At 73.4% G+C, this 57,194-nt stretch carries 46 protein-coding genes, 3 tRNA genes and 1 pseudogene (2 of these 50 running past the window's edge); 22 read left to right on the forward strand and 28 right to left on the reverse strand.

The annotated features are described in order from the left end of the window. The 3 genes from ACIQD7_RS14395 to ACIQD7_RS14405 all read right to left on the reverse strand — a co-directional run. Nucleotides 1-3,354 carry the 5' portion of a S8 family serine peptidase gene (locus tag ACIQD7_RS14395; protein ID WP_402441803.1) on the reverse strand. Its footprint begins 354 nt before the window's first position, so 3,354 of the gene's 3,708 nt are visible here — the first part of the coding sequence; its start codon is at nt 3,352-3,354; its stop codon lies beyond the left edge, outside the window. Nucleotides 3,355-3,546: 192 nt separating this feature from the next. Further along, nucleotides 3,547-4,809, reverse strand: a complete 1,263-nt coding sequence (locus ACIQD7_RS14400; RefSeq protein ID WP_402441804.1) for an MFS transporter — start codon at nt 4,807-4,809, stop codon at nt 3,547-3,549. Further along, a complete protein-coding gene (locus ACIQD7_RS14405; protein WP_402441805.1) occupies nt 4,806-5,258 on the reverse strand; it encodes a GNAT family N-acetyltransferase in 453 nt (150 codons plus the stop codon). The genes ACIQD7_RS14400 and ACIQD7_RS14405 overlap by 4 nt, the downstream gene beginning before the upstream one ends. 399 nt (nt 5,259-5,657) lie before the next feature. Here ACIQD7_RS14405 and ACIQD7_RS14410 point away from each other — a divergent pair, with 399 nt between their 5' ends. Together ACIQD7_RS14410 and ACIQD7_RS14415 are read left to right on the forward strand one after the other, a co-directional pair. Further along, entirely contained in the window at nt 5,658-6,203 is a 546-nt protein-coding gene (locus ACIQD7_RS14410; RefSeq protein WP_402441806.1) for an NUDIX domain-containing protein, read from the forward strand. A 127-nt stretch (nt 6,204-6,330) separates the two neighbouring features. Continuing rightward, nucleotides 6,331-7,944 (forward strand): prenyltransferase/squalene oxidase repeat-containing protein, encoded by a 1,614-nt coding sequence (locus tag ACIQD7_RS14415; RefSeq protein WP_402441807.1) that lies wholly within the window; start codon nt 6,331-6,333, stop codon nt 7,942-7,944. Between the two features lie 114 nt (nt 7,945-8,058). On the opposite strand, the gene ACIQD7_RS14420 is transcribed toward ACIQD7_RS14415, so the two are convergent. After that, complete coding sequence (locus ACIQD7_RS14420) at nt 8,059-8,562, reverse strand: MarR family winged helix-turn-helix transcriptional regulator (protein ID WP_121831572.1); 504 nt, start codon at nt 8,560-8,562, stop codon at nt 8,059-8,061. A gap of 135 nt (nt 8,563-8,697) precedes the next feature. On the opposite strand from ACIQD7_RS14420, the gene ACIQD7_RS14425 reads away from it, so the two are divergent. Continuing rightward, on the forward strand, nt 8,698-9,114 hold the full coding sequence (locus ACIQD7_RS14425) for an organic hydroperoxide resistance protein (RefSeq protein ID WP_121831571.1): 417 nt from the start codon (nt 8,698-8,700) through the stop codon (nt 9,112-9,114). 248 nt (nt 9,115-9,362) lie between these two features. After that, nucleotides 9,363-11,417: a phosphocholine-specific phospholipase C gene (locus ACIQD7_RS14430; RefSeq protein ID WP_402441808.1), complete on the forward strand. Its 2,055-nt coding sequence runs from the start codon at nt 9,363-9,365 to the stop codon at nt 11,415-11,417. A 115-nt stretch (nt 11,418-11,532) separates the two neighbouring features. On the opposite strand, the gene ACIQD7_RS14435 is transcribed toward ACIQD7_RS14430, so the two are convergent. The 4 genes from ACIQD7_RS14435 to ACIQD7_RS14450 form a co-directional block, all read right to left on the reverse strand. Beyond that, nucleotides 11,533-11,946 (reverse strand): hypothetical protein, encoded by a 414-nt coding sequence (locus ACIQD7_RS14435; RefSeq protein WP_402441809.1) that lies wholly within the window; start codon nt 11,944-11,946, stop codon nt 11,533-11,535. A 50-nt stretch (nt 11,947-11,996) separates the two neighbouring features. Beyond that, nucleotides 11,997-12,851 (reverse strand): DUF4231 domain-containing protein, encoded by an 855-nt coding sequence (locus ACIQD7_RS14440; RefSeq protein WP_402441810.1) that lies wholly within the window; start codon nt 12,849-12,851, stop codon nt 11,997-11,999. A 369-nt stretch (nt 12,852-13,220) separates the two neighbouring features. After that, the gene (locus ACIQD7_RS14445) at nt 13,221-14,057 is read right to left on the reverse strand and encodes a hypothetical protein (RefSeq protein WP_402441811.1); all 837 of its coding nucleotides are present in this window, start codon (nt 14,055-14,057) and stop codon (nt 13,221-13,223) included. A 73-nt stretch (nt 14,058-14,130) separates the two neighbouring features. Further along, on the reverse strand, nt 14,131-14,628 hold the full coding sequence (locus ACIQD7_RS14450) for a hypothetical protein (RefSeq protein WP_402441812.1): 498 nt from the start codon (nt 14,626-14,628) through the stop codon (nt 14,131-14,133). A 68-nt stretch (nt 14,629-14,696) separates the two neighbouring features. On the opposite strand from ACIQD7_RS14450, the gene ACIQD7_RS14455 reads away from it, so the two are divergent. Next, entirely contained in the window at nt 14,697-15,941 is a 1,245-nt protein-coding gene (locus ACIQD7_RS14455) for a hypothetical protein (RefSeq protein WP_402441813.1), read from the forward strand. 131 nt (nt 15,942-16,072) lie between these two features. Continuing rightward, nucleotides 16,073-17,575, forward strand: a complete 1,503-nt coding sequence (locus ACIQD7_RS14460) for a hypothetical protein (protein WP_402441814.1) — start codon at nt 16,073-16,075, stop codon at nt 17,573-17,575. A gap of 663 nt (nt 17,576-18,238) precedes the next feature. Here ACIQD7_RS14460 and ACIQD7_RS14465 read toward each other — a convergent pair. The 3 genes from ACIQD7_RS14465 to ACIQD7_RS14475 form a co-directional block, all read right to left on the reverse strand. Beyond that, nucleotides 18,239-18,315, reverse strand: a tRNA-Ile gene (locus ACIQD7_RS14465). 166 nt (nt 18,316-18,481) lie between these two features. Continuing rightward, nucleotides 18,482-18,554 (reverse strand) — tRNA-Asn (locus ACIQD7_RS14470). 5 nt (nt 18,555-18,559) lie between these two features. Continuing rightward, nucleotides 18,560-18,632 (reverse strand) — tRNA-Asn (locus tag ACIQD7_RS14475). Between the two features lie 170 nt (nt 18,633-18,802). On the opposite strand from ACIQD7_RS14475, the gene ACIQD7_RS14480 reads away from it, so the two are divergent. The 4 genes from ACIQD7_RS14480 to ACIQD7_RS14495 all read left to right on the forward strand — a co-directional run bounded on the left by ACIQD7_RS14480 (nt 18,803) and on the right by ACIQD7_RS14495 (nt 24,376). Further along, complete coding sequence (locus tag ACIQD7_RS14480) at nt 18,803-19,114, forward strand: YtxH domain-containing protein (protein WP_121831582.1); 312 nt, start codon at nt 18,803-18,805, stop codon at nt 19,112-19,114. A gap of 27 nt (nt 19,115-19,141) precedes the next feature. Further along, complete coding sequence (locus tag ACIQD7_RS14485; protein ID WP_402441815.1) at nt 19,142-20,581, forward strand: FGGY family carbohydrate kinase; 1,440 nt, start codon at nt 19,142-19,144, stop codon at nt 20,579-20,581. Nucleotides 20,582-20,714: 133 nt separating this feature from the next. Further along, on the forward strand, nt 20,715-22,448 hold the full coding sequence (locus ACIQD7_RS14490; protein ID WP_402441816.1) for an ABC transporter ATP-binding protein: 1,734 nt from the start codon (nt 20,715-20,717) through the stop codon (nt 22,446-22,448). Next, nucleotides 22,448-24,376 (forward strand): ABC transporter ATP-binding protein, encoded by a 1,929-nt coding sequence (locus ACIQD7_RS14495; protein ID WP_402441817.1) that lies wholly within the window; start codon nt 22,448-22,450, stop codon nt 24,374-24,376. Before ACIQD7_RS14490 ends, ACIQD7_RS14495 begins: the two co-directional genes overlap by 1 nt. Nucleotides 24,377-24,709: 333 nt before the next feature. On the opposite strand, the gene ACIQD7_RS14500 is transcribed toward ACIQD7_RS14495, so the two are convergent. The 6 genes from ACIQD7_RS14500 to ACIQD7_RS14525 all read right to left on the reverse strand — a co-directional run bounded on the left by ACIQD7_RS14500 (nt 24,710) and on the right by ACIQD7_RS14525 (nt 32,057). Further along, a complete protein-coding gene (locus ACIQD7_RS14500; protein ID WP_402442350.1) occupies nt 24,710-25,687 on the reverse strand; it encodes an RNA polymerase sigma factor in 978 nt (325 codons plus the stop codon). Nucleotides 25,688-25,884: 197 nt separating this feature from the next. Continuing rightward, entirely contained in the window at nt 25,885-27,774 is a 1,890-nt protein-coding gene (dnaG, locus tag ACIQD7_RS14505) for a DNA primase (protein ID WP_402441818.1), read from the reverse strand. A gap of 26 nt (nt 27,775-27,800) precedes the next feature. Beyond that, nucleotides 27,801-29,063, reverse strand: a complete 1,263-nt coding sequence (locus ACIQD7_RS14510) for an NAD(P)/FAD-dependent oxidoreductase (RefSeq protein ID WP_402441819.1) — start codon at nt 29,061-29,063, stop codon at nt 27,801-27,803. Nucleotides 29,064-29,212: 149 nt separating this feature from the next. Beyond that, a complete protein-coding gene (locus tag ACIQD7_RS14515; protein ID WP_402441820.1) occupies nt 29,213-30,535 on the reverse strand; it encodes a deoxyguanosinetriphosphate triphosphohydrolase in 1,323 nt (440 codons plus the stop codon). A 36-nt stretch (nt 30,536-30,571) separates the two neighbouring features. Continuing rightward, nucleotides 30,572-31,366: a sirohydrochlorin chelatase gene (locus ACIQD7_RS14520; protein WP_402441821.1), complete on the reverse strand. Its 795-nt coding sequence runs from the start codon at nt 31,364-31,366 to the stop codon at nt 30,572-30,574. 226 nt (nt 31,367-31,592) lie between these two features. Next, nucleotides 31,593-32,057: a GNAT family N-acetyltransferase gene (locus ACIQD7_RS14525; protein WP_121829489.1), complete on the reverse strand. Its 465-nt coding sequence runs from the start codon at nt 32,055-32,057 to the stop codon at nt 31,593-31,595. 86 nt (nt 32,058-32,143) lie between these two features. Between ACIQD7_RS14525 and ACIQD7_RS14530 the strand changes: the two genes are divergently transcribed. From ACIQD7_RS14530 to ACIQD7_RS14540, 3 genes are all read left to right on the forward strand, one after another. Beyond that, the gene (locus ACIQD7_RS14530) at nt 32,144-32,866 is read left to right on the forward strand and encodes an aquaporin (RefSeq protein WP_402441822.1); all 723 of its coding nucleotides are present in this window, start codon (nt 32,144-32,146) and stop codon (nt 32,864-32,866) included. Nucleotides 32,867-32,900: 34 nt separating this feature from the next. After that, nucleotides 32,901-33,590, forward strand: coding sequence for a vancomycin high temperature exclusion protein (locus ACIQD7_RS14535; protein ID WP_402441823.1), 690 nt, complete (start codon nt 32,901-32,903; stop codon nt 33,588-33,590). 104 nt (nt 33,591-33,694) lie between these two features. Further along, on the forward strand, nt 33,695-35,833 hold the full coding sequence (locus ACIQD7_RS14540; RefSeq protein ID WP_402441824.1) for a molybdopterin oxidoreductase family protein: 2,139 nt from the start codon (nt 33,695-33,697) through the stop codon (nt 35,831-35,833). Here the strand turns inward: ACIQD7_RS14540 and ACIQD7_RS14545 are convergent. The 5 genes and pseudogenes from ACIQD7_RS14545 to ACIQD7_RS14565 form a co-directional block, all read right to left on the reverse strand. After that, on the reverse strand, nt 35,799-36,188 hold the full coding sequence (locus tag ACIQD7_RS14545) for a gamma-glutamylcyclotransferase (protein WP_391054022.1): 390 nt from the start codon (nt 36,186-36,188) through the stop codon (nt 35,799-35,801). The two genes, ACIQD7_RS14540 and ACIQD7_RS14545, sit on opposite strands and share 35 nt — an antisense overlap. A gap of 24 nt (nt 36,189-36,212) precedes the next feature. Further along, nucleotides 36,213-36,521, reverse strand: a pseudogene (cutA, locus tag ACIQD7_RS14550) (divalent-cation tolerance protein CutA); the annotation flags it as partial. Beyond that, nucleotides 36,518-38,419, reverse strand: coding sequence for an ABC transporter ATP-binding protein (locus ACIQD7_RS14555; RefSeq protein WP_402441825.1), 1,902 nt, complete (start codon nt 38,417-38,419; stop codon nt 36,518-36,520). The pseudogene cutA and the gene ACIQD7_RS14555, both read right to left, overlap by 4 nt. Beyond that, a complete protein-coding gene (locus ACIQD7_RS14560; RefSeq protein ID WP_402441826.1) occupies nt 38,416-40,149 on the reverse strand; it encodes an ABC transporter ATP-binding protein in 1,734 nt (577 codons plus the stop codon). The genes ACIQD7_RS14555 and ACIQD7_RS14560 overlap by 4 nt, the downstream gene beginning before the upstream one ends. Nucleotides 40,150-40,161: 12 nt before the next feature. Next, a complete protein-coding gene (locus ACIQD7_RS14565; RefSeq protein ID WP_402441827.1) occupies nt 40,162-40,776 on the reverse strand; it encodes an NADPH-dependent FMN reductase in 615 nt (204 codons plus the stop codon). 126 nt (nt 40,777-40,902) lie between these two features. Here ACIQD7_RS14565 and ACIQD7_RS14570 point away from each other — a divergent pair, with 126 nt between their 5' ends. The 3 genes from ACIQD7_RS14570 to ACIQD7_RS14580 all read left to right on the forward strand — a co-directional run bounded on the left by ACIQD7_RS14570 (nt 40,903) and on the right by ACIQD7_RS14580 (nt 43,212). Further along, nucleotides 40,903-41,694, forward strand: a complete 792-nt coding sequence (locus tag ACIQD7_RS14570; protein ID WP_402441828.1) for an aminotransferase class IV — start codon at nt 40,903-40,905, stop codon at nt 41,692-41,694. A gap of 265 nt (nt 41,695-41,959) precedes the next feature. Then, nucleotides 41,960-42,472, forward strand: a complete 513-nt coding sequence (locus ACIQD7_RS14575) for a hypothetical protein (RefSeq protein WP_402441829.1) — start codon at nt 41,960-41,962, stop codon at nt 42,470-42,472. Nucleotides 42,473-42,594: 122 nt separating this feature from the next. Beyond that, nucleotides 42,595-43,212 carry a class F sortase gene (locus ACIQD7_RS14580; protein ID WP_161374379.1) on the forward strand — a complete coding sequence of 206 codons (618 nt, stop codon included), beginning with the start codon at nt 42,595-42,597 and terminating at the stop codon, nt 43,210-43,212. A gap of 119 nt (nt 43,213-43,331) precedes the next feature. Here the strand turns inward: ACIQD7_RS14580 and ACIQD7_RS14585 are convergent, their stop codons facing one another. From ACIQD7_RS14585 to ACIQD7_RS14595, 3 genes are read right to left on the reverse strand one after another with little or no spacing between them, the layout of a single operon-like run. Beyond that, entirely contained in the window at nt 43,332-44,117 is a 786-nt protein-coding gene (locus tag ACIQD7_RS14585) for a TSUP family transporter (RefSeq protein ID WP_402441830.1), read from the reverse strand. A 37-nt stretch (nt 44,118-44,154) separates the two neighbouring features. Further along, nucleotides 44,155-44,379, reverse strand: a complete 225-nt coding sequence (locus tag ACIQD7_RS14590) for a hypothetical protein (RefSeq protein ID WP_402441831.1) — start codon at nt 44,377-44,379, stop codon at nt 44,155-44,157. Then, nucleotides 44,372-45,817 carry a ferric reductase-like transmembrane domain-containing protein gene (locus ACIQD7_RS14595; protein WP_402441832.1) on the reverse strand — a complete coding sequence of 482 codons (1,446 nt, stop codon included), beginning with the start codon at nt 45,815-45,817 and terminating at the stop codon, nt 44,372-44,374. The genes ACIQD7_RS14590 and ACIQD7_RS14595 overlap by 8 nt, the downstream gene beginning before the upstream one ends. Nucleotides 45,818-46,097: 280 nt before the next feature. Between ACIQD7_RS14595 and ACIQD7_RS14600 the strand changes: the two genes are divergently transcribed. The 5 genes from ACIQD7_RS14600 (at nt 46,098) to ACIQD7_RS14620 (ending at nt 51,730) form a co-directional block, all read left to right on the forward strand. After that, nucleotides 46,098-47,315, forward strand: coding sequence for an NAD(P)/FAD-dependent oxidoreductase (locus ACIQD7_RS14600; RefSeq protein WP_402441833.1), 1,218 nt, complete (start codon nt 46,098-46,100; stop codon nt 47,313-47,315). Nucleotide 47,316: 1 nt separating this feature from the next. Next, nucleotides 47,317-49,857, forward strand: coding sequence for a nitrite reductase large subunit NirB (nirB, locus tag ACIQD7_RS14605; RefSeq protein WP_402441834.1), 2,541 nt, complete (start codon nt 47,317-47,319; stop codon nt 49,855-49,857). An 89-nt stretch (nt 49,858-49,946) separates the two neighbouring features. Continuing rightward, nucleotides 49,947-50,237 (forward strand): nitrite reductase small subunit NirD, encoded by a 291-nt coding sequence (gene nirD / locus ACIQD7_RS14610; RefSeq protein ID WP_402442353.1) that lies wholly within the window; start codon nt 49,947-49,949, stop codon nt 50,235-50,237. A 37-nt stretch (nt 50,238-50,274) separates the two neighbouring features. Then, nucleotides 50,275-50,859: a TetR/AcrR family transcriptional regulator gene (locus ACIQD7_RS14615; RefSeq protein ID WP_402441835.1), complete on the forward strand. Its 585-nt coding sequence runs from the start codon at nt 50,275-50,277 to the stop codon at nt 50,857-50,859. A gap of 103 nt (nt 50,860-50,962) precedes the next feature. Beyond that, nucleotides 50,963-51,730 (forward strand): SDR family NAD(P)-dependent oxidoreductase, encoded by a 768-nt coding sequence (locus ACIQD7_RS14620; protein ID WP_121829468.1) that lies wholly within the window; start codon nt 50,963-50,965, stop codon nt 51,728-51,730. Between the two features lie 13 nt (nt 51,731-51,743). Here the strand turns inward: ACIQD7_RS14620 and ACIQD7_RS14625 are convergent, their stop codons facing one another. After that, complete coding sequence (locus ACIQD7_RS14625) at nt 51,744-52,154, reverse strand: VOC family protein (RefSeq protein WP_121829467.1); 411 nt, start codon at nt 52,152-52,154, stop codon at nt 51,744-51,746. An 817-nt stretch (nt 52,155-52,971) separates the two neighbouring features. Here ACIQD7_RS14625 and ACIQD7_RS14630 point away from each other — a divergent pair. Continuing rightward, nucleotides 52,972-54,126: an alkaline phosphatase PhoX gene (locus ACIQD7_RS14630; RefSeq protein WP_121829465.1), complete on the forward strand. Its 1,155-nt coding sequence runs from the start codon at nt 52,972-52,974 to the stop codon at nt 54,124-54,126. Here the strand turns inward: ACIQD7_RS14630 and ACIQD7_RS14635 are convergent. Then, a complete protein-coding gene (locus ACIQD7_RS14635; RefSeq protein ID WP_121829464.1) occupies nt 54,096-55,121 on the reverse strand; it encodes a helix-turn-helix domain-containing protein in 1,026 nt (341 codons plus the stop codon). The genes ACIQD7_RS14630 and ACIQD7_RS14635 overlap by 31 nt on opposite strands. A 635-nt stretch (nt 55,122-55,756) precedes the next feature. Next, nucleotides 55,757-57,194, reverse strand: the 3' portion of a protein-coding gene (ppdK, locus tag ACIQD7_RS14640) for a pyruvate, phosphate dikinase (RefSeq protein ID WP_402441836.1). Its footprint extends 1,274 nt past the window's final position; 1,438 of the gene's 2,712 nt are visible here — the last part of the coding sequence; its start codon lies beyond the right edge, outside the window; the stop codon is at nt 55,757-55,759.

Below are 57,194 nucleotides of genomic sequence, written 5' to 3' on the forward strand. Positions count from 1 at the left end.
CTCGGCGGAGCGGAAGGTCCACTCGCTGCGGCCCTCGGTGCCGAGCCGCCAGCGGTCCCGGTCGAGTGCCGTCTCGGTGACGACCCTGTACTCCGCCTCCCGGGCCGGGGCGTCCCAGGCGTAGGCGCCGGAGCTCGTCTTGCGGTCGACGCGGACGCCGTCGACGTACACCTCGGTGTACTGGGTCATCGTGTCGTCGTTCCACACGTTGCCGAAGCCGGTGTGGTCGGTGCCGGAGTCGCCCCAGCCGGGGGTGTTGAACCGCAGGTCGTTGCCGGTGCGCTGCTGGCCCCAGCCGAGGCCGGTGCCCAGCCACGGGTGCCAGACGGGGCCGAACCAGTCGAGGTCGGCGCGGCTGCCGCCCCGGTAGACGGACCGGCCGCCGCGCTGCTCCAGGGAGTCGCCGAGGTCGACGGACTCGTGCCAGTATTGGCCGGTGCCGGTGGAGACGTACTCGGTGCGCTCGGCTGGGAAGGCGACGTACTCCTTGAAGCCGAAGCCGATCGGGAAGGTGTCGGTGATCGAGTACCGGAACTCGCCGCCCAGCTCCTCGCGCTTGGTGGGCGCGTGGAAGGTGGCGGAGATCGTGGCCAGGTCCGCGCGGCCGGGGCGGAAGACGAGGTCCTTGCCGATGGCGCCGGGGTACCCCTCGGAGAGGTCGTAGGTGTACGGGGTGAAGCGGGTGCCGGTGAGGTCGATGCGCTTGCCGCGGGCGGCGGCAGTGGCGAGCTTCCTGGCGTCGGCCGTGTTCACGGTGGCGACGGCGAGCGGGCGGTCCTGGTAGTCGGCGGTGCCGAACCACTTCATCAGGCGGCCGGGGGCGCCGTCGGTGACGAACAGGGCCTTGGCGCCCGCGTCCTGGGCGGTCTGGGCGAGCCGGACGGGGTCGGCGCCGTCGGTGAGGCGGACGAGGACGGCCTTGCCGGTGACGTTCCTGCCGGTGTACGCGCCGGGGGTGCCGTCGCCCGCGTCGACGAGGCCGAGGCGGTGGGCGCCTTCGAGGAGGGTGGCGCCGGCCTGCGGGGTGGCGCCGGAGAGGCGGGTGCCGTCGACGGAGGCCTCCAGGAGCGGCTTGCCGAGGCGCCAGACGGTCCGGTACTCGAAGGTGCCGGTGGCGGGCTTCCGGGTGGGCGCGGCGAAGATCGAGTCGTAGGTCAGGGGGACCTGGACGGCTCCGCCGTAGGAGGCGCCGTTCGCCTTCCGGTCGAACTCCATGAGGAGCTGCCGGGTCTCGGTCCGCTTGTCGACCTCGGCGCGGATCTCGCGCAGTTGCCGTCCGTCGAGGATGATCTCGCGGTCCCGGTCGAGGACGATCTCGGGCGCGGTGAGGAAGCCGAGGCCGAGGGAGTCGGGGCCGTGGGAGCCGCGCACGTCGAGGAAGGTGTCGACGGTGTACGTGCCGGGCTTCAGGCGGAGTTCGAGGGTGCCGGACTCGCCGACGGCGGCCGGGAACGGGTCGACGTCCGGGGCGAGCCGCTGCACGCCGAGGGAGGCGGGGGCGGGGGCGCCGTCGCGGTCCTTGACGTGGACGGTGAGGGTGTAGCGCTCCTCCTCCTTGACCAGGCCGAGGGCGGTGCGGGCGACGGGCGCGCCGTCGGCGGTGGCGGTGATCCGGCCGGAGGACTGCCCCACGGGGGCCTTGGTGCCGTCGCCGGTGACGGTGGTGGAGGCGGTGCCGCGGGCGGGCACGGTGAGGGTGGTGTCGGCGAGGGCGGCGACCCCGGCGGGCATTCCTTCGACGGCGAGGCTCAACTCGACGGGGGTGTCGGAGGAGTTGGTGTAGGTGACGGTCTTGGTGACCGGCTCGTTCTCCTCGTACGGCCAGGAGGTGAAGCCGAGGTCGGCGGAGCCGGTGGCGGTGACGCCCGCGGAGATCGCGGCGGGCACGTCGACCCGGCCGGCGCCGAGCGCGTAGGCGGTGGCGTCGAGCGGCTTCGCGGAGGACATCAGGGCGTCCTTGAGGCGGGCGCCGGTCCAGTCGGGGTGCCGCTCGGCGAGGAGCGCGGCGACGCCGGCGACGTGCGGGGTCGCCATGGACGTGCCGTTCATCGAGGTGTAGAGGCCGCTGCCGGAGGTGAGCTGGGAGCGGGCGGCGAGGATGCCGACGCCGGGGGCCGACAGGTCGGGCTTGAGGGCCTGGTCGCCGTGACGGGGGCCCTGGCTGGTGAAGTACGCGGCGCGGTCGTCGGAGTCGACGGCGCCGACGGTGAGCGCGGAGTCGGCGGCGCCGGGCGAGCCGATGGAGCCGGGGGCGCCGGAGTTGCCGGCGGCGACGACGAAGAGGGCGCCGGTCTCGGCGGAGAGGGCGTCGACGGCCCGGGCCATCGGGTCGGTGCCGTCGCTGGGTTCGCGGGAGCCGAGGCTCATCGAGACGACCTTGGCGTCGACGTCCTTGGCGGCCCACTCCATCCCGGCGATGATCTGCGACTCGGTGCCCGAGCCGCCGTCATCGAGCACCTTGCCGACGGCGAGGGTCGCGCCGGGGGCGACGCCCTTCTCCTTGCCGTCGGAGCCGGCGCCGCTGCCGCCGACGGTGGAGGCGACGTGGGTGCCGTGGCCGTTGCGGTCGGCGACCTCCTCGCCCTCGATGAAGGACTTGGACTCGGCGACCCGGCCGGCGAGGTCGGGGTGGGTGAGGTCGGCGCCGGTGTCGAGGACGGCGACCTTGACGCCCTTGCCGGTGAGCCCGGCCTCCCAGGCCTTCGGGGTGCCGATCTGGGCGTTGGAGTCGGCCATGGCGGCCCGCACCCGGCCGTCGAGCCAGACCTTGGCGGGGGCGGCGGCGGTGCTCCGGGCGGCCGGGGCGGTGAAGGTCTGCCAGAAGGCGGCGGGGTCGGTGGCCGTGACGGCGGCGCCGCCGATGCTGGGCAGGGCGCGGACGGTCTCGGCGCCGCGCGGGGCGGCGGCCGGGCTCCGGGTGCTCCTGCCGCCGTACGTGACGATCAGCGGAAGTGCGTCGGTGACGCCCTGCTCGACGAGGCCGGTGACGTCGAAGAGGCGCGGGTCGAGCGCGCCGGAGGCGAGGTGGGGGCGGGCCTCGTCGGGGATCACGGTGATCCGGCCGTTGGAGGTCCGGGTGCGTATCGCGCCGGTGGCGCCCTTCGCCCGGTCGACGGTGACGGTCCGCCGCCCGTCGCCGAGCGCGGTGAGGGTGACGCGGTCGCCGGTGACGAGGGTGACGGTGCTGCTCGTCGCGGACGCCCCGAAGGCGCCCGCCGGTGCGGAGGCGGTGGCCCCGGTGGGGGTCCCGGCGGCGTTGGTCCCGGCGGCGGCGGTCTGCCCGGCCGAGAGCATCACGAGGGAGATGCCCGCGGCGAGCAGCCCGGCCCTTCCTCTGGCGATGGGTGTGGACATCGGCGGAGTACTCCTCGCGGCCCCGGGGTCGGGGGTGTTTCCGGGTGCCGCGAGGAGTCTTGGCTCATCGCACGGGGGTTGACTCCTGTCACTCCTGGCGGTTATGCGCCGTGGCGGCCAACCGCCAGGACAGTCGGGGCCGTTCGGGGAGATTGCTCGCGGAGCTCACAGAACTCACGGAACCCGCGCAACTCATGGCGTCGGGTCCAGGGCGTCGTAGCGGCGGAATCCGCGTCCGTACAGGGCGAGCAGGCCGACGGCGACGACGCAGGCGATCCCGCCGCCGGTGATCGCGACGGCCGGGGAGGTCAGGTCGGCCGCGGAGCCCGCGAGGAAGTCCCCGAGCCGGGGGCCGCCCGCGACGACCACGATGAAGACGCCCTGGAGCCGGCCGCGCATCTCGTCCGGGGCGGCGACCTGCATCATCGTGTTGCGGAAGATCATCGAGACGGTGTCGGAGTAGCCGGCGAGGGCGAGGAACAGCAGCCCGAGCCAGAGGTTCCGGGTCAGTCCGAAGACGGCGATGGCGGTGCCCCAGCAGGCGACGGCGATCAGGATCGCCTGCCCGTGGTGGCGGATCCGGCCCTGCCAGCCGGACAGGACGCCGCCGAGGAGCGCCCCGAACGCGGGCGCGGCGACGAGGAGGCCGGCGGTCTTCGCGTCCCCGCCGTACCAGAGCACGGCGACGGCCGGGAACAGGGCGCGGGGGTGGGCGAGGATCATCGCGCAGAAGTCCGAGAAGAACGTCATGCGCAGGTTGGGCCGGGTGGCGAGGAAGCGCAGCCCGTCGAGGACCGAGGCCCGCTCGGTCCCCTTGCGGTCGGGGAGCATCGACGGCAGCCGCCACATCGCGTACAGGCTCGCGGTGAAGGCGACGGCGTCGACGAGATAGGCGGTCTGGTAGCCGGCGAGCCCGACGATCAGACCGCCGAGGCTGGGTCCGACGAGGGTGCCGAAGGTCATGACCATCGAGTTGAGCGCGTTGGCGGCGCGCAGCTGCTCGGGCGGCAGGAGCCGGGGGATCATCGCGCTGCGGGCGGGCGAGTTGAGCGCGGCGCACACGGCCTGGAGGGCGACGATCGCGTACAGGAACCAGACGCGGTGGAAGCCGGCGAACGCGGCGCCCGCCAGGGCTATGGAGAGCACGGCGGAGCCGGTCGCGCTGGCGAGGCCGAGCTTGCGGCGGTCGACGGTGTCGGCGATCGCGCCGCCGTACAGGCCGAAGACGACGAGCGGGACGAGGGAGAAGAGTCCGACGAGCCCGACGGAGAAGGGCGAGCTGGTGATGTCGTACACCTGGAGGGAGATCGCGAGGGCGGTCATGCCCTGCCCGACCCAGGAGACGGTGTTCCCGAACCAGAGGCGGCGGTAGTCGACGGAGGTGCGCAGCGGGGTGAGGTCGGCGAAGAGCCGCCGGCGCTCCCGCTCCTGCTCGCGTTCGTCGGTGGCGGTCACGCGACGTCGTACCGCAGCTCGGGGCGCTCCCAGTGGATGCGGCCGGAGGGCGGGACGGCCCCGGTGCGGACGGCGCCGGTGCGCAGGTAGAACTCCTCGGCGGGCGGGTGCGCGACGACCTTCACGGAGTCGAGTCCGGCGGCCCTGGCCTGCCCGGCCATGTGCTCCATGAGCAGCCGCCCGATGCCGAGCCCCTGGGAGCCGTCGGCGACGAACGCGAGGTCGAGTTCGGCCTCCTCGACGAGCAGTGCGTAGAACCCGAGCACCCTGCCGTCCCCGCCCCCGTCGGCGGCGACGAAGACGGGATGGTGCTCGATGTACGGACCGCCGACCTGGTACCCCTCGACCATGGCCGCGTAGTCCCCCCGGTAGGCCCGGGAGCCCCGTACGAGCCGGGTGAGCCGCCGGGAGTCGTCGGCGGTGGCACGCCGGATGGTGATGTCGGACATGGGGTGAGTATAGGGGCAGGGGTGGAGTGGGCTCCTTACAGTTTGATGAACGGGGAGACGGGGGTGCCGAAGCCCCGGCCGCCGAGCCCCCGGACTCCCGGGCCCAGCCCCGGTCCCGGTCCCCGGCCCGAACGGCCCACCCGGTGGAAAGTTCGGCAGCGGGTTCGAGAGGTGACCCGGGAGGGGTGCGGGAGGAGGGTGAAGATCGCCATCGGGTTTACGATGCGTCATCATGCAAGCACGACGCGTCACCCTTGGTGCGCCTCCGGTCCTCCCTCGCGGGGGCGCCGCGCGGGCGTCCGGAGCCCCCCTCCTCGGCCTCTCTCCCCGGGCGACACCCCTGCCCGGCGACGGAGCGCCGGCTGCCGGGCCGGGGGTTACGCGTCTCCCCGGGCGGACGTGAGCGCGCAGCCCCCGGAGCCGTACGCCCCCGGCGCGCGGACCTCCCCCGCACGCCCCTCCGAGCGGGTCGACTACGTCGATCCCCGGGACCGGGTGGTGGCGCAGGGCGGGCGGTCCGGCGGGGCGCCGGACGGGCTCCTCAAGCGGTACGCGGCGACCGTCTGCGCCGACCGCGCCGGACGGGTCCTGCTCTACCGGCGCACCTCCTCGACCCCGGTCTACCCGGACCACTACGACGTCCTGATCGGCGGCGCGGTCCGGACCGGCGAGGACTACCGGGCGGCCGCGCTCCGTGAGCTCCGCGAGGAGCTGGGCTGGACGGACGCGCCCGGCCTCGCGGAGGCGTACCGGATCCGCGTGGACGATCCGCACGGCGCGGCCTTCCTGACCGTCCACCGCTGGACGGCGGACCGGCCGCCCCGGCCCGATCCGCGCGAGGTCGCCTGGTGCGGCTTCGTCGCGCCGCTGACGGTCGTGACGGGCGGTTACACCCCGCTGGTCCCGGCCGGCGCGGAGGCCGTGCGGCGCCTCTTCCCCCTTTGAACGCCACTCCGAGCACCTCTCTGAACGCCCCCTCTGAACGGCCCCCTCCGCACGCCCCCCTTTCCTCCCCCACGACCCCTTCCCCACGCCCCCTCCCCCTACGGCCCCACCAAGGACACCCCTCCCCATGACGTACTGCGCGCTGCCCTTACCCGGCGTCTCCCTCGCCGTCCCCCCGCCCGCCCGGCCGACCTCCGGGACGGACCGGATCGACCGGGCCCGGGCCCGGCTCGCCGCCCGGCTCACGGCCGCCGCCGGGCCCGACGGCCTGCTGCGGGCGCCGTGCGACAGCCGGATGCTGGAGTCCGCCCTGGCCCTGCGGCTGCTGACGGTGACGGACGTGGACCCGGACGCGCGGGAGCGGCTCACCCGGCGCCTGAAGACCGGTCTGGACGAGGGCGCCCCCGACCCCGTCCAGGAGGCGGCGGCCCGCGCGGCCCTCGGTGAGTACGCGGACGGGCGGGGCGCGCTGGCCCGGCTGCTCGGCGGCTTCGACCACTTCACCGCCGGGCGCAAGCACCTGATGTTCCGGACGGTCCTGGCGGAGCTGGGCGCCGATACGTTCCCCGAACTCCCCGGCCAAGGACCCGGCCAAGGCCCCGGCTCCGGCTCCGTCTTCGAGGCGCGCGGCCAGCAGCGCTGGCTGATCACGGAGATGGCCGCCCTGAAGGTCCTGCACGCCTTCGGCACGCGTGCGCCCGGCCGCGTCACCGAGGACGACTGGCGGGTCCTGGAGCCCTGCGCGCTCCCCGGCCCTCCCCCGTACGGCAACCATCTCGCCCGGATCCTCGCGCTGCTGGCGCTGCGGCTGCGGCCCCGGTACGCGGCGGCCGTCCGGGCGCGGGCGCGGGAGCTGCGGGACGTGCTGCGCGGGGACGGCGGGCTGCCGTTCCTCACGGGCATGGACGTGTTCGCGACGGCGACGGGCGGCCTGGCCCTGACCGGAGCGGGGGCGCCCGCACCCGTCCTGCGGGCGCTCGCGACGGCCCTGACGGGGCATCAGAACCCGGACGGGGGATGGGGTTTCGACCGGGGGGTCGGGCAGAGCGACGTGGACGACACGGCGTACTGCGTGGAGTTCCTGCGGGCGGTGGCCCCGGAGCGGTGCGGGCCCGGGGTGGCGGCCGGCGAGCGGTATCTGCTCGCCCGGCAGGGCACGGACGGCGGCTTCCCGACCTTCGAGCGCGGGACAGCCCCGGAGGTGGCGATAACGGCGGCGGCGGTGAACGCGCTGGCGCCCGAGCCCGCGCACCGCGCGGCGGTCGCGGCCGCCGTCCGGTTCGTCACGGCCCGACAGGAGGCGGCGGGCCCGTTCGAGCGCAGCTGGAGCCTCAACGAGAGCAACGCCCTGTTCCGCACGGTCCTCGCCCACGACTCCTTCCTGGCGGTGGCGCCCGGCCACCCGGCGGCGCCCGGCTCCGCGCGGGCCCGGGCGCGGGCGGTGGCCCGGCTGCTCGCCACCCAGAACCCGGACGGCGGCTGGGGGCACGTGCCGGCGGACCCGAGCGATCCGATCAGTACGGCGTACGCGCTGATCGCCGTGGCGCGCACGCCGGGCGCGCGGGCCGCGACCGTACGGGCGGTGCGGCACCTCCTGGCGCGGCAGCGGCCGGACGGCGGCTTCACGTCGCGCCCGGACCAGGCGGGCCCCCGGCCGCTCGCGTACCACGTACCGCTCCTGACGGACATCTGCGTCCTGCTCGGCCTGAACCACGCGCGGGCGGGCCTGGCCGCACCCTGACCGACACCACGCGCGGGCGGGCCTGGCCACCCCTGACTGGACCACGCGCACGGGCCGGCCCGGCCCCCCTGACCGAACCATGCGCGGGCCGGCCCGGCCGCCCCCTGAGGGAGGTCAGGCGCAGCCGGAGAGGTCCTCGGGGTCGACGGCGTCGAGCCGGACGGCCAGCGCGTGGAGCCGTTCGCGCAGGTCACCGATCTCGGCGAGGTCCAGGCCGGTGGCGGCGGCGATCCGGCGCGGCACGCCGAGGGCCTTCTCACGCAGCGCCGTCCCGGCCTCCGTGAGGCGCACGGTGACGGACCGCTCGTCCTCGGGGCTGCGCCGCCGCTCGACGTATCCGGCCGCCTCCAGCCGCTTGAGCAGCGGCGACAGGGTGCCGGAGTCGAGGCGCACCCGCTCCCCGATCCCCTTCACGGACAGCTCGCGGTGCTCCCAGAGCACGAGCATCACGAGGTACTGGGGGTAGGTGAGCCCGAGCTCCTTGAGGGCCTCGCGGTAGACGCCGTTGAAGGCGCGGGTCGCCGCGTGCAGCGAGAAGCAGATCTGCCGGTCGAGGCGGAGGAAGTCCCCGTCGGGGAGGCCGGAGAGGGCGTCGGGGAGGGTGTCGGGCGTCTCCATGGCTCCAGGATACGCGAGCCCCCTCACACGCGATTGAGTTGCGCACAACTAAATAGCGCGCTACAAATGAAGGACCACCGCATCCCGGGGCGGCAACGGGCACCCCGGGACGGCAATCAGGACGGAAGAGGAACCATGGACGCGATCTACACCGCCGTCGCCACCGCCAGCGGCCGCGAGGGCCGCGCCGTCAGCTCCGACGGCCGCATCGACCTCCCCCTCGCCCACCCGCAGGCCCTCGGCGGCAACGGCCAGGGCACCAACCCCGAGCAGCTCTTCGCCGCCGGGTACGCGGCCTGTTTCGCCAGCGCGATGGGCGTGGTCGCCCGCCAGGAGAAGATCGACATCACGGACGCCTCCGTCACCGCCGAGGTCTCCATCGGCAAGGACCCCGCCGACGGCGGCTTCGGCCTCGCGGTCGTCATGCGCGCCGAGTTCCCCGACCACCTCCAGGGCGAGGCGGGCCTGGCCCTCCTGAAGAAGACCCACGCCTTCTGCCCGTACTCCAAGGCCACCCGCGGCAACATCGAGGTCGAGCTGGTCGTCGAGTGACCGGCCGCCCCCTCTGACCGACCGCCCCCTCCCGCAGGAGCCGTACGAAGGTCCCGGTGCCGCCCGCGCGCACCGGGACCTTCGCACGAACGGCACGGGGGGTTCGTCCGCCGTACGGCGGGCAGCCATGGGACGGCCGCCGGGCGGTGGCCCGCGGGCGCTGTCCTTGGGGCGCCCGCCGGGCAGGAGCCCGGCCGCCGCACGCACGCCCCACCCGTGCCCGCCCCCACCCGGAGGAGAACTCCCCCATGGCCGACCTCGACCGCCGCCGGTTCCTTCAGCTGACCGGCGGCGCCGCCGCGTTCACGCTGCTCTCGGAGAGCATCGCCCGCGCCGCCGCGATACCGGCGCAGGGCGCCACCGGCACCCTCCAGGACATCGAGCACATCGTGGTCCTGATGCAGGAGAACCGTTCCTTCGACCACTACTTCGGCTCGCTGAAGGGCGTGCGCGGCTTCGGCGATCCCCGGCCGGTGACCCTGCCCAGCGGCAAGTCCGTCTGGAACCAGTCCGACGGTTCCAAGGTGACGCTGCCGTTCCGGCCGGAGAGCGCCCGCCTCGGCATGGAGTTCCTCCAGGGCCTCAACCACGACTGGGCGGGCGGCCAGAAGGCCTTCGCACAGGGCCGGTACGACCAGTGGATCCCGGCCAAGACCAAGGCCACGATGGCGTACCTCACCCGCGAGGACATCCCGTTCCACTACGCGCTCGCCGACGCGTTCACGATCTGCGACGCGTACCACTGCTCGGTCATCGGCTCCACCGACCCGAACCGCTACTACCTGTGGAGCGGTCACACCGGGAACGACGGCACGGGCGGCGGCCCGGTCCTCAACAACGCGGAGGCGGGGTACGGCTGGAAGACGTACCCGGAGCGGCTGGAGGCGGCCGGGGTCTCCTGGCGGATCTACCAGGACGTCGGCGACGGCCTGGACGCGGCGGGCCACTGGGGCTGGATCAACGACGCGTACCGGGGGAACTACGGCGACAACTCCCTCCTCTACTTCAACAGCTACCGCAACGCCCAGCCGGGGAACCCGCTCTACGACAAGGCCCGCACGGGCACGAACGCCAAGAACGGCGAGGGCCTCTTCGACCGGCTGCGCGCCGACGTCCAGGGCGGCCGGCTGCCGAAGGTCTCCTGGATCGCGGCACCCGAGGCCTTCTCGGAGCACTCCAACTGGCCCGCCAACTACGGCGCCTGGTACATCGCGCAGGTCCTGGACGCGCTGACCTCGAACCCGGACGTGTGGGCCCGTACGGCCCTGTTCATCACCTACGACGAGAACGACGGCTTCTTCGACCACGTGGTCCCGCCGTACGTCCCGGCGTCGGCGGCGCAGGGCCTCTCCACGGTCGCGACCGCCCTGGACCACTTCCCGGGCAAGGCCGGCTACGTCGCCGGACCCTACGGACTCGGCCCGCGCGTCCCGATGATCGTCGTCTCGCCCTGGTCGAAGGGCGGCTACACCTGCTCCGAGACCTTCGACCACACCTCGGTCATCCGCTTCATGGAGGCGCGCTTCGGCGTCCGGGAGCCGCAGATCTCCCCCTGGCGGCGGGCCGTCTGCGGCGATCTGACCTCGGCCTTCGACTTCACGCGCACGGACGCCCGGCCGGCCGCGCTGCCGCCGACCGGCGGCTACTACCCGCCGGACCGGAACCGCCACCCCGACTTCCCGGCCACCGCGCCCGCGACGGGCACGATGCCCCGCCAGGAGCGCGGCGCGAAGCCGACCCGGCCGCTGAAGTACGCGCCGTACGTGGACGGCGCCGCCGACACGACGGCCGGGACCTTCCGCCTGGCCTTCGGCGCGGGCCCGGGCGCGGGCGCGCAGTTCCACGTCACCTCGGCCAACCGCACGGACGCGCCCTGGACGTACACGGCGGAGGCGGGCACGTCGATCGCGGACACCTGGAACACCAAGTACTCCGGCGGCGTCACCGATCTGACGGTCCACGGCCCCAACGGCTTCCTGCGCCGCTTCCGCTCCCCCGGCAGGACGGCCGTCCCCGAGGTCGCCGCCCGCCACGACGCCGCCACCGGCCGCCTGGACCTGACCTTCACCAACCCGGGCGCGACCACGACGGTGACGGTCACCGACGCCTACGGGGCCGCCCCGAAGACCCTGACGGTCCCCCGGGGCGCCACGACCGCCCACACGGTCGTCCCGGCCGCCGGCCACCGCTGGTACGACGTCACGATCACCTCGCCCGTCTCCCCCGACTACCTCCGCCGCCTGGCGGGCCACGTGGAGACGGGCGCCCCGGACGTGTCGGACCCGGGGATCCTGACGTACTGAGCCGCGTCCGCGCCGATGCCCGTTCCGGGGCCCTGAGGGTGTCGGGACGGGTATCGGTCCACGGACCGTCGTCCTGGTGAGCACGCGGGACGACGGCCGCCCGGGCGAAGGGGATTCAGCAGCACCGGCGCACCCCTTCGGAACCGTTCTCGACGCGCGGCCGACGCTGCACCACGAGAGACGCCGCGTCCACGTCGGGGGGCAGTCTCCATTCGACGACGTGGAGGCCGGACAGTTCGATCAGTTCTTCGGGGACCCCCAGACGATGCAACGGGGTCGCCCCGTACCTGGCCAGCCAGACGCGACGCCTGACCTGCTCCTCGTACCGCAGAGCGGCCCAACAGTCGAGGGCGACCCCGGGCGCGCGGGGGCTTCCCTTCGCTCGCCGTGCGAGCAGGGTCCGCACGAAGGGGACGTTCGCCGGGTCGTGGGCGAGGGCGACCAGACACCAGGCAGTCGTGGACGACAGCGAGCCGCCATGAGCCCTCTGCAGCTTTCGGGCGTTCCACTGCCACCTCGGCGCCAGCACCCAGCGAAGAAGCCGGTGCGGTCCGTTCTCCGCAGACCGCCCCTCGGCCGTCATCCCGCCCGCTCGTCACTCGAGGAGCTGGACTGCTCAAGCTGCAGCTCGCGCTTTCTCTGCTCTTCCTTCAGACGCTCGACGAAACCGGCAAACCTTCTCAGCCGCTCCCCCTCGGAAAGAGGAGCGCCATCACTCCCCGCATAGTCGTCGAGCATGAACTGCGAGGCATTGTAGTGTTTCTCGATATCGTCTGCGGTTGATTGCAGGTTGTAGCCCCTCTCGCGGAACTTGAAATATCCGGTCACACCGGCAGAGATTCCGACCAGGGCACTCAGCGTGGATGTGATGATCCGGAGCGCGAGATTACTCCCCTCGTTCATCGCGGTGAGCGTGGAGGTGGCGATCGACCCGGTGATGATGACGAGCTGGAAGAAATTGTGGATGCGGCGGTTGTTGTTCGCCGACTTGCGGTACTGCGCGATGAGGTCGAGCGAGGCCTCACGGTAGATGCGGAGCCCGGAGGAGGAGTCGAGAGGCAGACCGGCCGCGGCCGTCTGCCGGTCCTGCAACGCGTTGCGCAGCTCACCGGCACGGGCGACGACGGTCTTGCGGTTCGCCAGAAGCAGCCAGCCCATCGCCGCCACAAGACCGACGACCACGACGAGCCCGACGTAGCGCACGAAGACCGGCTTGGTCTGCCACAGCCCTACGACGACCGTGTAACCCAGCAGGCAGGAAAGCGCCATCGCCCCCAGAAGGCACACCCAGTAGATGCGCTGGAACGCCCGGGAAGCCTTGAGGTCGGAATCGATCTGATCGTATTCCTTCACCCGATTCCGGTAGTCCCTCTGCAGGGCTATCTCTTCCGCCTCCGTCAGGCCCGACTCGACCCTTCCGAGCTCGACCGTCACATCCCCTCCTCACCTCCTGCCCGGACAGGGCGAGGAAGTAGGAGTAAAACGAGGCGGCCATACTCTCGACAAGAGGACCCGGGGCCGTCTCCCCTCCGCTTCTCCAACGAAGGGGACCACCGGGCCGAAATCCGCCCACGCGAGCAGGGTATTTCATCGGCACCAGGCATTTCAGGCCACCCCCACACCGCCGAGGAATGCACGATCGAACTCATTTACCATTTTCCCGTGGTGTCATCTGCGGCGCCATGGCCACGAACTGCCGCGCCGTCAGCGGTCGCCCTCGGCCCATCCGTCGCCCCGCGGCAGACGCTTCGGCGCGAGTCCCAGGAGCATCGCCGTGTGCGCGCACAGCAGGGTGATCCCGGCCTACCACGGAAGCGGGAAGTATCCGGTCGAGGGGGCGTAGTGGGCGACGGCCCACGGATGTTCGACGAGGGTCTGCTGGACGGCGAAGCCGGCGGCCGGGGTGACGCGCAGCAGCCACTGCGCCAGGCCGTCGGGCAGCAGCGGGACGGAGGTCACGGCGTACGGAACCGCGATCGTCAGGACGGCGACGAGGATCGCGGGCCGGGGGCGTCGGAGCAGGGAGCCGGGAACGGGCGGGCGGCATGTCGTCCGCGGGTCCGGTCCGGTGCCCGGCGACGGCGAACCGCGCTGCGACCACGGGGACGACGAGCAGCGCCAGGACCAGGCCCCCAGGGTGCGTTCCACCGGGCGGGCTCCGTCCTCGGCGCCCTTCAGGCCGATGTCGCCGGCACCGGTGACGATGATCGCGCCGTTCCTCTCCACCGCCCCGGACACCAGGTGGCCCTTCTCCCAGTCCGTACGGTTCCGCTCGCCGACCGCGTCGTCGCTCCAGCCTCCGGCGGCCGCGCCCCGGAGGGCGATCCTGTCGAAGGTGCCGCCGACCTGCGTCCAGCACACCTGCTCCGTGGCGCCGCCCAGGCCGGTCCGCCGCAACGTCGGATCCCTGGGAGAGGCGGCGAACAGTCCGACCCGCACGGTCCTCGGAAGTCCCGGCAGGCGTACGGCACCGGCCTCCGTCCACGTCGTGCCGTCGGCGGACTCGTGGCCGGTGACGGTGTCGCCCGACCGGGTCAGCCGCAGCCGGCGCGGCGTTCCCTCCGCCACTCCCGCGCCGCTGCCGGCGATGTCGTGGCGGTGGTCGTACCGCATCCGTACGCCGTGGCCGCCGGTGACCATCGGCGCCGCGTAGGAGGAGCCCGGGCGAACGGAGGCCCTGTCGACAGGCGCGAGGCGGAGCCGAGGAGCGGTGTCAGACGGGGTGGCTCATGCCGTACACGGCGAGGAAGCCGAGGCCGACCGCGACGAGAGAGGTGAAGGCGACCGCCGCCTGCCACAGGCAGGCGCGGACGCTCGCCCCGTCGGCGCGGTCGAGAGCTCCGTTGATCAGCGCCGCGATCATGGCCAGCAGGAACACCACCGTCACCGGCAGAGACCATGCGGTCAGCAGGACGCTCAGACCGAGCGGCGTCGCGCAGACGAATGCGGCACCGCCGCGCTTGACAGCTTTCGGTACCGAGGCGCCGTCCTGCCGGTGCATCATCCCGGCGGCCAGCGCCCCGAGAGCCGCGACCAGCATCGCGGTCAGCAGCGGCCAGGGACCGGGGCCGGCATGGCCGGCCGATCCGGTCGGTACATCGGCGACCGCTGCGCCGACAGTGAGATACGGGTCCATCACGACGACCTCCTGCTCCTTGGGCCTGTGCGGCGTTGCGAGAACCGCCGAGGCGACATAGCGGGAGGTCAGCACGTGCTCCGTCCGGCCCGCGACGACCGTTCCGCACATTCGGCAGCCAATGCGCTGTTCAGCGCTCTAAGTTGGGTTTTTCCGAGTCGGCCGAGTCGGCCGACTCGTACGGCGGCACGGGGGAGAACCGGGTGACGGGACATCAGGACAAGCCGAGCCAGGCACCGTTCACCGAGGCTTTCCGACTGCTGTACGGATACGTTCGGTCGCCGGCCACGCGAGACCTCGAAGCGAAGACGAAGGTCAGCGCCACCACGATCGAGGGCTGGCTGAAGGAGGGGCGCACGCCGCGCAGGGAGGAAGACGTCGTAGCCGTCGTCGATACGCTTCTCCTCGTCGCGGGCAAGGGCGGGCGCGGAAACCTTCCCCCCGAGATGCGTTCCCCGCAGTACTACTTGGTGCGTCTGCGTCAGCAGAAGGCCCTCAAGGCGTCACCGCGCCCCCGGACGGCCAAGGCGGACGGGGACGAATCGGCCGCGGCGGCGTCACCGTCCGCCGCTGCCGACGACCTCGCCCCGCCCGCGGCGGCCGAGCCCTCTCCGTCCCCCGAACGACTCCGGAGACGGCGCCCACGATCGCTCGCTCTGATGACGGTTCTCGGCCTCCTGGTTGCCGGGGGCGCCGTGGGCGCGTACCAGCTCTCGCAAGCCGGGGACACCGGCGGGGAGACGCCTTCCACGAAGGATTCCGCGACTGCGAAGAGTGCGTCCGTGCCCCTGGTGTCCGTGAGCGACGCGGCGAGTTGGGAGTGCGGTGACGCGGTCGTCGTTCCCCGCGCCGTAGGCACCGCGGGCCTCGCTCCCGGTCCCCGGCCGGCGGATGGCGTCTCGGCGTCGGGCACGGGCTTCGGATTCACCGTCCAGGGCGCCGAGGGGCAGACCGTGACGCTCTTGGGCCTGACCGTCGAAATCGCCTCGAAGAAGGAACCGCTGCGAGGCACCCGTGTGCCCGTGGTGTGCCAGGGCGATCCACCCCATCGCAACTTCGCGGTGGACCTGGACGAGCGAAGCCCGCGTGTGGTCGAAGTCAAGGCCAGTGAGGGCAACGGCGGCAGCCCGTCCGACACGGGCTGGCCCTATACGGTCAGCGGGAGCGACCCGGAGCACTTCGTCGTTCGGCCCACCACTCTCACGCACGACGTGGCCTTCACTCTCCTCCTGCAGTGGGCCTGGAACGGGAAGCGGGGCCGGCTGCGCATTGACGACCAGGGCCGGCCCTTCCGTACGACCGCCGACCGCGGCGCGGTCCCGCTGTGCCTGAACAGCACCACCACCCGCCTCCTGCCGTCACCGGATGGAAAACCATGCGCTTCTTGAGTCCACAGCTCACCAGGGCGGGCCGAGCCGCGATCTGTTCGATCGCCCTCTGCGCGCCGGTGGCGTGTACGGAGCCCGCCTCCGACAAGCCCCCCGCGCTCTCGAAGGCCCCTGCCTGGGAGAACATCCCCGTGGCCGACCTCCCGTCGGACTTCATCGATTTCCAGCCGTCGTCCATGTCCTCGTCCGCTCGTGGGTTCTTCGCGGCCAGCGGCTACCGGCCCACCACGTCCGTGGATGTGGCTCAGAAGGTGTTCACCAGCCGAGACGGGCGGAAGTGGCGGGAACGTACGCCGGAGGGAATGAGCACGACGGCCACGGTCCAGTCACTGGCCTCACACGGATCGACCACCTGGCTCCTGGGCGGTCAGGGATTCTCGACCGCGCGTACAGCGGTGTGGACCACCGAGGACGACGGGTCCTCGTGGACGGCCCCGCTTCTCCTGCCCACGTCACAGGACGTGGAGATACCTGTGGCGATTTCGGCCGGGGAACGCGGGGCCCTGGTGATCACCAAGGTGACTCCGGGGCTGGACAAGCCCGTTGAGACCGATGCGCGCCTGCGAACGTGGCTGGCCGAGAAGTCCGGCCGTCTCACCCAGCTGTGGGAGACACCCTGCGTCGGTCACGAGGGGAGCGAGGCGGCGGCGGAGGCTCTTGTCGCCGACGACGGCTTCTACGTTCTGACGGACTGCGTCACCAAGGACTTCGTGCCCGCCGACCGTCTCTTCAAGTCCACCGACGGGCAGAGCTGGAAGGCGGAGCCGCTCCCCGACGACGGCAACGAATTCGACCACATGGCCCGTAACGGCGACACCATGGTGCTGACCGGCGGCTTGGCCGCCAAGAACGTCGAACACACCACCGACCCTCGCGCGTGGTACAGAAAGGACGGCGGTCACTGGCGCACCGCCTCGCCGCTCGACGTGGGCCGTCTGCCCGATGCCGGCGTCGTTCGCCGCGAGTCGCAGACGATGCTCGCCATCACGGCGGCCGGCAGCGGCTTCGTCGCGATCGGGTCCGCTCGGGCGCCGGACGACTCCGCTGTCGGGGCGACCTGGTTCTCCGCCGACGGCACCGCATGGGTCAAGCAGCCGACGCGAGCCAACGGCTTCGACCAGCTGCGCTCTCTGGCCGCCCTCACCGCGCGGAACATGACACTCGTCGTCCTGGGCTCCCGTCGCGCCTGGGAAACCTCCGACCCGGCACATGCCCGAATCTGGATCGGGGACATCGCCCCGGCCCCCCGGCGGGCGCCTTCGTCGGCCGACACGGCGCCGCTCGCTCGGTTCGCGGGGACCTGGAGCTGGTCCGGTGCCACCATCACCATCGCCCCCGACGGTTCCTTCACCTACCGCTACTCGACTCTGGTGCAGTGCTCGGACCACGCCCCTCCGTGCGACGACGGTGACGAAATGGGAGGCGAGGCCACCGGGACGCTCCGCCAGGGCCGTACGCCCGACGAAGCCGTCGGCACGGTGGACGTCGCCCTCCCGAACGCCCCGGCGGGATCCCCCGTCAGGATCACCCGTGAGCCCTACAGCGCCATCGACATCACGGTCGGCAAGCACGGATACGGCCTGTTCTGCGAGCCGGGCGCAAGCCGCTGCGCCGCCCCTGTGGGAGCGGGCTGAGGCGCGGGGAACGCCGACCGCCCCCCCTGCCGGCCTCCCCCACCCGGAAGGCGGGCGAGGCCGGAGCGGGCGCCGTGCGTGAACCCCGTCGCACGGTCGGGCCCTTCCGCTGCGGCCAACCGGCTCGGCCCCACGGTGAGACCGGCCCGCCATTCGCGTGCACAGCCGATCGGTCTCTTGAAGTCGCGCACCCGCTTTGCAGCCGACGGACGTCGCAGAAGTCGGTGATCCAGGCGACGGTCCCGCTCCGGGCCCCGGTCCGGGTACGGAACGTCCTCACGAGGCCTGCCAGGGGGTGGGGTGTCGACGGGTAAGGAATCCCGCGTGATCACCAGTGGCACCCGAACCGACCGCGGGATCGCCTCCGTGCCCGGCATCAGCGGCGCCCGCCCGTCGGCAGAGAGCCCGGCCCGCTGGGCCGGCAGGAGCCGACAGGGAGTGGATATTCGCTCCCGTGTGCGGCGTGTCACACGTAGGAACCGTGGGACCGCCGTGGGATCATCATCGTGGTTTCACACGCACGCTTCACAGAAAACCCCAGGTCAAGAGGGCCTCGACCCGGGGATGCCGACCAGAGAAGCCCGTTTCACCACACCGATGTGCGGCGATCGGCCCACGCGGACACACCCCAGGGGTGTTTCCGCAGGTCAGAACGTTTTTCTTTGGTGGGGCGGGTGGGACTCGAACCCACGGCCGACGGATTATGAGTCCGCTGCTCTAACCGGCTGAGCTACCGCCCCGTTCGGTGAGGCGCGTACATGTGTGCGCGCCGTCTGCCGCAGCATAGCCGCTCATACGATCTCCTGCTCCGGAAGATCGGCTCTGCTCGACCATGAAGACCGCGCCGCGCCCCGCGCGGTTCCCCGGGACGCGAAAAAGGACCCCGAAGGGTCCTCTTCCGTTCCGCTCCCCCGGCTGGACTCGAACCAGCAACCCTCCGGTTAACAGCCGAATGCTCTGCCAATTGAGCTACAGGGGATCGCGCTCCCCCGACTGGACTCGAACCAGTAACCTGCCGGTTAACAGCCGGCTGCTCTGCCAATTGAGCTACAGGGGATTGCTGCGTTGCACCGAACGGATCCACCTCGGGCCTTCCCGGGCGGCGCGCGTTCGCTGCGACACATACATTAGCGCAAGCAGGGGGGTGCTCCGCCAATCGGTATCGCCGTGGCACCGCCGTGGGCACCAGCGATGCATCAAGGAAGCTCTCCAGGGAAGGTGGTGGCCATGCGATACAAGCTGACGTTCGTCACAGGACTCGCCCTCGGTTACGTCATCGGCACGCGGGCCGGACGCGAGCAGTACGAGAAGTTGAAGAAGTCCGCCAAGGAGTTCAGCGAGAACCCGGCCGTGCGCAACGCCGCCGAGTCCGCCGCCCAGACCGGGCGGCAGGTCGCCGGGAAGGCCGCGCACGTCGTGGGCGACAAGGTGGGCGACCACCTGCCGCCCGCCGTGGCCGACAAGGTCCACGCGCTGCGCGAGCGCGGCCAGAGCAACGGAAAGGTCGAGAACGAGGAGTGGGGCACCAGCAACACCTGAGGCCCCGCGTGCGGCAGAATCTCTGTCATGGGGATAGTCGCCGGACTGGACAGCTCTGCTGAGTTCACACGCATCGTCGTCTGTGACACCGACACGGGTGCCGTGCTGCGGCAGGGGTACGCCGCGCATCCCGGCGAGCCGAAGGCCGTGGACGTCGATCCGCAGACCTGGCTGCTCTCGCTCGGGGAGGCCGCGACCGGCGGTCTCCTGGAGGGCGTGGAGGCCATCGGCGTCTCCGCGCAGCAGCACGGACTCGTGCCGCTCGACGCGCAGGGCGGCCTCGTGCGGCCCGCGCTCGTGCGCAACGACAAGCGGGCGCAGGTCGCCGCCGCCGACCTCGTCGACGCGCTCGGCGGCCGGCACGCCTGGGCCGAGGCCGTCGGCAGCGTGCCCGCCGCCGGACAGCCGGTCGCCAAGCTGCGCTGGCTGGCCCGCACCGAGCCCGAGCACGCCCGGCGGACCGCCCTCGTCCTCCAGCCGCACGACTGGCTGGTCTGGCAGCTCCTGGGCCGCCCCGCGCGCCGCACCACCGACCGGGGCGCCGCCTCCGCCACCGGCTACTGGTCGGCCGGCACCGGCGCGTACCGCCCCGACCTGGTCGAGCTCGCGCTCGGGCACCGGGCCGCGCTCCCCGAGGTCCTCGGCCCCTCCGACGCCGCCGGCACCACCCCCGAAGGACTGCTGATCTCCGCCGGCACCGGCGAGACCATGGCCGCCGCGCTCGGCCTCGGGCTCGGCCCCGGCGACGCGGTCGTCTCCCTCGGCGCCTCCGGGTCCGTGATGGCCGTCCACCACGAGGCCCTCGCCGACCCCGGCGGCATGATCACCTCCTTCGCCGACGCCACCGGGATGCACCTGCCGGTCGTCTCCACCTCCAACGCGGTGCGGGCGCTGCGCGGCACCGCCGAGATGCTGGGCCTCGACTCCCTCGACGAGCTCTCCGCGCTCGCCCTGAAGTCGACCCCGGGCGCCTCCGGGCTCGTCCTGCTGCCCTACCTGGAGGGCGAGCGGACCCCGGACCTGCCGCACGCGGCGGGCACGCTCAGCGGGCTGCGGCGCGAGTCGATGAAGCCCGAACACCTGGCGCGGGCGGCCTTCGAGGGGATGCTCTGCGCACTCACCGACGCCCTGGACGTGCTGCGCGGGCGGGGCGTGGAGGTGCGGCGGGTCTTCCTGCTCGGCGCCGCCGCCGCGCTGCACGCGGTGCAGGCGCTCGCGCCGGCCCTCCTCGGCGCGCAGGTCCTCGTCCCCCAGCCGGCCGACTACGCGGCGCTCGGCGCGGCCCGGCAGGCCGCCTGGGCCCTCGGGGTCGCGCGGGGCACCCTGTCGCCCGCCGCTCCCCCGGCCTGGCAGGGCGCCGCCACGCAGGTCCTGGAGCCGGGGGACGAGCTGGCGGCCGGGCAGGCCGTGCGGCAGCAGTACACGGCGACGCGGGAGCAGATCCACCCGGGCGCGTTCGGCGGGTGACCTCCGGGGCGGGGCGCCGTGCGCGGAGCCCGGGGAGTGCCGGTGAGGCGTCGTTCGTAAAGACTTCCCCAGGCTTTCCACCGCCCCGGAAACCGGTCGTAACGGCCCCGGGCCGCGGGCGATAGTAAGTCCCGTGCTCATAAGACTTCTCCAAACCCACCTGCGCCCTTACCGAAAACCCATCGCGCTGCTCGTGCTGCTCCAGTTCCTGCAGACCTGCGCGAGCCTCTACCTGCCGACCCTGAACGCCGACATCATCGACAACGGTGTCGTGCACGGGGACACCGGCTACATCCTCCGGTTCGGCGCCCTGATGGTCGGCGTCTCCGTCGTCCAGGTCGTCTGCAACGTCGGCGCCGTGTACTACGGCGCGCGGACCGCCTCCGCCCTCGGCCGGGACGTGCGCGGCGCCGTCTTCGACCGGGTGCAGTCCTTCTCCGCCCGGGAGCTGGGGCACTTCGGCGCGCCGTCGCTGATCACCCGTACGACCAACGACGTGCAGCAGATCCAGATGCTGGTCCTGATGGCGTTCACGCTGATGGTCTCCGCGCCCATCATGTGCGTCGGCGGCATCGTGATGGCGCTCGGCCAGGACGTGCCGCTGTCGGGCGTGCTGCTCGCGGTGGTGCCCGTGCTCGGCGTCTCCGTCTCGCTGATCGTGCGGCGGATGCGGCCGCTCTTCCGGACCATGCAGACCCGCCTCGACACGGTGAACCGGGTGCTGCGCGAGCAGATCACCGGCAACCGCGTCATCCGCGCCTTCGTGAAGGACGGGTACGAGGAGGAGCGCTTCCGGGGGGCCAACGCCGAGCTGACCGACGTGTCGCTGGCGACCGGCCGGCTGATGGCGCTGATGTTCCCGACGGTGATGACGGTCGTGAACGTGTCCAGCGTGGCCGTGGTCTGGTTCGGCGCGCGCCGCATCGACGGCGGCGACATGGAGATCGGCGCGCTGACCGCGTTCCTCGCCTATCTGATGCAGATCGTGATGGCCGTCATGATGGCCACCTTCATGTTCATGATGGTGCCGCGCGCCGAGGTGTGCGCCGAGCGCGTCGAGGAGGTCCTGGCGACCGACTCCAGCGTGGTGCCGCCGGCCGAGCCGGTGACGGCGCTCGACCGGCGCGGGCACCTGGAGGTCAGGGGTGCGGAGTTCCGCTACCCGGGCGCGGAGGAGCCGGTCCTCAAGGACGTCGGGCTCGTCGCCCGGCCCGGCGAGACCACCGCGATCATCGGCTCGACGGGCAGCGGCAAGTCGACCCTGCTCGGGCTCGTGCCCCGGCTCTTCGACGCGACCGGCGGCGAGGTCCTCGTGGACGGCGTGGACGTCCGCGCCCTCGACCCCGCCCTCATGGCGAGGACCGTCGGGCTCGTGCCCCAGAAGCCGTACCTCTTCTCGGGGACGGTGGCGACGAACCTGCGGTACGGGAAGCCCGACGCGACCGACGAGGAGCTGTGGCACGCCCTGGAGGTCGCCCAGGCCGCCGACTTCGTACGGAACCTGGAGAACGGCCTGAACGCGCCGATCGCGCAGGGCGGCACCAACGTCTCCGGCGGGCAGCGGCAGCGGCTCGCCATCGCGCGGACGCTCGTGCAGCGGCCGGAGATCTACCTGTTCGACGACTCGTTCTCCGCGCTCGACTACGAGACGGACGCCCTGCTGCGGGCCGCGCTCGCCGAGGAGACGGCCGACTCGACGGTGGTGATCGTCGCCCAGCGGGTGTCGACCATCCGGGACGCCGACCGGATCGTCGTCCTCGACGAGGGCCGGGTCGTGGGCACCGGGCGGCACCGGGAACTGATGGCGGACAACGAGACGTACCGGGAGATCGTGCTCTCCCAGCTGACCGAGGCGGAGGCAGCCTGATGGCCGGTCCTGGCGGACGCATGATGGCCGGTGGCGGCCCCGACCAGCGGTCGATGGACTTCAAGGGCTCGGGCAAGCGGCTGCTGAAGCAGCTGGCGCCGGAGCGCGGCGCGCTCTGGGTGATGCTGGTCGCCTGTGTGCTCTCGGTGGCGGCCTCCGTGATCGGGCCGAAGATCCTGGGCCGGGCGACGGACCTGATCTTCGCCGGGGTGGTCGGGCGGCAGACGGACCCGGGCGCCACAAAGGCGGAGACCCTGGCGGGGCTGCGCGCCGACGGGCAGGACGGCATGGCGGACATGCTGTCCGGGGTCGACTTCGTCCCGGGGCAGGGGATCGACTTCTCCGCCGTGGGCCGGGTGCTGCTCCTGGTCCTCGCGGTGTACGTGGCGGCGGGCCTGCTGATGCTGGTGGCCACCCGGCTCTCGATCACGGTGATCAACCGGACGGTCTACCGGATGCGGGAGGACGTCCAGACGAAGCTGGCGCGGCTGCCGCTGTCGTACTTCGACAGGGCCAAGCGCGGCGAGGTGCTGTCCCGGGCGACCAACGACATCGACAACGTCTCGCAGACGCTCCAGCAGTCGATGGGCCAGCTCATCAACTCGCTCCTGACGATCGTCGGCGTGCTCGCGATGATGTTCTGGATCTCGCCGCTGCTCGCCCTGGTGGCGCTGGTGACGGTGCCGGTGTCGGTGTTCGTGGCGGCGCGGATCGGCAAGCGCTCGCAGCCGCACTTCGTGCAGCAGTGGAAGTCCACGGGCACGCTGAACGCGCACGTCGAGGAGATGTACACCGGGCACGCCCTGGTGAAGGTCTTCGGGCGGCAGGAGGAGTCCGCGAAGGACTTCCGCGAGCAGAACGAGGCGCTGTACGAGGCCGGGTTCAGGGCGCAGTTCAACTCCGGCGTGATGCAGCCGGTGATGTTCTTCATCTCGAACATCAACTACGTCCTGGTGGCCGTGGTCGGCGGTCTGCGGGTGGCGAGCGGCACGCTCTCCATCGGTGACGTGCAGGCCTTCATCCAGTACTCGCGCCAGTTCTCGATGCCGCTGACGCAGGTGGCGTCGATGGCGAACCTGGTGCAGTCGGGCGTGGCCTCGGCCGAGCGGGTCTTCGAACTGCTCGACGCGGAGGAGCAGGAGCCGGACGCCCCGACGGGTGAGGAGCCGCTGGAGTCGCGCGGCCGGGTCGCCCTGGAGCACGTCTCCTTCCGCTACGAGGAGGACAAGCCGCTCATCGAGGACCTGTCCCTGACGGTGGAGCCGGGGCAGACGGTCGCGATCGTCGGGCCGACCGGCGCGGGCAAGACGACCCTGGTGAACCTGCTCATGCGGTTCTACGAGGTGACGGGCGGCCGGATCACCCTGGACGGAGTGGACATCGCGAAGACGTCCCGCGAGCGGCTGCGGAGCGGAGTCGGGATGGTCCTCCAGGACACCTGGCTGTTCGGCGGGACGATCGCGGAGAACATCGCGTACGGCGCGACGCGGCCGGTGACCCGGGAGGAGGTCGAGGAGGCGGCGCGGGCCGCGCACGCCGACCGCTTCGTCCGGACCCTGCCCGACGGGTACGACACGGTCCTCGACGACGAGGGGGCGGGGGTGAGCGCGGGCGAGAAGCAGCTGATCACCATCGCGCGCGCCTTCCTCTCCGACCCGGTGATCCTCGTCCTCGACGAGGCCACCAGCTCCGTCGACACCCGCACGGAGGTCCTGATCCAGAAGGCGATGGCCCGCCTCGCCCACGGCCGCACCTCCTTCGTCATCGCCCACCGCCTCTCCACGATCCGCGACGCGGACGTGATCCTGGTGATGGAACACGGCTCGATCGTGGAACAGGGCACCCACGAGGAACTCCTGGCCTCGGGCGGCGCCTACTCCCGCCTGTACGCGGCGCAGTTCGCGCAGGCGGTGGTGGAGGTGGACTGACGGCGGGGGCCCGTGTCGTACGTGGGGGGGGTACGGCACGGGTCGCCGTCGTTCTCGCCAGTGGGCGGGGTTATTACGGATCCTCAGGGTGGAGGGGTGATCGGGGCCCAGCACACGCAGGCAGTCGGGCAGCAACTCCTCCAGGGCGACGTCGAGCGCGGTGTCCGGCGGGACGCCGCGCCCGCTCCGTACCGCGGGTGCCCCACCCGTACCGAGGCGCGTGACGCCCAGCGGCCGTCGTGCAGCACCACGTGCAGGGCCGTGAGGACGAGTCGGGGGCCGATCAGGTACCCCGAGCCGTCCGGACCGCCCCTCCGCAGCCGGTTTCGGCGACTAGTCCAGGTAGCCCCTGAGCTGGTCCGCGTAGGCGTGGTCGCGGAGTTTGGCGAGGGTCTTGGACTCGATCTGGCGGATGCGTTCGCGGGTGACGCCGAAGAGCCGGCCTATCTCCTCCAGGGTGCGGGGGCGGCCGTCGTCCAGGCCGTAGCGGAGCTGGACGACCTTGCGTTCGCGTTCGTTGAGGGTGGAGAGGACGTCCTCCAGGTGGCGGCGCAGGAGGAGGAAGGCGGCGGACTCGACCGGGGAGGCGGCGTCGCCGTCCTCGATGAGGTCGCCGAGGGCGACGTCGTCCTCCTCGCCGACGGGGGTGTGCAGGGAGACCGGTTCCTGGGCGAGGCGGAGGACCTCCCCGATGCGCTCGGGGGGCAGGTCGAGCTGGGCGGCGACCTCTTCGGGGGTGGGTTCGTAGCCGCGTTCCTGGAGCATCCGGCGCTGGACGCGGACGACCCGGTTGATGAGCTCCACGACGTGGACGGGGACGCGGATGGTGCGGGCCTGGTCGGCGAGGGCCCGGGACATGGCCTGGCGGATCCACCAGGTGGCGTACGTGGAGAACTTGTAGCCGCGCGCGTAGTCGAACTTCTCGACGGCCCTGATGAGGCCGAGGTTGCCCTCCTGGACCAGGTCGAGCATGGTCAGGCCCCGGCCCACGTACCGCTTGGCGACGGAGACGACGAGGCGGAGGTTGGCCTCGATGAGCCGGCGCTTCGCGATCCTGCCGAGGACGACGAGGCGGTCCAGGTCGCCCGCGAGGCGGGTGTCCAGGTCCGGGGTGCCGGCCAGTTTCTCCTCGGCGAAGAGGCCGGCCTCGACGCGGCGGGCCAGTTCGACCTCCTCCTCTGCGGTGAGGAGCGGGATGCGGCCGATCTCGCGCAGGTACTGCCGGAAGAGGTCGGAGGAGGGGCCGTTGCCGCCGGGGTCCGGACGGCCGCGCGGGGCCGCCCGGACCGCGGGCTCCTCCGCGTCCTCCACGCCGTTCACGTCCTCGACGGACTCTGCCCGGTCCTGCTGGTCCTGCTGGTCCTGCTGGTCCTGCGGCACGGTCTGGGTCTGCACGGCGGGCGACCTCCAGGAGGAGCGGAACGGCACCGTCGTCCAGTGTGGGGTACGACACATCGCCGCCACGAGGGGCGTGCGGTGACTTTTTGAGTCCGCCGGGTGACCGAGCGTCAGAGCGCGGCGGCGCCGTCGTTCCGCAGGGACTGCCCGTACTGGGTGAGGACCCACAGTTCGTTCTGCACGGCCGCGACCTTCTCCGGGTCGCCGTTCGGGCCGAGGCGGGCCAGGGCGCCCTGGACGTCGCGGATGCGGCGGTCGACGGCCCGGAGGCGGACCTGGACGAGCTGGGCGCCCGCGTAGACCTCGTCGATCGTCTTGGCGAAGATCGTCTCGACGGCGAGTTCGGTGACGAGGGCGCGGACGGTGTCGTCGGGGGCGGCCGCGCGGACCGCGTCGAGGTAGTCGGCGGGGGCGCCGGTGGCGCCGCCCGCGTCCTGGACGCACTGGCGGACGGCCGCGTAGGGCGGGGCGGTGAACTCGTCGATGCCGTAGGCGTCGAAGGCCGGGGAGACCAGTTCGGGCCGCTGGAGGGCGAGCTTGAGGAGTTCGCGCTCGGTGCGGTGAGCGGGGCTGCGCAGGTTGAGCGCGGGGCCCGGCGGTGCCACGGGGGCCTGGATGCGGGGCGCCTCGCGGCGCGGCCGGCCGTCCGCCTGGCCCCGGCCGCCGCGGTCCCGCTGCCAGTGGGCGATCTGGCTGACCCGCTGCACGACGAACCGCTCGTCCATGATCCCGAGCATCCCGGCGAGTTGGACGGCGACGCCGTGCCGCACGGCCAGGTTCTTGAGCTTGGCGACGATCGGGGCGGCCTCGTCCAGGGCGGCGGCCCGGCCCGCCGGGGTCTCCAGGTCGTACCGCTTCACGATCTGGCGGAGGGCGAACTCGAAGAGCGGGGTGCGGGGTTCGACCAGGTCCGCGACGGCCTCGTCGCCCTTGGCGAGCCGCAGGTCGCAGGGGTCCATGCCCTCGGGGGCGACCGCGATGTACGTCTCGGCGGCGAACTTCTGGTCGTCCTCGAAGGCGCGCAGGGCGGCCTTCTGGCCGGCGGCGTCGCCGTCGAAGGTGAAGATGACGCGGGCCGAGCCGTTGTCCATGAGGAGGCGGCGGAGGATCTTGACGTGGTCGCCGCCGAAGGCGGTGCCGCAGGTGGCGATGGCGGTGGTGACTCCGGCGAGGTGGCAGGCCATGACGTCGGTGTAGCCCTCGACGACGACGGCCCGGCTGGCCTTGGCGATGTCCTTCTTGGCGAGGTCGATGCCGTAGAGGACCTGGGACTTCTTGTAGACCGGGGTCTCGGGGGTGTTGAGGTACTTGGGCCCGTTGTCGTCGTCGCGGAGCTTGCGCGCGCCGAAGCCGACGATCTCGCCGCCGACGTCCTTGATCGGCCACATGAGCCGGCCGCGGAAGCGGTCGATGGGGCCCCGGCGGCCGTCCTGGGAGAGCCCGGAGAGGATCAGCTCCTTGTCGGAGAAGCCCTTGCCGCGCAGGAAGCGGGTGAGGTGGTCCCAGCCGGCCGGGGAGTAGCCGACGCCGAAGTGCTCGGCGGCGGCCTGGTCGAAGCCGCGCTCGGCGAGGAACTTCCGGCCGATCTCGGCCTCGGCGGAGCCGAGCTGCTCGGCGTAGAAGCGGGCGGCGACCTGGTGGGCCTCGATCAGCCGGATGCGCTCCCCGCGCTGGTGGCCGGGGTTGTAGCCGCCCTCCTCGTACCGCAGCGTGATGCCCGCCTTGGCGGCGAGGCGCTCGACCGTCTCCGAGAAGGAGAGGTGGTCGATCTTCATCACGAAGGCGATGGTGTCGCCGCCCTCCTGGCAGCCGAAGCAGTGGAAGAGTCCCTTGCTCGGGCTGACCTGGAAGGAGGGCGACTTCTCGTCGTGGAAGGGGCACAGCCCCTTGAGGTTCCCGCCGCCCGCGTTGCGCAGCTGGAGGTATTCGGACACGACGGCGTCGATCGGGACCGCGTCCCGTACCGCCTTCACGTCGTCGTCGTTGATCCTGCCTGCCACGCGTGAAGTCTACGGGGAGGGAGTGACTACGGGAGCAGGCTCTCCAGGGGTACGGAGGGGTCCGCGAGGGCCTCGGGGTCCACCGGCGTCCGGGAACGGATGAGGTTCTGGATCGGCTCTGTGACGTCCCACACGTTCACGTTCATCCCGGCGAGGACGCGCCCCTCCTTGAGCCAGAAGGCGATGAACTCGCGCTTGCCGGTGTCGCCGCGGACCACGACCTGGTCGTACGAGCCGGGGGGCGCCCAGCCCGAGTACTCCATGCCCAGGTCGTACTGGTCGGAGAAGAAGTAGGGCACCCGGTCGTACGAGACGGGCTTGCCGAGCATGGCGCGGGCGGCGGCGGGGCCGCCGTTGAGCGCGTTGGCCCAGTGCTCGACGCGGAGCCGGGTGCGGAGCAGCGGGTGGTGGGCGGCGGCCACGTCCCCGGCGGCGAAGACGTCCGGGTCGGAGGTGCGCAGGGACTCGTCGACGGCGACGCCGCCGCCGTCGGCCCGGTCGACGAGGGCGAGCCCGGAGTTCTCGGCGAGGGCGGTGCGGGGGGCGGCGCCGATCGCGGCGAGCACGGCGTGCGCCGGGTGCTCCTCGCCGTCGTCGGTGCGGACGGCGAGGACCAGGCCGTCCTGGCCGACGATCTCGGTGAGCCGGGCGCCGAAGTGGAAGCGGACGCCGTGGTCGCCGTGGAGGTCGGCGAAGAGCTGGCCGAGCTCGGGGCCGAGGACCCGGTGGAGCGGGGTGGGGTCGGCCTCGACGACGGTGACCTCGGCGCCGTAGCCGCGGGCGGCGGCGGCGACCTCCAGGCCGATCCAGCCGCCGCCGGCGATCACCAGGTGCCCGTTGTCCCGGCCGAGGCCGGCGAGGACCTGGCGGAGCCGGTCGGCGTGGGCGAGCCGGCGCAGGTGGTGGACGCCGGTGAGGTCGGTGCCGGGCACGTCGAGGCGGCGGGGCTCGGAGCCGGTGGCCAGGAGCAGCTTGTCGTAGCGGATGACGGTGCCGTCGCCGAGGCGGACCGTGCGGGCCTCGCGGTCGATCGCGGTGACGGCCTGTCCGAGGTGCAGTTCGACGTCGTTCGCCGCGTACCAGGCGGGCTCGTGGACGAGGGTGCTGTCGCGCTCCTTGTCCCCGGTGAGGTAGCCCTTGGAGAGGGGTGGGCGCTCGTAGGGGTGGTCGCGTTCGTCCCCGATGAGGATCACCCGGCCGTTGAACCCCTCGGCGCGCAGGGTCTCCGCCGCTTTGGCCCCTGCCAGGCCCCCGCCGACGATGACAAAGGTCTGATCTGCGTCGACCACGTCGTTTCCTCCTCGTTGCGACCGGTTCCAACCTACGCCCCCGGGCGTTCTTCGGGCCGTACCGCCCCGGGGCCGCTGCGAGCGTCCCGCACGGAGCGGAGCGGCGGAAGAGGGCGGTGCGGTCCCTCACCGCGCGGGCGGGTGGTCCCTCACCGCACCGGCGGGTGGTGCAGGCGGGCGTGGAGGGCGCGGGCGGAGGCGTCGGTGAGGGAGGCGATCTGGTCGACGATCACGCGCTTGCGGGCCCGATCGTCGGGGGCCGCGTCGAAGGCGGCGCGGAACTGCGGTTCGAGTCCGTCGGGGGCGCGGGCGACGAGGGCCTCGGCGAGTTCGGCGACGATGATCCGCTGGTCGGCGCGGAGGGCCTCCTGCTCGGCGCGCTGCATCACGTACCGGACGGCGACGGCCTTGAGGACGGCGCACTCGTTGCGGGTCTCGCGGGGGACGACCAGCTCGGCGCCGTAGCGGGTGAGGCGGCCCGAGCCGTACGCCTGCCGGGTGGCGCCCTCGGCGGCGAGGCAGAAGCGGCCGATGAGCTGGCTGGTGGCGTCCTTGAGGCGGGCCTGGGCGACGGCCGAGCCGTCGTAGCCGTGCGGCCACCACTCCTGGTCGACGAGCCGGTCCAGGGCCTCGGCCAGCTCCTGCGGGTCGGTGTCCTCGGGGACGTAGCGGCCGATGGCGACCTGCCAGATGTCGGCGCGCTCGGGCTCGGCGAGGAGGAGGTTGGGGTCGATGTGCCCGGCGTGCAGACCGTCCTCGAAGTCGTGGACCGAGTAGGCCACGTCGTCGGACCAGTCCATGACCTGGGCCTCGAAGCACTTGCGGTGGGCGGGGGCGCCCCGCCGGACCCACTCGAAGACGGGCAGGTCGTCCTCGTAGACGCCGAACTTGGGCGAGCCGGGGTCCTGGGGGTGGCCGCCGCGCCCCCAGGGGTACTTGGTGGCGGCGTCGAGGGCGGCCCGGGTGAGGTTGAGGCCGACACTGACGAGTTCGCCGTCGGCGTCCTTGACGAAGCGCTTGGGCTCGATGCGGGTGAGGAGGCGGAGCGACTGGGCGTTGCCCTCGAAGCCGCCGCAGTCCTTGGCGACGTCGTTGAGGGCCTGTTCGCCGTTGTGCCCGAAGGGCGGGTGGCCCATGTCGTGGGAGAGGCAGGCGGCCTCGACCAGGTCGGGGTCGCAGCCGAGGGCGGCGCCGAGCTCGCGGCCGACCTGGGCGCACTCCAGGGAGTGGGTGAGCCGGGTGCGGGGGCTGGCGTCCCAGGCGTGGCCGCGGGTGCCGGGGGTGACGACCTGGGTCTTGCCGGCGAGGCGGCGGAGCGCGGCGGAGTGCAGCACGCGGGCGCGGTCGCGCTGGAAGGCGGTGCGGCCCGGCTGCTTGTCGGGCTCGGGGTCCCAGCGCTCGGTCGCGGCGGAGTCGTACCCGGGGGTCTCGGGGGTGTCGGTGCTGTCCTTGGTGTCCTTGATGCCTTCCATGTCCCCGAAGGTAACCGGAGGGGCCGACAGAAGCGCTCAGACGGCGGCGAGTTCCCGCCCGCGGACGGCGGGGGCGGCGAGGGCGCGGTCGTGGCGGTGGAGGACCAGGCGGGCGAGGGCCGGGTGGGCGCCGAGCGGCGCGGCGGCGATCCAGGGGGCGTGGGCGGCGGCGCGGGCGGCGAAGAGGCCGGGGGCGGTGAAGCAGGAGGCGACCGCGATCCGGTGGCGGCCCCGGGCGGCGAGGGCGGCGACGGCCTCGGGGACGGTGGGCGCGGCGGCGGAGGCGTACGCGGGGACGACGGGGACGCCGAGGCGCTCGCCGAGGAGGGCGGCGATGCGGCGGGTCTCGGCGCCGGAGCGGGGGTCGCGGGAGCCGGCGGCGGCGAGGACGACGCCGGCGGTGCGGCGGTCGTGCTCCCCCGGGGGCCAGCCCGCCTCGGTGAGGCGGTCGGCCAGGGCCTCGACCAGGAGGGGGTGGGCGCCGAGGGGTTCGGCGACGCGGGCCCGGAGGCCGGGTGCGGCGGCGACGGCGGCGGGCAGGTCGTGGGTGACGTGGTGTCCGGGGGCGAAGAGGAGGGGGACGAGGACCGCCTCCCGGCCCTCGGCGGCGAGGGCGGCGAGGGTCTCGTCGAGGAGGGGCGCGTTCAGCTCGATGTGGGCGAGGCGGACGTCGAGCCCGGGGCGGAGCTCGCGGACCCGGTCGAGGAGCCGGAGCAGGGTGGCGCGGGCGCGCGGGTCGCGGCTGCCGTGACCGACGGCGACGAGAGCCGCCGGGCGGGGGCCGGGGGCGGTGGCGGTGCGGGGGTGCGCGGGGGCGGTGCGGTGGTGCATGGCGGGTGTACCTCCTCGTGGGGCTTCCCCTGCGGGGCGCCGTACGGACGCACCTCGCCGAGCCGGTTCCCGAGCTGCTCGGTGATCCTGGTGAGCAGCTCGGCGGTGGTGTCGAACGTGCTGTCCGGCTCCGTCATGGACCGATCCTGCGGGTCCCGCGTTGCCTGCCCGTTGCGCGGGGGTCACGGCTGTTTTCCGCGACCTCACGGCCGCCGCGCGCGTCCTGTCAGGACGGTTCCGGGCGCCACGCGTACCGGACGTCCGGCTCGCGCTCCTCGTTGCGCGAGCCGTCGGTGTGCTCGGCGGCGACGAAGCCGTGCCGCTCGTAGAAGCGCCGCGCCGGGGCGTTGACCTGGAACGTCCAGAGCTCCAGGCCGGCCGGGCGGCGCCGCTTGGCCAGGTCCACGAGCCGGTCGCCGACGCCCCGGCCGCGCCACGGCGGGTCGACGTAGAGCTGGTCCAGGTCCTCGCCGTCGAGGACCATCACGGCGACGGGCGCGTCTCCGGCCGTCGCCACCCAGGTCTCCCGGTGGGGGACGAGCAGCTCCCGGAACCAGTGTCTGACCTCGTCGTCGGTGTGCGCCCGGCGCACGCCAGGGAGCGCCGCCGCGTAGGAGCGCAGCCAGACCTCGGCCGCCTCGGCGGCGTCGGAGCCGACCGCGCGGCGGACGACGAGATCGTCGGTCTTCATCGTGTTCACGGTCCGGATCGTACGGACCCCGCACCCCTCCCCTCCCCCCCTTTTTTCCTTCCGAATCACGGAATATCTTTTCCACCATGAGAATGTCCCCCGCGTCGCTCCCCCGGCGCGCCGCCGCCGAGTTCATCGGCACCGCCGCCCTGGTCGCCGTCGTCGTCGGCTCCGGCATCCGCGCCGACTCCCTCAGCCAGGACACCGGCGTCCGGCTGCTCGCCAACGCCTCCGCCTCCGCGCTCGGTCTGGGGCTGCTCATCGCCCTCATCGGCCCGCTCTCCGGGGCCCACTTCAACCCCGTCGTGACGCTCTCCGAGTGGTGGTCCCGGCGCCCCGGGAGCGGAGGGCGTGAGGCCCTCGCCTACATCGCCGCCCAGCTCGCGGGTGCCGTCGCGGGCGCCCTGCTCGCCGAGGCGATGTTCGGCCGGGCGCCCGGCGCCTGGGCCACCGAGCCCCGCTCGGGGCTCCATCTGCTGCTCGGCGAGGCCGTCGCCACCGCCGGGCTCGTCCTGGTCGTCCAGGGGCTGCGCCACATCGGCCGCCCCGGTCTCGCCCCGGTCGCCGTGGCGGGCTACATTGGCGCGGCGATCTGGTTCACCTCCTCCGGCTCCTTCGCCAATCCGGCGGCCACCGTCGGCCGTTCCCTCTCCGACTCCTTCACCGGGATCGCGCCCGCCTCGGTGCCCGCCTTCGCCGCCGCGCAGCTCCTCGGGATGCTGTGCGGCCTGGTCCTGGCGGGTGTGCTGTACGGAACAGACGGGGCGTCCGGTGAACCGAACCCGGCCGAGGCGCGTCGGACGGGGTGACAGCACACCCGTTCCCGTCCACGGAGGTTCCCGCATGCCGGCACGGTTCACCCGGTGGCTCCCCCGCACCGTCCGGGCCCGCCGCCGCGCCGTCCAGGCCGTGATGGCGGGCGCCGTCCTCGCCCTCCTGCCCGCGACCTGGATGCACACGGCCGCCGCGGGGAAGCTCCGCACCACCGCGGACGTGCCCGCCCGGGACGTCGCCGTCGTCTTCGGCGCCGGCCTGTGGAAGGGGCGCCCCACCCCGTACCTCGCGCACCGGCTCGACACCGCCGCCGAGCTGTACCGCACGGGCAAGGTGCGGGTCCTGCTCGTCACCGGCGACAACAGCCGGACCGCGTACGACGAGCCCAGCGCCATGCGCGCGTACCTCACCGAGCGCGGGGTGCCGGACGGGCGGATCGTCAGCGACTACGCGGGCTTCGACACCTGGGACTCCTGCGTCCGGGCCCGGAAGGTCTTCGGCGTCGACCGGGCCGTCCTCGTCACCCAGGACTTCCACGTCAAGCGGGCCGTCGCGCTGTGCGGCCGGGCGGGCGTCGACGCGTACGGGGTCGGGGTCGCCGAGCCCCACGACCGCACCTGGTACTACGGCACCACCCGCGAGGTGTTCGCGGCGGGCAAGGCCGCCCTCGACGCCGGTCTGCGGCCCGATCCGCACTTCCTCGGCCCGGAGGAGAAGGGCGTCACGGAGGCACTGGCCTCCCCGGACCCGACCCGCTGAGACGGGACCCCTCACCCTCCGCCGCCCGCCCGGCGGAGGGCATGGCCCCGCGCCCGTAATACGCCGCGCCGCCCCGCGTAACACTCCCGTCCCACGCTTGCGGCATGTCCGACGCCACCGCCGTCCCCACCCACTGCCCCTACTGCGCCCTCCAGTGCGGGATGTCGCTGCGTCCCACCGGCACTCCGGAGGCGCCCGCCGAGGTGGTCGAGCGGACCGATTTCCCCGTCAACCGGGGCGCCCTGTGCGGCAAGGGCCGCACCGCCCCCTCCGTGCTCTCCTCCCGGGTCCGGCTCACCGGGCCCCTGGTCCGGAGCCCTGACACGGGGGCCCTGGTGCCCGCGTCCTGGGAGGAGGCACTCGCCGCCGTCGCCGACGGGCTGCGCCGGACCCGCGCCGACCACGGCCCCGATGCCGTGGGGGTCTTCGGCGGCGGCGGCCTCACCAACGAGAAGGCGTACTCCCTGGGGAAGTTCGCCCGGGTCGTCCTCGGCACCTCGCAGATCGACTACAACGGGCGCTTCTGCATGTCGTCGGCGGCCGCCGCGCACCAGCGGGCCTTCGGCCTCGACCGGGGCCTCCCCTTCCCGCTGGAGGACGTTCCGCGCACCGGGTGCGTGATCCTCGTCGGCTCCAACCTCGCCGAGACCATGCCGCCCGCCCTGCGCTACCTCACCGAACTGCGGGAGAACGGCGGGAAGCTGATCGTCGTCGACCCCCGCCGCACCCGCACCGCCGAGCAGGCCGACCTGCACCTGGCGCCGCGCCCCGGCACCGACCTCGCGCTCGCCCTCGGCCTGCTGCACCTCGTGGTGGCCGAGGGGCGGGTGGACGAGGAGTTCGTACGGGAGCGGACCGCCGGCTGGGAGGAGGCCCGCGCCGGGGCCATGTCCCACTGGCCCGAGCAGGTCGAGCGGATCACCGGCGTCTCCGTGCCGCTGCTGCGCGAGGCCGTCGCCCTATTCTGCGGCGCGCCCACCGGCATGGTCCTCACCGCGCGCGGCCCCGAGCAGCAGTCCAAGGGCACCGACACCGTCGGCGCCTGGATCAACCTGTGCCTGGCCACCGGCCGGGCGGGCAGGCCGCTGAGCGGGTACGGCTGCCTCACCGGCCAGGGCAACGGCCAGGGCGGCCGCGAGCACGGCCAGAAGGCCGACCAGCTGCCCGGCTACCGCAAGCTCGACGACCCGGCCGCACGCGCGCACGTGGCCGGGGTGTGGGGCGTCGACCCGGAGTCGCTGCCGGGTCCCGGCCGGAGCGCGTACGAACTCCTCGACGCGCTCGGCGGGGACGTGAAGGCCCTGCTGCTGATGGGCTCCAACCCGGTGGTGTCCGCGCCGCGCGCCGCGCACGTCGAGGGGCGGCTGCGGTCGCTGGACTTCCTCGCCGTCGCGGACGTGGTGCTCTCCGAGACCGCCGCCCTCGCCGACGTCGTCCTGCCCGTCACCCAGTGGGCGGAGGAGACCGGCACCATGACCAACCTGGAGGGGCGCGTCCTGCTCCGCCGCCGGGCCCTCGACCCGCCCGCCGGGGTGCGGAGCGACCTGGAGGTGCTGCACGGGCTCGCGGGCCTCCTCGGACACGGGAAGGGCTTCCCGGCCGACCCCGAGGAGGTCTTCGAGGAGCTGCGCCGGGCCTCGGCGGGCGGCCCCGCCGACTACGCGGGCATCGACTACCGGCGCGTCGAGGAGGAGCGGGGCGTGTTCTGGCCGTGCCCGGCGACCCCGGAGGGCGCCGCTCCGCACCCGGGGACGCCCCGGCTGTTCCTGGACCGGTTCGCGACGCCCGACGGGCGGGCCCGGTTCGTGCCGGTGACGCACCGGGCGGCGGCCGAGGAGACGGACGCCGAGTACCCGGTCGTCCTGACCACGGGCCGGGTGGTGTCCCAGTACCAGTCGGGGGCGCAGACCCGGCGGGTGGACGAGCTGAACGCGGCGGCGCCCGGCCCCTTCGTGGAGCTGCACCCCCGGCTGGCCGAGCGGATCGGGGTGGCCGAGGGCGAGGGGGTCACGGTGGTCTCGCGGCGCGGCCGGGCCGTCGCGCCCGCCCGGATCACCGCGTCGATCCGGCCGGACACCGTCTTCATGCCGTTCCACTGGGCGGGCGAGGGCCGGGCCAACACGCTGGTGAACCCGGCGCTCGACCCGGTCTCCCGGATGCCGGAGTTCAAGGTGTGCGCGGTGCGCCTGGAGCGCGCGGGGAACGCCGCTACGGGCGGTCGAACCAGTCCCCGCTCTCGATGACCGGCCCCAGGGGCGCGTCCGGGCCCGCCAGGAAGACCCAGGCGGCCACCCGCGCCCCGTCCCCGGTCCGTACGACGTCCTTCGCCACCCGCTCGTACCCGACGGGCAGCTCCAGGCGGTCGAGGAGGCCGAACAGCTCGCCGTAGGCGCCGGGCGCGGGCGTGAGCAGGGTTCCGACCACCCGTCCCTTCGCCGCCGGGACGACGTACGGATAGCCGGGCCCGTCGTACAGGACCGCGCCGTGCAGCACGGCGTCCGCCTCGGCGCCGATCCGGCCCGCGAGGAAACGGTCGTGGTTGTACGCGCCCGGGCGGAGCGTCCCGTACACGAAGAACGGCAGCTCGTCGGAGACCACCGGGCCCTCGACCGCCGGGTCCGGCGAGGTCTCCCGCTCGACCCAGCGGGCGTACCCCTCGCTCGCCCGGACGGTCCGGGCGGCGAGGATCTCGGGCGTCTCGTAGTCGTGGGCGGCGAGGAGGTGGGCCTCCAGGGCCGGGTAGCGGGCCTCGGTGGTCTTGAACTCCACCTGCCACTCCTCGGTGGTCTCGATCGCGCCCCGCCAGTGGTAGACGGAGGCGACGGGCCCCGAGACCTGCGCGCAGGCGGCGAGCCGGGCCTCGACGGCGCCGCGCGCCAGGGCGTCGGCCTTGGCGCGCGCGTCGGTGGTGGTGCGGACGGTGACGATCACGTCTCCACCGTACGGGCGAACTGGGCCGCGTGCAGCCGGGCGTAGGCCCCTCCGGCGGCGAGCAGTTCCTCGTGGGTGCCCTGCTCGGCGATGGCGCCGCGCTCCATCACCAGGATGGTGTCGGCGTCCCGGATCGTGGAGAGCCGGTGGGCGACGACGAAGCTGGTGCGGCCCGCGCGCAGCGAGGACATGGCCCGCTGGACGAGGAGTTCGGTGCGGGTGTCGACGGAGCTGGTGGCCTCGTCGAGGACGAGGATCACCGGGTCGGAGAGGAAGGCGCGGGCGAGGGTGACCAGCTGCTTCTCGCCGGCGCTGAGGCCACCGCCGTCCTCGTCCAGGACGGTGTCGTAGCCGTCGGGCAGGGTGCGGACGAACCGGTCGGCGTGGGCGGCCCGCGCCGCCGCGACGATCCGCTCGCGGGAGACCTCGCCGGGGACCCCGTAGGCGATGTTCTCGGCGATGGTGCCGCCGAAGAGCCAGGTGTCCTGGAGGACCATGCCGGTGCGGGAGCGCAGCTCCTCGCGGGTCATCGCGGCCGTGTCGACGCCGTCGAGGGTGATCCGGCCGCCGGTCGGCTCGTGGAAGCGCATCAGCAGGTTGACCAGGGTCGTCTTGCCGGCGCCCGTGGGGCCGACGACGGCGACGGTCCGGCCGGGCTCGACGGTCAGGGAGAGGTCCTCGATCAGCGGCCGGCCGGGGTCGTGGCGGAAGGAGACCTCCTCGAAGGAGACCCGGCCGCGCAGCGGTTCGGGGCGCAGGGGCTCGGCCGGGTCGGGGGTCTCCTCCTCGGCGTCGAGGAGGTCGAAGACCCGCTCGGCGGAGGCCACTCCGGACTGGAGCAGGTTGGCCATGGCGGCGATCTGGGTGACGGGGCCGTTGAACTCGTAGGAGTACTGGACGAAGGCCTGCACGTCCCCGACGGTGAGCGTGCCGCTCGCGACCCGCAGGCCGCCGACCACGGCGACGGCCACGTAGTTCAGGTTGCCGACGAAGGTCAGGGCGGGCTGGATGAAGCCGGAGACGAACTGGGCGCGGAAGCTCGCCCGGTACAGCTCCTCGCCCAGCTCGTCGAAGCGGCGCACGGCCTCCTCGCGCCGTCCGAAGGCGACGACCTCGGTGTGGCCGGTGACCATCTCCTCGACGTGGCCGCCGAGCCGGCCGGTGACCGCCCACTGCTTCACGAACTGCGGCTGGGCGCGCCGTCCGACGAAGGCGGCGACGGCGAGGGAGACGGGCACGGTGACGAGGGCGACGAGGGCGAGCAGCGGGGAGATCCAGAACATCATCGCGAGGACGCCGACCAGGGTGAGCAGGGCGCGCACCATCTGGCTGAAGGCCTGCTGGAGGGTCTGGGTGATGTTGTCGATGTCGTTGGTGGTGCGGGAGAGGACCTCGCCGCGCGGCTGCCGGTCGAGGTGGGAGAGGGGCAGCCGGGCCAGCTTGTGCTGGGCCCGCTCGCGCAGCCGGTGTCCGGCCCGCTGGACGACGGCGGTGGCGATCCGCTGCTGGAGCCAGAGGAAGACGGACGAGCCGAGGACGACGGCGGCGGAGAGGGCGAGGACCCGGCCGACGGCGGCGAAGTCGACCCCGGCGGGGCGGGTGACGCCGGTGACGACGAGGTCGGTGGCGCGGCCGAGGAGGAGGGGGCCGAGGACGGAGAGGGCGACGCCGGTGGCTCCGGCGGCGACCAGGGCGATCAGCCGGGCCCGGTCGGGGGCGAGGGTGCGCAGCAGGCGCAGGCCGGAGGCGCGGAAGGAGAGGGAGCGTTCGAGGGAGGGGACGGCGAGGCCGGGGCCGCGCTGGGGCGGGGGGCCGGTGCGGGCGGGCGCGGCGGGGGGCCGGTCCCGGGTCCCGTCGCGATCGGGGGCCGGGTCGCGGGGCTTCGTGGTCGTGGTCACGCGGCCTCCTCCTCGGTGAGCTGGGAGAGGACGATCTCCCGGTAGGTGGGGTCGTCCCGCAGGAGGGTCGCGTGGGTGCCGGTGGCGACGACCCGGCCCCGGTCGAGGACGACGATCCGGTCGGCGTGGCGGACGGTGGAGACGCGCTGGGCGACGACGACCACGGTGGAGCCGGCCGTCTCCCGGGCGAGCGCGGCCCGCAGCAGGGCGTCGGTGCGGGGGTCGAGGGCGGAGAAGGAGTCGTCGAAGAGGTAGAGGCGGGGGCGGGCGACGAGGACGCGGGCGATGGCGAGCCGCTGGCGCTGGCCGCCGGAGAAGTTGGCGCCGCCCTGGGAGACGGGCGCGTCGAGCCCTTCGCCGAGTTCCCGCACGAAGTCGGCGGCCTGGGCGGTCTCCAGGGCGTGCCACAGCTCCTCGTCGGTGGCGTCGGGCTTCCCGTGGCGGAGGGTGGAGGCGATCGTGCCCGAGAAGAGGTACGGCTTCTGGGGGACGAGTCCGACGGTCCTGGCCGTGAGGGCGGGGTCGAGGGTGCGGACGTCGGCGCCGTCGACGAGGACCCGGCCCTCGGTGGGGTCGAAGAGGCGGGGCACGAGCCCGAGGAGGGTCGACTTGCCGCTGCCGGTGGAGCCGACGATCGCGGTGGTCTCGCCGGGCCGGGCGACGAACCCGACGTCGTGCAGGACGGGTTCCTCCGCGCCGGGGTAGCGGAAGCCGACGCCGTCGAGTTCGAGCCGGCCGGGGCCGTGGAGCTCGCGGACCGGGTGCGCGGGCGGGACGACGGAGGAGCGGGTGGCGAGGACCTCGCGGACGCGTTCGGCACCGGCCTCGGCGCGCGGCATGTGCATCAGGAGGAAGAGGGCCATCATCACGGACATGGCGGTCTGGAGCAGATAGCCGAGGAAGGCGACGAGCCCGCCCGGCTGGAGGGCGCCGGAGTCGATGCGGTGGGCGCCGACGTACACGAGGGCGACCGTGGTCAGCTCCCAGATCACCAGGACGACGGGGAACATGAGGGCCTGTAACCGGCCGGCCCGCAGGCCGACGGCGAACAGCTCGTCGTTGGCGGCGGCGAACCGTTCCCGCTCGTGCCGGTCGCGGACGAAGGCGCGGACGACCCGGACGCCGGTGATCTGTTCGCGCAGGATCCGGTTGGTCAGGTCGACGCGGCGCTGCATCCCCCGGAAGAGGGGCCTCATGCGCAGCACGACGGTGCCGACGGCCCCGGTCATGACGGGCACGAAGAGGACCAGGACGAGGGCGAGCGGCACGTCCTGGCGCAGGGCCATGGCGATCCCGCCGGCGCACAGGAGCGGGGCGGCGACCAGCATCGTCAGGACGAGGACGGCGAACGTCTGGATCTGCTGGACGTCGTTGGTGGTGCGGGTGATGAGGGAGGCGGCGCCGAAGCGGCCCCGCTCCCGGGCGGAGAACTCCTGGACGCGGCGGAAGACCTCGGAGCGCAGGTCGCGGGCGACGCCCATGGCGGTCCGGGCGCCGACGTAGGTGGCGGCGGCGGCCGCCGCGACCTGGAGGAGGGTCACGGCGGCCATCCGGGCGCCCCCGGAGAGGACCCGGCCGGTGTCCCCGCGCAGGACGCCGTGGTCGATGACCCCGGCGTTGAGGGCGGGCAGGGCGAGGGAGGCCAGGGTCTGGACGAGCTGGAGGGCGACGAGGAGGACGAGGAGGGGCCGGTACGGCCGGAGGCGGGGAAGGAGCAGCCGGAAGAGCACGGTGCCGCCTCCTCACGCGCCGTACGGGCGGACGGACTTGGCGTCCCTGAGGGCGTGCCCCCACCAGGCGAGCTGGTCGAGGAGGGTCTTGGCGGCGCCCTCGGCACCGGCCGGGTCCTTGTGCCGCCCGTCCTCGTCGAACTGGCCGTGGGCGTGGTGGAAGGAGACGGTGTCGCGGACGGTGACGGCGTGCATCTCGGCGAAGACCTGGCGGAGCTGCTCGACGGCCCGCAGGCCGCCGGAGATCCCGCCGTAGGAGACGAAGCCGACGGGCTTGGCCTGCCATTCGGTGGAGTGCCGGTCGATCAGGTTCTTGAGGGAGGCGGGGAAGGAGTGGTTGTACTCGGGGGTGAGGACGACGAAGGCGTCGGCGGCCTCCAGGACCGGGGTGACCTTGGCGAGTTCGGCGCGGACGGCCGGGGAGGGGTCGTACGAGAGGGAGGTGGGGAGGTCGATCCCGGCGAGGTCGACGACCGTGACGTCGAAGTCCTCGCGCCCGGCGAGGCGGGCGAGGAACCAGTCGGCGAGGACGGGGGCGAACCGGCCTTCGCGGTCGCTGGCGACGACGAGGGCGAGGGAGAGGGGGGCGGAGGGAACGGCGGGCCGTGTGGCGTCGGTGAGGTCCATGCCGGTGATCGTGGTACCTCAAGTTTGGTTGAGGTCAAGCGGTCGCCGGGAACGGGGTTTCCCGAGCCGCACGAAGCCGCACGAAGCCGCGCGGAGGGGGCCGGGGCGGGCCCCTACGGTGGGAGCATGACGACCCCTCCCGCCTCCCCCGCCGACGACCGCGCCCACATCGAGGCCGACGGCGTCCCGCCGGCCGATCCGGAGCTCCTCGGCGCCCTCATGAGCGGCTACGGCCACTTCACGGCGATGCAGGTGCGGGACGGCCGCGTGAAGGGGCTCGGGCTCCACCTGGAACGGCTCGACCGCTCGACCCGCGAGCTCTTCGGCCGGGGACTGGACGGCGGACGGGTCCGGGAGCTGGTGGCCGGGGCCCTGGAGAACGCCGGGCGGCGGGACGCCTCGGTCAGGGTGTACGTGTACGAGGGACCCCGTACGGTCGTGACCGTCCGCGCCCCGGCCCCGGACGGCCCCGGCGCCCCGCAGCGCCTGAAGAGCGTGGCGTACGGGCGTCCGGCCGCACACCTCAAGCACCTGGGCGGCTTCGGGCAGCGGTACCACGGCGAGGCGGCCCGGCGCGCGGGCTACGACGAGGCCCTGCTGACCTCCCCGGCGGGCGAGGTCTCCGAGGGAGCGGTCTCCAACATCGCCTTCTGGGACGGCACTTCGCTGGTGTGGCCGTCGGCGCACTGCCTCCACGGCATCACCATGGCCCTCCTGGAGCCGCGCCTGGGTTCGGTCCGGCGACCGGTCCTCCTGGCCGACCTCTCCCGCTACCGGGCCGCGTTCACGACCAGCTCGCGGACGATCGCACCCGTGACGGCGGTCGACGGGGTGGCGTTCGCGGTGGACGAGGAGCTGATGGAACGGGTGCGGGCGGCGTACGACGGCGTGCCGCCGGAGGAGCTGCGGGCCCGGTAGCGCCGGCGGCGCGGCCGCACCCCGGCCCCCTCGCCGTCACCCGTTCGGCACGACCCGACCGGCAGCGTCACGAAAACGCCTTCTACCTGCGCAAACGTCCGGAATCCAGTCGACACGCCGTGCCGGAAGGGCCTTTTCTGATGGCTCATCAGCAGGCGGCGGGCGCGTGGTGGGCTTTGTCTCGGTCGCAGAAGGTCCGGATCCGGGAAGTCCCTCCCGGGAGGACCGCCCCGGCATGACCGTTCGCGCGCTCCGGAGGACCCCCATGCGCACCACTGCCCGCCTGCTCACCGGTACCGCGCTGACGGTCGCCGCGATCGGGGCGTTCGCCGTCCCGGCGGCGCACGCCGGTGACGAGTGGAACGAATCCCTCGAAATCTATCCGTCGTCCGCGTCCCCGGGCACCACGGTCACCGTGAACACCCTCGCCTGCGGCAAGAACGGGCGGGGCGTCGGCGACGCGAACTCGCTCGGCGCGGGCGACTTCCACCTGAAGCCGAGCACGCACAAGGAGGTCGTGGTCGGCCAGTTCACCGTGCCCCAGCACGCCAAGGCCGGCACGTACGGGATCAGCGTGGCCTGCGACAACGGCAAGACGGCCCGGGGCGACCTGACCGTCACGCACCGGCGTCCCAGCGGCCACGTCCAGACGGGTGTCGGGGGCAGCGTCGGCCCCGACACCACCCAGGTCGCGGCGGGCGCGGCGGTGCTGGCCGCGACCGCCGTCGGTGGTGCCTGGTTCCTGCGCCGCCGGGCGAGCGGCGCGCGGGGGCACTGAGGCACCGCCCCGTCCTGCCCCCGCCGCGCGCCCCCACGGGCCCGGCGGGGGCAGGACCACATCCCGGCACGTTCCGGCGGCGCGCCGGGGAGCGGCTCATCGAGAAGACGGAAGGGATCCAGGTGAGCAACAGGAGCAAGGGCTGGGCCTTGGCGGTGGCCGCCTGCGTGGGTCTCTGGCTCGTCCAGAACGGCTCGGAGAACGTCACCCCGCCCGTGCCGTCCGCCGCCCAGGCCTTCGCCGCCGGGCCGAGCGTCCACACCGACGCCGCCGCCGACCCGCTGCCGCCCTCGGCGCCCGTACGGCTGCGCATCCCCGAGACCGACGTGGACACCCCGATGACGGGGCTGGGCCTGGCGGCGGACGGCACCCTCGAAGTGCCGCCGGCCGGGGACCGGAACCTGGCGGGCTGGTACGAGGGCGGCACCACGCCCGGCGCGAAGGGCACGGCGGTCGTCGCGGGCCACGTCGACAACGCGGACGGGCCCGCCGTCTTCTACACCCTCGGGGCGCTCAAGAAGGGCCACCGGATCGAGGTGGACCGGGAGGACGGGCGCACCGCCGTGTTCACGGTCGACGCGGTCGAGGTGTACGAGAACGACGCCTTCCCGAGCGGCAAGGTGTACGACGAGGCGGACCGGGCCGAGATCCGGGTGATCACCTGCGGCGGCGGCTTCTCGAAGAAGAACGGCTACCAGGGGAACGTGGTCGCCTTCGGGCACCTCATCGGCGTCAAGTAGCCCGGCCCCGGCGGCTCACGCCCGCGGAGCGAACCGGCGCCTCACGCCCGCGGAGCGAACCGGCGCCTCACGCCCATGGAGCGAACCGGCGGCTCGCCCCCACGGGCCGAACCCGCGCCTCACGCCCACTGGTCGAAGGCGAGCTTCGCGACCAGGGAGAGCACGACCACCAGCAGCACGCCCCGGACGAACTCCGCGCCCTTGCTCAGCGCCATCCGGGCGCCGACCGTCCCGCCGACCAGGTTGAAGACCGCCATGACGGCGGCGAGCTGCCAGTACACCGTGCCCTGGTACGCGAACATCGCGAGGGCGCCCGCGTTGGTGCAGACGTTGACGATCTTGGCGGTGGCGGAGGCGGTCACCAGGTCGAGGTGGAGGACGGCGGTCAGGGCGAGGACCAGGAAGGTGCCGGTGCCCGGCCCGAACAGGCCGTCGTAGAAGCCGATCCCGCCGCCGACGACCACGATCGCGGTGACGATCCGGGCCCGGGTCAGCGGCGCCCGCTCCGCCCCCTCGGCCCGTACGCCGAAGGAGGGCCGGAGCATCACGAAGGCCGCCACCCCGAGCAGCACCACCATGATCACCGGGCGCAGCACGTCGCTGCTGATCCCGGCGGCGAAGAAGGCGCCCGCCATGGAGCCGGCGAGGGCCGCCAAGCCGATCCGCACCGCCGTCAGGACCTGGACGGGCGCCCTGCGGACATAGGTGACGGCGGCCCCGGTGGTGCCGACGATGGCGACGGCCTTGTTCGTGCCGAGGACCTGCGCGGCCGGGACGTGCGGGAGCCCGAGCAGCAGAGCGGGCAGCAGGAGCAGCCCGCCGCCGCCCACCACGGCGTCGATCCAGCCCGCGACGAGCGCGGCGAGGCAGAGCAGGACGAGCGTGGTCAGCGATATCTCGGGCATGACCGTGAGCCTAGGGACGTGATCGTTGGCCCGTCCATCAATCCCGGGAGAGTTGAGCTACGTCAGAGCTTGCCGTGCCCGGCGGGCGGTCGGGCGCGGGCGGGGCGGCCGGGGTGACGGCGGCGGTGAGCAGGGTCGCGGCGAGCGCCCCGGCGCCGAGCAGCCCGGCGGCGAGCCGCCGCCGGGCCCGCTCCACCGGGGAGGACGGGGCGCCGTGCCTGGCCGAAGCCCTGACGGAAGTCCTGGTCGCGGGTCTACGCATGGTCGAAGTCCTCGCTGTGGATGCGGGAGGCCGGCACCCCGGCCCGGCGCAGGGAGGCGGTCGCGGCCCGGGCCATCGCGGGCGGGCCGCACAGGTACACGTCGTGGGCGGCGAGATCGGGCACGAGGTTGCGCAGGGTGCGCGGGGCGAGCGGAGCGAGATGGGGGCACCCCCGGCCGCAGGCTGGGGGAGGGTCGAAGGAGCCGTCGGAGGGGCCGAGGAGGAAGTGGAGGGAGGCCCGGCGTTCGCGGGCGATGGACTCCAGCTCCTCGCGCAGGACGACGGCGGAGGCGTCCGACGCGCGGTAGAGGAGGGTGACGTCGCCGGGCCCGCCGGGCAGCGTCTCGAAGAGGGCCCGCAGCGGGGTGATGCCGACCCCGCCCGCGAGCAGCAGGACCTTGCGGCGGGTGCGGCGGTGGGCGGTGAGCGCCCCGAAGGGCCCGGAGGCGAGGACGCGGGTGCCGGGGCGGAGCCGCCGGACCCGGCGGGTGTGGTCGCCGAGCGCCTTGACGGTGATCCGCAGGGTGTCGTCGCGGACGGGCGCGGAGAGCGAGAAGGGGAGGGCGGTGGCCCACAGGCCGCGCCGCAGGAAGCGCCAGCGGAAGAACTGGCCCGGTTCGGCGCGCAGTTGGTCCACGCCCTTTCCCCGGACCAGGACCGAGACGACCCCGGGCCCCTCGTCGCGGACCTCGGCGACCCGCAGGTCGTGGCGGAGCGCGGCGCGGGCGGGGACGACGAGCCGGTACCAGAGGAGGAGGACGGCGACGGTGGCGTGCGCCATGGACCAGAGCCAGCGGGTGAGCAGGCCCCCGGCGATGTCGGGGCCCGCGAGCTGGTGGACGAAGCCGAGCGCGGCGGCGAGCAGGGCGCCGAGGTGGACGGCCCGCCAGGTCTCGTGCCGGAGCCTGCGGCGTACGGAACGGGCGGAGGTGATCCCGACGGCGGCGAACAGGGCGGTCCCGGCGGTGGCGGCGGCGATCGCCCCGTACGACAGCAGGTCCCCGGTGGCGGTGACCAGGTCGGCGTGGGTGTGGACGGCGTGGCCGCAGAGGGCGAGGACGGCGTGGGCGGCGATCAGGCCGAGGACGTACCGGCCGCCGAGACCGTGCCAGCGGGCGAGCCGGTCGGCGCCGACGCCGTGCTCGACGGCCGGGACCCGGGCCATGAGGAGCAGCAGGACGAGGACGCCGTATCCGCCGAGGAGGCCGGTGAGGTGGGCGCCGGAGGCGAAGAGGACGTCGAGCCGGGCGGAGGGCCGGGCCTGGAGGCCCCAGAGGAGGCCGACGGCCCCGGCCCCCGCGACGATGCCGGTCCGCAGCCGCTCGGGGGCGAGCCGGAGGGCGGGGACGGGCGGGGCCGGAGGACGCCGGCGGCGGGGACCGGCGGTCTGCGGCACGGTGAGGGGTACGTAGAGAGGGTGGCTGGCCTCGGTGGTCACATCCGGCACCCTAGGTCCGCCCGTATACGGGAATCCGCAGCTCAGCCGCGTCCGTCCGATCCTTAAGGCGGGCTTGAGGCGAGGCTGACCACGGGTTAACCCGGAGGCGGGTCCGGCGGCACCCGGCAGCGGTCGGGGGCGGGTCCGGCGGCGCCCCGCAGCGGCCGGGGCCGGTTCCCGCGACCCTCACAGCGGCCGGGGCCGGGGGCGGAGATCAGCGTTCCGTACGGGAAACAGACGGGATGCCGCCGGGTAACACCGGCCGCGCACGCTTCCGGTCATGAGTACACGGATCGTGGTGGTCGGGGGCGGAACGGCGGGCGCCCGGCTCGCCCGGCGCCTGCCCGTCACCCTCCTCGGCGAGGAGCCGCACGCACCGTACAACAGGGTGCTGCTCGCCGACGTCCTCGCCGGGCGGTACGCCCCCGAGGTGATCGCGCTGCCCGGGACCCCCGGGCCGGCCCGGCTCGGGACCCGGGCGGTGCGGATCGACCGGGCGGCGCGGACGGTGCAGTGCGCGGACGGCTCGCTCGTCGGCTACGACCGCCTGGTCCTGGCGACGGGCTCGAACCCGGTGCTGCCGCCGCTGCGCGGACTGCGCGGGGCGGCCCTTCCGGCGGGCGTCCACCCCTTCCGTACGCTCGACGACTGTCTGGCGCTGCGCGCGGCGGTACGGCCCGGGGTGCGGGCCGTGGTCGTCGGCGGCGGGCTCCTCGGGGTGTCGGCGGCCCGGGCGCTCGCGGCGCTCGGCGCGGACGTGGTCCTCGCCCAGCAGGGCGAGCGGCTGATGGAGCGCCAGCTCGACGCCCCCGCGTCGGCGCTGCTCCGGGAGCACGTCGAGTCCCTCGGGGTCGAGGTGCACACCGAGTGCCGGGTCGGCGGGCTGCGGCAGCGGGACGGGGCGGTCACTGCGGTCGAACTCGCCGACGGCTTCGTGCTCGACGCGGGGGTCGTGGTCCTGGCCTGCGGGGTGCGGCCCCGGGTGGCCCTGGCCCGGGAGGCGGGGCTCGACGTCGCCACCGGGATCGTGGTCGACGACGAGCTGCGGACCTCCGACCCGTCGATCCACGCGGTGGGCGACTGCGCGGAGCACGCGGGCCGGGTCTACGGCCTCGCGGGCCCGGCCCTGGAACAGGCCGACGCGCTGGCGGAGGTGCTGGCGCGGGAGACCGGGGCCGGGGCTTCCGGCGCGTCCGCGCCCACGGCCGCCTACACCGGCACCCGCTCCCTCACCCGGCTCACCCTCACCGGTCCGCGCCCCCTCGACCTGGCCGCCTTCGGCGAGGTCACCGCGCGGCCGGGCGACGACACCGTCCAGCTCACCGACCCCACCCGGGGCGCGTACCGCAAGGTCGTCGTCCGGGGCGACCGGCTCGTCGGGGGCGTCCTCCTCGGCGACCTGGCCGCGGTCGGCACGCTCGCCCGGGCCTGGGAGGGCGACGAGGCCCTCCCGGAGGCCCCCCTGCTCCACCTGCTCACCCACGACGGAGGCTCCTGACATGAGCGCTGACGCTGACACCACCGCGCACACCCCGACGATCGTCCTGGTCGGCCACGGAATGGTCGGCCAGCGGTTCCTGGAGGCGCTCGCCGACCGGGGCCTGACCGGGCGGGCCCGGATCGTGGTCCTCTGCGAGGAGCCGCGCCCGGCCTACGACCGCGTCCAGCTCACCTCGTACTTCTCCGGGAAGACCCCCGACGACCTGTCGATGGTCGGTGCGGGCTTCATGGCGGAGCACGGCATCGAGCTGTACGTGGGCGACGCGGCCGCGTCGGTGGACCGGGAGGCCCGGACGGTGACCGCCCACTCGGGGCGGGTCTTCGCGTACGACACCCTCGTCCTGGCCACCGGCTCGTACCCCTTCGTCCCGCCGGTGCCCGGCAAGGACGCCCGGGGCTGTTTCGTCTACCGCACGATCGAGGACCTGCTCGCGATCGAGGAGTACGCGAAGACGGCGACGACCGGCGCGGTGGTCGGCGGCGGGCTGCTCGGCCTGGAGGCGGCGGGCGCGCTCAAGGGCCTCGGACTCGACACGCACGTGGTGGAGTTCGCGCCGCGTCTGATGCCGGTGCAGGTGGACGAGGGCGGTGGCGCGGCCCTGCTGCGCACGATCGAGCGGATGGGCCTGACCGTCCACACGGGGACGGGCACGCAGGAGGTCGTGACGGCGGACGGCGCCGTGACGGGCATGAGGCTGTCGGACGGCTCCGAACTGGCCACCGACATGGTCGTCTTCTCGGCGGGCGTACGGCCCCGGGACCAGCTGGCCCGGGACTGCGGCCTGGCCGTGGGCGAGCGCGGCGGCATCGCCGTCGACGAGCTGTGCCGGACCTCGGACCCGGCGGTCTTCGCGATCGGGGAGTGCGCGCTCGCGGTCGACGGACGGGTCTACGGCCTGGTGGCGCCGGGGTACGAGATGGCGCAGACGGTGGCGGCGGTCCTCGCGGAAGGACCCGAGGGGTCGGGCGACGGGTTCACGGGCGCCGATCTGTCGACCAAGCTGAAGCTGCTCGGCGTGGACGTGGCCTCCTTCGGCGACGCGCACGGCACGGCCGAGGGCTGCCTCGACGTCGTGTACTCCGACTCCCGCTCGGGCGTCTACAAGAAGCTGGTGGTGGACGGCGAGGGCGTGCTGCTCGGCGGCGTCCTGGTCGGTGACGCCGACTCGTACGGGCTGCTGCGGCCGCTGACCGGCACGGTCCCGCCGGTCTCCCCCGAGCAGCTGGTCCTCCCGGCGGGCGCGGGCGCGCCGGTGGCGCTCGGCCCCTCGGCGCTGCCGGACGACGCGGTGATCTGCTCCTGCCACAACGTCACGAAGCACGCGATCGGCCAGTGCTCCTCGCTCGCCGAGGTGAAGAAGTGCACCAAGGCCGGTACGGGCTGCGGCAGTTGCGTGAAGGTGATCGAGAAGCTGCTGCCGGCCGCCGCCGACAAGGGGCTCTGCGGCTGCTTCCCGTACGGCAGGAGCGAGCTGTACGAGATCGCCCGCACCCTGCGGCTGACCTCGTTCGCCGCGCTGCTCGACTCGCACGGGCGGCCGGAGGCGCGGGGCGGCGAGGGCTGCGAGGTCTGCAAGCCGACCGTGGGCTCGATCCTGGCCTCGCTCAACAACGGCTACATCCTGGACGGCGAGCAGGCCTCCCTCCAGGACACCAACGACCACTTCCTCGCCAACATGCAGCGCAACGGCTCCTATTCGGTGGTGCCGCGCATCCCCGGCGGCGAGATCACCCCGGACAAGCTGATCGTGATCGGGGAGGTGGCCCGCGACTACGGCCTCTACACGAAGATCACCGGCGGCCAGCGGATCGACCTCTTCGGCGCCCGGGTGGACCAGCTCCCGGCGATCTGGACCCGGCTGGTCGACGCGGGCTTCGAGTCGGGGCACGCGTACGGCAAGTCGCTGCGGACGGTGAAGTCCTGCGTGGGGCAGACCTGGTGCCGGTACGGCGTGCAGGACTCGGTGAAGATGGCGATCCACCTCGAACTGCGCTACCGGGGCCTGCGCGCCCCGCACAAGCTGAAGTCGGCGGTCTCGGGCTGCGCCCGCGAGTGCGCCGAGGCGCAGTCGAAGGACTTCGGGATCATCGCGACGGCGAACGGCTGGAACCTGTACGTCGGCGGGAACGGCGGCGCGACCCCGCGCCACGCGGACCTGCTCGCCCAGGACCTGTCGGACGCCGAACTGATCCGGCTGATCGACCGGTTCCTGATGTTCTACATCCGGACGGCGGACCGGCTTGAGCGGACGTCGACCTGGCTGGAGCGCCTGGAGGGCGGGCTCGACCACCTCAGGGACGTGGTGGTGCACGACTCGCTCGGGCTCTGCGACGAGCTGGAGGCGCTGATGGCGGCGCACGTCGACGCCTACCGGGACGAGTGGGCGCAGACCCTCGACGACCCGGAGCGGCTGCGGCGCTTCGTCTCCTTCGTGAACGCCCCGGACGCGCCGGACCCCTCGGTCCGGTTCGTGCCGGAGCGCGACCAGATCAAGCCGGACCTCACGTTCCTCACCCTGGAAGGGGTTGCCTCCCGATGACGACGCCCGCATCGCCGAAGACGCTTGAACCGCCGAAGACGCCCGAACCGCCCAAGACGCTCGAACTGTCGCCCTCCCCCGAGTCCTGGATGGCCGTCTGCGAGGAGTCCCGGCTGACCCCGGGGCGCGGCGTGGCCGCGCTGCTGCCGGACGGCCGGCAGGCGGCGGTCTTCCGGGACCGGTCGGGCCGGACGTACGCGATCGACAACCGCGACCCGTTCACGGGGGCGCAGGTGCTCTCCCGGGGCCTGGTCGGCTCGGCGGGCGGGCGCCCGTTCGTGGCCTCGCCGCTCCTGAAGCAGCGGTTCGACCTGGAGACGGGCCGCTGTCTGGACGACGACGGGGTCGTGGTGGCGGTGTATCCCGTACGCTCGCTGTGACTTGACCGAGCGTTCCAGAAAAGCCTAGGGTCAGGGCGTGGCCAGGACCAAGGAATTCGATCCGGACGCCGCGCTCCGGGCAGCCCTCGAACTGTTCTGGGCGCGCGGCTACGAGGCGACGACGATGGCGGACCTCGTGGAGCGCCTCGGGGTGGGCCGCGCCAGCATCTACGCGACCTTCGGGAACAAGCACGAGCTGTACCTGAAGGCGCTGGACCGGTACGCCGAGAGCCAGGACCCCCGGCTCGTCGAGGAGCTGTCCGCGCCGGGCCCCGCCCTGCCGGCCGTCCGGGCGCTCGTCCGCCGCTTCGCCGCCGAGGCGGCGACCGAGGGGGAGCGCCTGAACGGCTGTTTCGTCACCAACTCGGCGGCGGAGCTGGGGCCGCACGACGCGGCGGTGGCCCGCCGGGTCGAGCTGAACTGGGAGCAGCTGGAGACGCTGCTGCACGCGGCGCTCGTCCGGGCCCGCGCCGGGGGCGAGCTCCCGGCCGGCCGCGATCCACGGGCGCTGGCCCGGATGTTCCTGGTCCTGCTCCAGGGCGTCCGGGTGGTCGGCAAGGCGTCGAGCGACCCGGCCAGGGTGCGGGACGCGGCGGAACAGGCGCTGACCCTGCTGGACTGAACGATCCGCCGGCCCGAACGATCCGGGGACGGGCACCCTCGCGGGTGCCCTTTCTTCGGCTCTCATATTGGAACGTACGGTCAAAAATAAAAGGAGACATTCCATGACCGCCGCACGCTTCACCGACCGCGTCGTCCTCGTCACCGGAGCCGGTTCCGGTCTCGGCCGGGCCGTCGCGCTCGCCTTCGCCGCCGAGGGCGCGAAGGTCGTCGCCGCCGGGCGCACGGCGGAGACCCTGGAGGAGACGGTCGCCCTGATCGGGGCCGCCGGGGGCACCGCGGCGGCCGTCACCGCCGACGTGACCGACGCCGCCTCCACCCGGGAGCTGGTCCGGCGCACGGTCGAGCGCTTCGGCGGCCTGGACGTCGCCGTGAACAACGCGGGGATCTTCCGGGGCGGCGGCCACAGCGCCGCCGACCTGCCCCTGGAGGACTGGCGGGCACTGCTCGACGTCAACGTCACGGGGGTCCTGCACGCCCTCCAGGCCGAGGTGGCGCACATGCGGGCGCACGGCGGCGGGGCGATCGTGAACGTCTCGTCCAACCTGGGCCCGCACGTCCGGTTCCCCGGCGTCTTCGGCTACCAGGTCTCCAAGGCGGCGGTGTCGGCGCTGACCAGGGCGGCCGCCCTGGACCACATCGGCGACGGGGTCCGGATCAACGCGGTCAGCCCCGGCGCCTCGGAGTCCACGATGTCGCTGCGGCCCGGCGAGACCGAGGCCGAGCGGGAGGTCCGGATGAAGGGCGAGTCGCCGCTCGGCCGGATCTCGTCCGCCGCGGAGATCGCGGCGGCGGTCCTCTACCTCGCCTCGGACGCGGCCGGCTCCGCCGTCGGCACCGACCTGGTGGTCGACGGCGGGGTGGCGGCCTGAGTCTCCGTCCGGATCAGCCCTGGGCGGAGGGGTCCATCCAGAAGACCTCCCAGTGGTGGCCGTCCAGGTCGGTGAAGGAGCGGCCGTACATGAAGCCCATGTCCATCGGCTCCTTCGCCGGGGTGCCGCCGGCGGCGAGGGCCGCGTCGGCGAGCGCGTCCGCCTTCTCGCGGCTCTCGGCGCTCAGGGTGATCAGGACCTCGGTGGCCTTCGTGGCGTCGGAGATCTCCTTGCCCGGGGCGGTGAACTCCCCGAACTTCTTCTCGGTGAGCAGCATCGCGAAGATCGTGTCGCTGATGACGAGACAGGCGGCGGTGTCGTCGCTGAACTGCGGGTTGAAGGAGTAGCCGAGCTTCTCGAAGAAGGCCTTGCTGGCGTCGAGGTCCTTCACGGGCAGGTTCACGAAGATCATCTGCGGGGCCATGGCGTTCTCTCTTCCTCGGTCGGCCGGGCCGCTCGGTGCGTTCCGGCGCTTTCGAGAGGTAAGACGGGGGCGCTGCCCGGAACTCATCGCCGCGCGGGAAAGAATTTTCTCGCGCGGGTCAGGAGACGGTATGCAGCCGGAGGGCGGCGAGAGGCACGAACCCCCTCCGTCCCCACCCCGGGCGGACGCCTCGGTCGCCTCGGGCCCGGCGAGCCGCCGCAGCACGGCCAGGGCGATCCGCTCCCCCTGCGCCTTGGCCCGCTCGGCCCTCGGCCCCCGGTGGAGCCCGTCGACGGAGGCGCGCCAGAGCTGGACCCAGCGCCCGAAGTGGGCGGCGGTGAGCGGCCGGGCGGAGTGGAGGGCGGCGTGCGGGGCGAAGGCGTCCCGCCCGTAGGAGGCGGTACGGAACAGGGCGCGCTCCCAGAAGTCGGTGATCCTCGGCAGGTGGACCTCCAGGTCGGTCCCGGCGACCTCCGTGAAGAAGGGCCCGATGAGCGGATCGGCGAAGGCCTCGGTGTAGAAGCGGCGCAGCAGCACGTCGAGGTCGGCGCGGTCGCTGATGTCCCGGGTGGCACGCATGGCCCCAGTCTCCCCCGTACCGCCCCGCCCTCCCAGTGCCGAAGGTCCCGGGTCCCGTCCCCCACGCCCCCGCACCCCCACCCACACACACCCCCACACCCCCATACCCCCGCCCGCCGTCTCCCCGTCACCGCTCGTTGACGCCCCGTCAATCCCCCGCTCCTAGGTTCCGGAGACGCGCGACCCCGTCGCCGACCGGTGCGACGGGGCGGTTCACCATCCTTCTCGGGAGTGAGACGTGGAGCGACGCGGTTTCCTGCGCGGAGCGGTCATCGGTACCTCGGCCGCCGCCTTCGGCGGCAGCCTGTGGCACGGTGCGGCCTTCGCCGCCCCGGCCCAGCCCGGCGCCGGCCCCTACGGGGCGCTCGGCACGGCCGACGCGAACGGCATCCAGCTGCCGGCCGGGTTCACCAGCCGGGTGATCGCCCGGTCCGGCCAGACGGTCACCGGCACCTCGTACACCTGGCACAACGCCCCCGACGGCGGCGCCTGCTTCGTCGACGGCACCGGCTGGATCTACGTCTCGAACTCGGAGATCAACCCCAACGGCGGCGCGAGCGCGGTCAGGTTCAACGCGTCGGGCACGATCACCGGCGCGTACCGGATCCTCTCCGGCACCCGGCAGAACTGCGCGGGCGGCGCCACCCCGTGGAACACCTGGCTGTCCTGCGAGGAGGTGTCCCTGGGGTACGTCTACGAGTCGAACCCGTGGGGCGGCACGGCGTACCGCCGGGACGCGATGGGCCGCTTCAAGCACGAGGCGGCGGCCGCCGACCCGGTCCGGAAGGCGATCTACCTGACCGAGGACGAGTCGGACGGCTGCTTCTACCGCTTCCTGCCCACCACCTGGGGCAACCTCTCCTCCGGCACCCTCCAGGTCTTCAAGGCGTCCACGGCCACGTCCGGCACCTTCACCTGGCAGAACGTGCCGGACCCGGACGGCTCCCCGACCGTCACCCGCAACCAGGTCTCCGGCGCCAAGCGCTTCAACGGCGGCGAGGGCTGCTACTACGCGGACGACACCGTCTGGTTCACTACCAAGGGCGACAACCGGGTCTGGCAGGTGAACCTCGCCGCCGGCACGTACGAGCTGGCCTACGACGACTCGCTGGTCTCCGGCGGCGCCCCGCTCACCGGCGTCGACAACGTCACCGGCACCTCCTCCGGCGACCTGTACGTCGCCGAGGACGGCGGGAACATGGAGATCTGCGTCATCACCCCGGACGACGTCGTCGCCCCCTTCCTGCGGATCAACGGCCAGTCCGGCTCGGAGATCACCGGACCGGCCTTCTCCCCCGACGGCAGGCGGCTGTACTTCTCCAGCCAGCGGGGCACGAGCGGCAGCTCCTCGGGCGGCATCACCTACGAGGTGACCGGCCCGTTCCGCGCGTAGCAGCGCAGGTCCACCTTCTTCTGCTGGGCGCCGCCGAGGAGGGCGGCGCCCAGCGGCGTCAGGGTGTGCAGGACCGCGTTGCCGTGGCGCAGGGTCGCGATGAGCCCGGCCTCGCGCAGGACGCCCGCGTGCTGGCTGGCCGAGGCGAGCGACACCCCGGCGCGGCGCGCGAGCTCGCTGGTGGTGCCGCCGTCCCCGATGGCGTGCAGCACCGTGGAGCGGGTCTGGCCGACGAGCTTGGCGAGCGAGGAGCCGCCCGGCGCGCGGACGGTCGGCGCCTCGCCGTGGGTGACGGGGTAGACGAGGACCGGCGGCAGCGCGGGGTCGCGCAGCACCACGGGCGTCCCCCGGCAGAAGTACGAGGGCTGGAGCAGCAGCCCGCGCCCGTCGAGGTGGACGTCCCGGTCCACCGGGTAGTCCGCCTCCAGGACGGGCGCGCGCCAGCGCAGCATCGGCGGCAGCGAGGCGAGCAGTTCCTCGGCGCCGCCGTCCAGGAGGGCCCGGCCCCGGCGGGCCCGGTCGGCCTCGACGCGGGCCCGGATGTGCGGCCAGTACGGCTCGACGACGGCCCGGTGGTAGCCGCGCAGCGCCCCCACGAGCCGGTCGAAGGGCTCCGCTCCCCCGTCGGCGAGGGCGCGCAGCGAGTGGGGCACGGTCCGTCCGCCGGAGCGGTCGGCGGCGAGCAGCGAGAGCTCTCCGCGGAGCCGGCCGGGGTCGGTCGCGCGGATCGCCTGGAGGCCCTCGTCGAGGCCGTTGACCCCCTCGGCGGGCGTCAGGAAGTCGGGGAAATAGCCCCTGCTGGGGACGAGGGCGGCGAGGAGCCGGGTCTCACCGCCGAGCCGTGCCCGCGCCTCCGAGCGCCATTCCCCGTAGACGACCGGACCGCGTCGGTCCCTTAACCGGTGAAAGCTCAGAATCGTTTCCCACAGAACATCCGGCCGGGCCGCCGTCCGCACCCCCGCCAAGTCGTTTCCGGTGAAATGAATCCGCAGCATGAGGTCCCCACCTGTGCACTCGCAACCACCCCCGACGACGAGTATGCACAGCATCACTGCACGTTACCAGGGTGTTTCAGCCACAGTTGAAAAGCATCGCGGCGAACGGGGCGGAACCGAAAAGCTGTACGGGTCGGGCAGGAAACCTTCTGGACCGAGGTGACGTGGTGAAGACCGTGGGGGGCTTTGCCCGTCCGGCGGCGGTCGGCGAGGGTTGCGGCTCACCTGCCCGGCATCGGTAAAGGGCGTGGCCTCCGGGTGGGGATCCGGGGGCCGCGCCCGCCCCGCTCTTTGCGGCGCGGAAACAGAAAAGTTCAATGGCCAATAATTCAATCGGCCGTAATTGAACACGAATCCACATCTGATCGACGGCCGGGCGAAATGAGCGGCCGCGCCCCGGGGAGAAACACGACGGGACGGACACCTCCGCACAAAGGTGTCCGTCCCGTCCCTGTGAATCCGGAGCCGCCGCCCGCCGGTGAGGGTGGAGAAGAGGACCGGCGACGGCCCCGGGGGTTCGGTGAATCCGCTGCTGAACGGGGGTTCAGCAGGGATCGGGGCCCGCTCCTGAACCGGGGTTCAGGAGCGGCCGGGGCCTCCGGCCGGACCGGAGCCCGGCGGAGGCCCGTACCGCCTCAGCGGCTGTCGCTGCCCTTCGACTCGGCCGCCGCGCGGCCCGCCTCCAGACGCGCCACCGGGATCCGGAAGGGCGAGCAGGAGACGTAGTCGAGGCCCACCTCGTGGAAGAAGTGCACCGACTCCGGGTCGCCGCCGTGCTCGCCGCAGACGCCGAGCTTGATGTCGGGGCGGGTGGCGCGGCCGGCCTCGACGGCGCTGCGGACCAGGGCGCCCACGCCGTCCTTGTCGATGGTCTCGAAGGGGCTGACGCCGAAGATGCCCTTCTCCAGGTACGCCGTGAAGAAGCTGGCCTCCACGTCGTCGCGGGAGAAGCCCCAGACCGTCTGCGTCAGGTCGTTGGTGCCGAAGGAGAAGAACTCGGCGGCCTCGGCGATCTGACCGGCGGTCACGGCGGCGCGCGGCAGCTCGATCATGGTGCCGAGCGCCAGCTTGAGGTCGACGCCGGTCTGCGCCCGGACCTCCTCGATGACCTGCTCGGCCTCCTCGCGGACGATCTCCAGCTCCTGGACGGTGCCGACGAGCGGGATCATGATCTCGGCGCGCGGGTCGCCCTTGGCGTCGATCCGCTGGGCGGCGGCCTCCGCGATGGCGCGGACCTGCATGGTGAACAGGCCGGGGATGACCAGGCCGAGGCGGACGCCGCGCAGACCCAGCATCGGGTTCTGCTCGTGCAGCCGGTGCACGGCCTGGAGCAGGCGCAGGTCGTTCTCGTGCGGCTCCTTGCGGGACTCGGCGAGAGCGACGCGGACCGACAGCTCGGTGATGTCGGGCAGGAACTCGTGCAGCGGCGGGTCGAGCAGCCGGACCGTGACGGGCAGCCCGTCCATGGCCTCGAAGAGCTCCACGAAGTCCTGCTTCTGGAGCGGCAGGAGGGCCTTGAGGGCGTCCTCGCGCTCGGCGTCGGTGTCCGCGAGGATCAGGCGCTCGACGTACTGGCGGCGCTCGCCGAGGAACATGTGCTCGGTGCGGCACAGGCCGATGCCCTGAGCGCCGAAGCGGCGGGCGCGCGAGGCGTCCTCGGCGTTGTCGGCGTTGGCGCGGACCCGCAGGCGGCGGACGCGGTCGGCGTAGGCCATGATCCGGTGGACGGCCTGGACCAGCTCGTCGGCGTCGTCGGCGCCCGCGTGCATCCGGCCCTCGAAGTACTCGACGACCGGGGACGGTACGACGGGTACCTCGCCGAGGTACACCTTGCCGGTGGAGCCGTCGATGGAGACGACGTCGCCCTCCTCGACCACCTGGCCGTCGGAGGTGGTCATCCGGCGGCGCTTGGTGTCGACCTCCAGCTCCTCGGCGCCGCAGACGCAGGTCTTGCCCATGCCCCGGGCGACGACGGCGGCGTGCGAGGTCTTGCCGCCGCGCGAGGTGAGGATGCCCTCGGCGGCGATCATGCCGTCCAGGTCGTCGGGGTTGGTCTCGCGGCGGATCAGGATG

Source organism: Streptomyces sp. NPDC093071 (genome assembly GCF_044754545.1).
Lineage (GTDB): Bacteria > Actinomycetota > Actinomycetes > Streptomycetales > Streptomycetaceae > Streptomyces.

What these genes read in the sequence shown, in the direction of transcription:
- ACIQD7_RS14405 (WP_402441805.1), bottom strand. Translation starts at nt 5,258, where the DNA reads ATGTCCGACATCACCATCCGGCGTGCCACCGCCGACGACTCCCGGCGG.
- ACIQD7_RS14415 (WP_402441807.1), top strand. Translation starts at nt 6,331, where the DNA reads ATGACGTACTGCGCGCTGCCCTTACCCGGCGTCTCCCTCGCCGTCCCC.
- ACIQD7_RS14420 (WP_121831572.1), bottom strand. Translation starts at nt 8,562, where the DNA reads ATGGAGACGCCCGACACCCTCCCCGACGCCCTCTCCGGCCTCCCCGAC.
- ACIQD7_RS14425 (WP_121831571.1), top strand. Translation starts at nt 8,698, where the DNA reads ATGGACGCGATCTACACCGCCGTCGCCACCGCCAGCGGCCGCGAGGGC.
- ACIQD7_RS14430 (WP_402441808.1), top strand. Translation starts at nt 9,363, where the DNA reads ATGGCCGACCTCGACCGCCGCCGGTTCCTTCAGCTGACCGGCGGCGCC.
- ACIQD7_RS14445 (WP_402441811.1), bottom strand. Translation starts at nt 14,057, where the DNA reads ATGGTCACCGGCGGCCACGGCGTACGGATGCGGTACGACCACCGCCAC.
- ACIQD7_RS14480 (WP_121831582.1), top strand. Translation starts at nt 18,803, where the DNA reads ATGCGATACAAGCTGACGTTCGTCACAGGACTCGCCCTCGGTTACGTC.
- ACIQD7_RS14485 (WP_402441815.1), top strand. Translation starts at nt 19,142, where the DNA reads ATGGGGATAGTCGCCGGACTGGACAGCTCTGCTGAGTTCACACGCATC.
- ACIQD7_RS14495 (WP_402441817.1), top strand. Translation starts at nt 22,448, where the DNA reads ATGGCCGGTCCTGGCGGACGCATGATGGCCGGTGGCGGCCCCGACCAG.
- ACIQD7_RS14515 (WP_402441820.1), bottom strand. Translation starts at nt 30,535, where the DNA reads ATGGAAGGCATCAAGGACACCAAGGACAGCACCGACACCCCCGAGACC.
- ACIQD7_RS14520 (WP_402441821.1), bottom strand. Translation starts at nt 31,366, where the DNA reads ATGCACCACCGCACCGCCCCCGCGCACCCCCGCACCGCCACCGCCCCC.
- ACIQD7_RS14525 (WP_121829489.1), bottom strand. Translation starts at nt 32,057, where the DNA reads ATGAAGACCGACGATCTCGTCGTCCGCCGCGCGGTCGGCTCCGACGCC.
- ACIQD7_RS14530 (WP_402441822.1), top strand. Translation starts at nt 32,144, where the DNA reads ATGAGAATGTCCCCCGCGTCGCTCCCCCGGCGCGCCGCCGCCGAGTTC.
- ACIQD7_RS14535 (WP_402441823.1), top strand. Translation starts at nt 32,901, where the DNA reads ATGCCGGCACGGTTCACCCGGTGGCTCCCCCGCACCGTCCGGGCCCGC.
- ACIQD7_RS14540 (WP_402441824.1), top strand. Translation starts at nt 33,695, where the DNA reads ATGTCCGACGCCACCGCCGTCCCCACCCACTGCCCCTACTGCGCCCTC.
- ACIQD7_RS14565 (WP_402441827.1), bottom strand. Translation starts at nt 40,776, where the DNA reads ATGGACCTCACCGACGCCACACGGCCCGCCGTTCCCTCCGCCCCCCTC.
- ACIQD7_RS14570 (WP_402441828.1), top strand. Translation starts at nt 40,903, where the DNA reads ATGACGACCCCTCCCGCCTCCCCCGCCGACGACCGCGCCCACATCGAG.
- ACIQD7_RS14575 (WP_402441829.1), top strand. Translation starts at nt 41,960, where the DNA reads ATGCGCACCACTGCCCGCCTGCTCACCGGTACCGCGCTGACGGTCGCC.
- ACIQD7_RS14585 (WP_402441830.1), bottom strand. Translation starts at nt 44,117, where the DNA reads ATGCCCGAGATATCGCTGACCACGCTCGTCCTGCTCTGCCTCGCCGCG.
- ACIQD7_RS14590 (WP_402441831.1), bottom strand. Translation starts at nt 44,379, where the DNA reads ATGCGTAGACCCGCGACCAGGACTTCCGTCAGGGCTTCGGCCAGGCAC.
- ACIQD7_RS14600 (WP_402441833.1), top strand. Translation starts at nt 46,098, where the DNA reads ATGAGTACACGGATCGTGGTGGTCGGGGGCGGAACGGCGGGCGCCCGG.
- nirB (WP_402441834.1), top strand. Translation starts at nt 47,317, where the DNA reads ATGAGCGCTGACGCTGACACCACCGCGCACACCCCGACGATCGTCCTG.
- nirD (WP_402442353.1), top strand. Translation starts at nt 49,947, where the DNA reads ATGGCCGTCTGCGAGGAGTCCCGGCTGACCCCGGGGCGCGGCGTGGCC.
- ACIQD7_RS14620 (WP_121829468.1), top strand. Translation starts at nt 50,963, where the DNA reads ATGACCGCCGCACGCTTCACCGACCGCGTCGTCCTCGTCACCGGAGCC.
- ACIQD7_RS14625 (WP_121829467.1), bottom strand. Translation starts at nt 52,154, where the DNA reads ATGGCCCCGCAGATGATCTTCGTGAACCTGCCCGTGAAGGACCTCGAC.
- ACIQD7_RS14635 (WP_121829464.1), bottom strand. Translation starts at nt 55,121, where the DNA reads ATGCTGCGGATTCATTTCACCGGAAACGACTTGGCGGGGGTGCGGACG.